Origin of the sequence: Bacillus cereus group sp. N31 (genome assembly GCF_016483245.1) — a bacterium.
Classification (GTDB): domain Bacteria; phylum Bacillota; class Bacilli; order Bacillales; family Bacillaceae_G; genus Bacillus_A; species Bacillus_A toyonensis.
Genome location: NZ_JAEHCH010000005.1, coordinates 1 through 57,671, shown reverse-complemented (window position 1 = coordinate 57,671; position 57,671 = coordinate 1). Strand labels below are relative to the sequence as shown.

Sequence of the window (57,671 nt, the reverse complement as noted above, 5' to 3'; positions counted from 1 at the left end):
TTCTGCAGGAAGAGTTTCCGGGCATATATCCGTACGACGGTAGTGAAACGATTCATAACTGGACGGAAAAGATGAAGGCAGAATTGCAACATCAGATCCAAACAGGTAAATGGAATAAACGCGTACGTATCGGTAATCGCATTCTAGATGTGGAGTTTACGTGGTGCGACGAAGATATAGTAGAGTGAAAAAGAAGCGGATGACGCTTCTTTTTTTAGCGCTGGAATAAAACGAGCTTACCTGCAGAAGATGTGCAGCGATGTGTTTTTTCGTGCAATCCTTTTTCTTGTAAAATAGATTCACCTTTTGCTTTCGCTTCTTTTTCAGTTGCCGCCTCAAATGATTCGTCCAATGCTTTTGAACCATCTTTTTCAAAGACTGTTAGAACGTATACTCCCATGAAAATTCCCTCCAAAAATTAAAATCAGAATCTTATAACTATTTTGGCATAAATCACTAGAATATGCAAAGAAATATATGACATTGCATGTTACAATAAAGTGACACTTTAATAAGCAGGGGAGTTTTTCATCCCCTGCTTATTATTAGTGGAACCAATCGGGTATTTAAGGGCAGTTAACTTTCAGATTGCCTTCTTTGCCTATTGCCCGTTAGTACAGGATAAAATGAAACTTTTGAAATATAGAAAGGATCGTTATTTGTGAAACAAGTGAAGTTTATACATGCGGCTGATTTGCATTTGGATAGTCCGTTTAAAGGGATGGAAATGAATGTACCGCAGTCTGTTTGGGAGAGAATGAAGCAAAGTACGTTTGAATCGTTCGAACGTATTATTGATAAAGCGATTCAAGAGCGCGTTGATTTCGTATTACTAGCCGGGGATTTGTATGATGCGGAGACGCGAAGTTTGCGGGCGCAAGTGTTTGTGCGTGAGCAAATGAAGAGACTTTCGCAGTACGATATCCCTGTTTTTATTATTCATGGTAACCATGACCATTTAGGGGGGAGCTGGGCTGCAATTGAGTTTCCAGAAAATGTTCATGTGTTTACGGAGCCTTATGTAGAAGAGAAATCATTTTATAAAAATGGTGAACTGTTAGCTTCTATTTACGGATTTAGTTATTTGCAGCAAGCAGTAACGGATAATATGACAGCGCAGTTTACGAAAATGAGTGATGCGCCTTTTCATATTGGCATGCTTCACGGAAGTGTGGAAGGAGATGCAGAGCATAATCGCTACGCACCGTTTCAAATTCGTGAGCTGAAAGAAAAGCAGTTTGACTATTGGGCTCTTGGCCATATACATAAACGTGAAATTTTATCAGAAGAGCCGTACATTATTTATTCAGGTAACATACAAGGGCGTCATCGTAAAGAGACAGGGGAAAAGGGTGCGTACCTTATTGAACTTACGAAACAAGGAACGCATTGCTCATTTTTCCATACGGCAGATGTTGTATGGGATGAAATAGAAGTGAATATTGATGGACTTGAAACTGTTGATGAAATTATGACGAGCATATCTACTGCGATGAATGAGTGCCGAAGAGAAGAGGGAGGGACGCTACTAACTGTCGTATTTACAGGACAAGGGCCGCTTTCTCCTTATTTGCGTGACGAAAAGCGCGTGGAAGAGATTTTTCATATTTTAGCATCTGGAGAAGAGCGAAAAGATTTCGTATATGCGATGAAGTGGAAAAATGAGACGGTTTCTTTTGCAGAAATAGAGCGTTTGAAAGAAGAAAATCATTTTGTCGGTAGTGTACTGAAAGAGTTAGAAGCTTTCACAAATATGGACGGCGTGTTGCGCACCATTTGGACATCTCCTGTAGCGCGTAATAGTATTGAAGCTTTTACAGAAGAAGAGAAGAAAGAGATTCAAAAGGAAGCGGAAAATATTATTTTAGAACAATTATTCCAGCAAGAGAGGGATAAGAAATGAGAATGGAAAAACTCCATATTTATGGATACGGAAAATTAGAAAATGTGGAAATGGATCTGTCGATGCTGACAGTGTTGTACGGTGAAAATGAAGCGGGGAAATCGACAATTCGCTCATTTATGAAAAGTATTCTGTTCGGTTTTCCGATGAGAGGACAGCGCCGTTATGAGCCGAAAGAAGGCGGGAAGTATGGTGGTGCAGTTACTGTACAAACAGAGAAGTACGGCCGTTTGAAAATTGAACGATTACCAAAGACGGCAGCTGGTGAGGTGACCGTTTATTTTGAAGATGGAAAAACGGGCGGCGAGGAAATTTTACACGATATATTAAACGGGATGAATGAAAGTTTATTTGAATCTGTTTTTTCTTTTGATATGCATGGGTTGCAAAATATTCATCAGCTTGGTGAAGCGGATATCGGAAATTATTTATTTTCGGCAAGCGCAGTTGGAAGCGATGCGTTATTACAGCTCGATAAAAAGCTAGAGAAAGAAATGGATCAGCGCTTTAAGCCGAGTGGTCGTAAGCCAGAGATTAATATGTCACTGCAAGAGATGAAGAAGCTTGAAGAGAAGATGAAAGAGTGGCAAGGGAAAATTGGCACGTATGAAAAACAGGTCGAGCAGTTAAAAGAGGATGAAGAGAAGCTTGCCTCTGTTCGTGCGGAGAAGGAGAACGCGGAAAAGCGAAAGCAAGATTATGAAATATTAGCAGCGCTTGAGCCTCTCGTTATTGAAAAGCATGCGCATGAGAAAGTGTTAGAATATGAAAAAAGGCAATTTCCTGTAAACGGAACGGCGCGCTATGAAGCGATAAAGGCGAAGATGGAGCCGCTTCAATTACAAGTTGATTCGCTCCATAAAAAAATAGAGACGGTGCAATCGGAAATTGATTCGATTCAAATAGATGAAGAATTTTTACAAAAAGAAAGTTACGTAGAAGAACTTCGCATGCAGCATATGTCGTATGAAAATGCACGCCAAGAAATGCGAGATATGACGGGGAATATTGCGAATATAAAAGAAGAAATGGCAGAATTAGAGCAACAAATTGGTGCTACTTTTGAAAAAGAAACAGTTCTTTCGTTTGATATGAGTTTGGCAACGAAAGAGCTAATTACACAAACAGTGCAAAAAGCGCGCGAATTAGAAACGCAAAAAGCACAGCTCGATGATCGCTTCAAAGTAGCGCAAGAGCAGTTAGAAGAACAAGAAGAAAATATAAGACAGATTAAGAAACAACTGTTAGCTGATGAAGAGCGTGCTACATTAGCTGAGAAAGAAAAATCGTTCCAAGACGCGGCGTTTATCGGTATGGGTGCGGATAGAATGAAGCGTAAGTATGAGGAAAAAGTAGGAGCGGCTACGCAAAAGAAAAAGCAGTGGCAAAGAGTTTGTCTTCTGTTACTTCTTATTAACACAGGTGTTTTATTCACGAGCTTATTTATAGATAACCGCCAGCTTTTATTTATTAGTGTCATTGTTTTTGTAGGGATTGTTCTCGCCCTTGTTTTATATAAAGATCCGTCAAGTGGATTACAAGAAGAACTTCTTACTCTTCAGCAAAGTGCTGGCGGAAGACAAAGTGAAGAAGCGATGTCCGTTCGCTATCAATTAGAAAAAGATGAAGAGATCCGTAAGCTATTTGAGCGCGAGTCATATAAGTTACAGCAAATGGAACGAGCTTATGATAAAGTCGTTTCATCGTATGAGGAATGGGAGAGAGAAACGTTCCGCGCAGGAGAACAAGTCGATGCGTATAAAACGCGCTATATGTTCCCTGAATTTTATACGTATGCACACATATTGCCGGCATTTGAGCGGATTGAAAAAATGCAGCAACTGTATCGTGAAGTAGAGAAACAAAGCACGCGGAAATCTTCATTATATGAAATGATTTCGCACTTTGAACATAAACTAGAAACTGTTATCGGTAGCGCGGAGTATAATAAGCTGCACGAGGCACAAAGTCGTATGCAAAATGAGAAAGAAAAGCGCCAGACTTGTAAGCAACTAAAAGAGAAGTTGACGGAATGGCAAGAAGAATATGAGTTCATGCAAGGGCAATTGAAACAGCTACTAGTAGAACGAGATAGTTTGTGGCATATTGCAGAGGCTACAGATGAAGAGATGTTTTTAGAAGCAGGTAAACTGGCAGAGAAATGTGAAGATGCAGAGAAACAAGTGGGGCGTTTATTACCGCAAATTGAGCTTTTAGAGCAGCGTTTAACGAGTTTGTCATTAGCTGAACATTATGAAGCTGAAGGTTATGAGGAAAAATTAAAGCGAGAAATGACAGTCGTGCGAAACTGTCTTGCAAAAGAGAAAGAACTGACAGAGCGCATTGCGAAACATCGTATGGAAATTGAGAATTTAGAAGAAGGCAGTACGTACGGTGATTTAATGCATGAATGGGAAATGAAAAAAGCGCAAGTGCGCGAACAAGTGAAAAAGTGGGCTGCTTATGCGGCAGCAAAGACGGTGTTAACGAAAACGAAGCAATACTATCATGAGGTACATTTGCCTCGTATTTTACAAAAATCAGAAGAGTATTTCGTCTATTTAACGGGCGGGCGCTATAGTAAAATCTTTTCACCGTCAGAGGCGGAGCCGTTCATTGTTGAACGTAACGACGGTATACGTTTTTACAGTCATGAACTAAGCCAAGCGACAGCGGAGCAATTGTATTTATCGTTACGATTTGCATTAGCGAAAACATTTGAGCATGATTATCCATTTATTATTGATGATAGTTTCGTGCATTTTGATGCGGTAAGGACGAATCGAACGATTGAACTAATAAAGGAAATTGCGAAAGATAGACAAGTCATCTTCTTTACATGTCATGCGCATTTGTTAACGTATTTCACAGAAGAACAGATTATAAAATTAACGCATAAGCGTAAAGAAAATGAGTTGTAGTGTGCTATACTAAAAGTAACTGATTTGGTGGAGGAATTCGAATGAAAAAGAAAATTGCAGAATATGAAGTTGGTGAACAAGTCGATGTTTTCTTGTTAATTAAAACAGCGACAAAAGGTCTCGCAAGTAATGGAAAGCCGTTTTTAACAGTAATTTTACAAGATCCAAGTGGAGATATTGAAGCGAAGCTATGGGATGTATCACCGGAAGTTGAGAAACAATATGTAGCAGAAACAATCGTTAAAGTAGCTGGAGATATTTTAAACTACAAAGGACGTATTCAATTACGTGTGAAACAAATTCGAGTTGCGAATGAAAATGAAGTAACAGATATCTCGGACTTCGTAGAAAAAGCACCAGTGAAAAAAGAAGATATGGTTGAGAAAATTACGCAATACATATTTGAAATGAGAAACCCGAACATTCAGCGTCTAACAAGACATTTATTAAATAAGCATCAAAATGAGTTTTTAGAATATCCAGCAGCGACGAAAAATCATCACGAGTTCGTATCTGGACTAGCTTATCACGTTGTATCGATGCTAGATTTAGCGAAAGCTATCTCGGCTCTATACCCATCGTTAGATAAAGACTTACTATATGCAGGCGTTATTTTACATGATCTTGGTAAAGTAATTGAGCTATCTGGTCCAATTTCTACAACGTATACGTTAGAAGGAAATTTACTAGGCCACATTTCTATCATGGTGAACGAAATTGGGAAAGCAGCAGACGAGCTACAAATCGATGCAGAAGAAGTATTAATCTTGCAGCACATCGTCCTTTCTCACCACGGAAAAGCAGAATGGGGTAGCCCAAAACCACCATTAGTAAAAGAAGCAGAAATTCTGCACTACATCGACAACTTAGATGCAAAAATGAACATGATGGACCGTGCATTAGGACGTACAAAACCAGGCGAATACACAGAGCGTGTCTTCGCACTTGATAATCGTTCGTTCTATAAACCGACGTTCCATAATTAAGATTGTAAATAGAATGGCCTCATTAAGCGTTAAAAGCTTAGTGAGGCTGTTTTTGTATTAAAAATTAAATGAAATAGTTAAGAAGTACGCATGGGGTTAACGAAGAACGATTAAAACATATCTCACCACTAGAATGGGAGCATATCAACTTTAATATGGCAGATACTTAGAATCGCTTCAGCCTGTACAATAGGCCTAAAAATAAGAGTTGAAATTTGTTTAGCATATATTTTTGTTAAAAGGTGGGAGGGATCCCTATATAAAAAAGACACCCTAAGGTGCCTTTCCTCGACTAGATCGGAGTACCGCCAGCATTTCAGAAAAAATACAATAAGCTGTCCATATGGGCAGCTTATTTACGTAATTCTCGTTCTCGGAATTTGATCTTGTAGCGTTCTTTCTCGTAATTCACTATGTTTTCCAAAGAAAATAGTGAAAGGCAAGGCGCTGAATACATTTACAAAATGACAAAACTGTAAGAATACACGAATGTTTGTAAGAAAGTTCGATGTTTTCCTTTTTCTTTTTTTATTATAGTGAAAAAGAAGAACGAAATATTCTCTTATGTAGGAAAGGAAGATAATAATGATTGATCTATTAAATAAATGGATGTTAGAAAGTACAGGCAATTTCAATATCGTTGTAGGACTTACAGCACTTCTATTTTTGGGTTCAGTAATTGCACTTATTATTATTTACAAAAAAATTGGTAAACCATATGAAAGAACAAATGCTATTTATTTAAAAATTACTTCTCGTATGTTTACTATTCAGATTCTAATGAATGCTATATTTATTTCTTTAGTTGGTAAAGATATTGAGAATTTCCGTCAAATCTTTATATTATTTGAAGCTTTTGTATTCTTTATTGGAGCTATTTATTCGTTTAAATTATATAAACAGGAATGCAAATAATCCACTTATAAGAAACAATAAAAAATGTAAACTTTTCATTTTTAGTTAACTGTATATTCTATACATATGGGGTTAACATAACGTCTCATTATGAGGAGTCAATCTATCTAGAAACCTAGAAAAGCCCCTTCAGATTTTCTCAAGGGGCTTTTCGTTCATATAATCAGTGTTATCGGTAGTTAGGTCTCTTTAGTTGAATGGGAATATTTTGATCCAGTAGAAGAACGCAAAACCTCCAGCTACAAATAAAGCAGCTAAAATGAATGTTATTAGAGGTATTTTATTTTTCATACTTCCCTCCCCTTTTTCCTAATTGTACCATTTAGAGAAAGTGATATGTTGTATAATTTTGGTTGTATATGATATTCATGTAAGGTTAACATAACGTCTTATTATCGGTAGCAAGGACAAGGAGGAACCCCTATTCTCACAAGGGAACTTCCTTTTTTTTGTTTTATGGATCTATGCATTTTTTAATACATTCCTATCCTGGAGCGGCTTTAGAGTCCTCGTTTGTTGCTGAATTAGCTGAAAAACTGTACTTGCATACTCTTAGCGTGTTTTTTCAAAAATGCTGGCGATATCCTACATCCATCAACTTATGGATTTTATAATGTCCTCAAACCAAGAACCTCGCGTGTTTTTAGTCCAAGAACGTTAGTTATTAGATCTTAAAAGAACAGCCCTTCAAAATAAGGGATAGCACTAACAAAATCTATATTTTCTAGTTTATGGGAAATGTTTATTGTGATAAAATATCAGAAAAATCAAATAAGATAAAGGAGCTAAGGAATATGAACATATTAGAAAAAATTAAAGAAAACGTTTCAAAGGTTATTGTAGGAAAGGAAGGAGTAATTGATTTAGCGATGATTGCATTAGTTGCAAATGGACATGTTTTATTAGAAGACGTACCAGGAACAGGGAAAACAACATTAGCCAAAACTCTTGCGAAAAGTATTGATGGGGCTTTTTAGCGTGTTCAATTTACATCGGATACGTTGCCGGGTGATGTAGTAGGATTAGAATACTTTGATATGAAAGAAAGTGATTTTAAAACGAGTAGGCTATGCACCAGAAGATCTTCTCTGAGTTAGTATCTCTCATTTGTGGTAGGAAGAAAAATAATATAACTCCTCATCGCCATCAGATTAAGAATTTCATTATTCTCCAAAACGACAAAAGTACACTGAATTCTCATAAACAACCAACTGTGGTGAGATAAAATTTTTGTTTTGGGGCATGGGGAGCCTGGAGTCTTTAGCTTGATAGTGATGTGACGCTATCCCACATAGAAATTAATGATTTTACACCCTAAATGTTATTTAACTAAAAAAATATCTCAAATTAGAGATATTTTACTTGCTTTTTAATCACTTGAGTTGTAAAGTGATAGTAACGAAAGCAAATGAGTCGCCTGAAAAACATATACTCAGTTACTTTCGGTTTACAAGACAAAGTAATTTATGAATGAATTCAATGCAGCTTATTTAGTAAACACTACGACTAAGTTATAAAAACATAATGAGAATAAATTGAAAAGCTAAGAAGCATATTATTTTTTTGTTGTCACTTGACTAGTAAAATGAAACGGAGGAATGACCGATGTATGAAATTAAAGGGCATCATCACATTTCAATGGTTACGAAAAACGCAAATGAAAATAATCACTTTTATAAAAACGTGCTTGGTTTACGTCGTGTGAAAATGACGGTAAATCAAGACGATCCGTCAATGTATCACTTATTTTATGGAGATAAAACAGGAAGCCCAGGTACGGAGCTATCATTTTTTGAAATTCCTTTAGTAGGAAAAACATATCGTGGTACGAATGCAATTACTCGAATTGGATTACTCGTCCCTTCCGAGGAAAGCTTACATTACTGGAAAGAACGATTTGAGAAATTTGATGTGAAACATAGTGAAATGACAACATATGCAAATCGTCCTGCTTTGCAATTTGAGGATGCTGAAGGTCTTCGCTTAGTACTACTCGTTTCAAACGGAGAAAAAGTGGAGCATTGGGAGACGTGGGAGAAATCAGAAGTTCCTGCAAAGCATCAAATTCAAGGAATGGGTGCTGTGGAAATGACAGTGCGTAGACTTGATAAAATGGCGAGTACACTTACAGAGATGTTTGGTTATACAGAGGTTAGCCGAAATGACGAAGAAGCAATTTTTCAGTCTATTAAAGGAGAGGCCTTTGGGGAAATCGTTGTGAAATATTTGGACGGTCCTTCTGAAAAGCCGGGCCGCGGTAGCATTCACCATTTAGCAATCCGCGTGAAAAACGATGCAGAGCTAGCTTATTGGGAAGAACAGGTGATACAAAAAGGTTTCCATTCTTCAGGCATTATCGACCGTTTCTACTTTAAAAGCTTATACTTCCGCGAATCAAACGGAATTCTATTTGAAATTGCGACAGATGGACCAGGATTTACAGTTGATGGAGATGTAGAGCATTTAGGAGAAAAACTTGATTTACCACCGTTCTTAGAAGAAAAGCGAGCAGAAATTGAAGCGAAATTAGCACCTATTGAAGAGAAATAATAGAAGAGAAAATATACAATTAAAAACCATTGGAGGAATATAAAATGAATCAATTAAAAGGAATTCACCACGTTACAGCAATTACAAGTAGTGCAGAAAAGAACTATGAATTTTTCACTCACGTCTTAGGAATGCGTTTAGTTAAAAAAACGGTAAACCAAGATGATATTCAAACGTACCATTTATTCTTTGCAGATGATAAAGGTAGTGCCGGAACAGATATGACATTCTTTGACTTCCCAGGTGTTCCAAAAGGAGTACACGGTACAAATGAAATTTCAAAAACTTCATTCCGCGTTCCAACTGATGCAGCATTATCATATTGGGTGAAACGCTTTGATCGTCTTGAAGTGGAACATACAGGAATTAAAGAGCAATTTGGTAAGAAAACTCTTTCTTTCGTTGATTTTGATGATCAACACTATCAATTAATCTCGGATGAAGTTGATAAAGGGGTAGAATCAGGTACACCATGGCAAAACGGGCCAGTGCCATTAGAATATGCAATTACTGGTTTAGGACCTGTATTTATTCGTATCGCAAACTTTAGTTTCTTTAAAGAAGTGTTAGAAAAAGTTCTATTATTTAAAGAGATTGCTCAAGAAGGAGAATTCTATTTATTTGAAGTGAATGAAGGTGGAAACGGTGCATCAGTCATTGTAGAACATAATACAGTTCTTCCTGAAGCACAACAAGGTTTTGGTACAGTTCACCATGCTGCATTCCGTGTAGAAGATCGCGCTGTATTAGAAGAATGGATTGAAAGAATAGGTAGCGTTGGTCTCCCTTCATCTGGTTATGTAAATCGTCACTTCTTCGAGTCATTATACGCAAGAGTTGCACCGCAAATTTTATTTGAATTCGCAACAGACGGTCCTGGTTTTATGGGAGATGAGCCATACGAAACACTTGGAGAAAAATTATCTTTACCTCCATTCCTAGAAACAAAACGTGAAGAAATTGAAAAATTAGTTCGTCCAATTGATACAGTGAGAAGTACGAAGGAATTTATTAAAGAGTAAAAATGTACGTTGCTGTTTAGATATAATAAGTAGAAGAGCAAGTAGTTTTAGCGAATAGCTGAAATTGCTTGCTTTTTATTTGGTCTATAAAATTTTCTGACAAATGTTTCTCAAATTTTTGAAATAGAAATATTTGGTATAATGATTTTAAATTATAAATTTTCTGATAATTATTTTTCAATACATAGAAAAGAGGTGATAATATACAATTTGGATAATTGTATAAATATCCCAAATTTATAATTTGGCAAGGGAGAGGCGAAGGTATGGGAACGAATATAGTAACGAAGGAGCAAATGAAACATTCTTTAGATGATTGGTATCGTGTAATGTTGCAGCAACAAATAGAGCAAGTTACGGAAATGAAAGAGGAGATTGATAGTAAGATTAGTGGTTTGGAAGTGGATCAAGATGTATTACTTTATCATGCGTTATTGAACTTTAGATACGATGCATTAGTTGATTGGATTGGGGTTAGAGAAGATAGTTTTGATAAAGTGGAATCTTTCGAAATTCCGACAGAAGGCTTTCTAGCGTATTACTATCACTTCTTTAAAGGATTTCATTGTACATTAATTTCAAATTATAACGAAGCGAAAGAACAGTATGAACAAGCTGAGAAGTTATTGAAATATATTGCAGATCCGATAGAGCATGCGGAGTTTAATTATCGAATGGGGAATTTTTATTACCAAAAATATGACCAAGTTCATGCAATAGATTACTTGAATAGAGCCAAAGCGGCATTTTTGAAATATCCAGGCTATGAAATAAAAGTAGGGTTATGTGAAAATGCTTTTGGGCTATGTTGCGTAGACATAGATCACTATGAATTAGCGGAAGAGAACTTTAATGCTGCTATGGAAGTATTGCAAAAAGCAAATCAAAAAAAATATATGCTAATGGTTCGACATAATTTAGCTTGGCTTTATGCCAGTCAAAACCTTTCAGAATTAGCGATTCGCCATATATCTGAGGTGACAAAAAATTACCCAGAACATTTTAAAGCCTTGTTTGTAGAAGCACGTGAACATTACAAATTAGGAGAATATAATTTAGCGAATCCAATTGTTGAAAAAGGTTTAAATATTTGTATTGATTTAGGCGAAAAAGAATTTCAACATCGGTTTAAAATTTTGAAAGAACTCAATGGAAATTCTTCTATATCAATTATTGAAGATGTAATTTTAAAAGGCCTTTCTTATTTTGAGAGAGAAAGATTATGGGATTGTATTCAAGAATACACTGAAATTTTAGCAATGAAATTTTATGAAGTTGATGATCATGTTAAGGCAAGTAAATATTTTTATATGAATAATAAGGCTCAAAAAAATATATTGGAAAAGGGAGCGTTAAAATAATGAAGAAATTTCGTTTAGCTATTGTTGGGACTGCATTAGTAGGGGTATTATCAATTGGATTCAATAGTTCTTTTACAAATCAAGCTGTAAATATAGGGGACACGGGAGGAGCACCAGCAAGACCAGACTACGTTAATATAGGAGACACGGGAGGAGCACCAGCCAACTTCAATAAAGGTGACGGTGGCGGTATTAGCAAGCTAGACTCACACGCTGATCATTTTTAATTTAAATAATAAAGTGAAGGGACCTCACAACGAGGTCCCTTTTCTATTTACGGTTAAAAAGAATTGACTTACTTTTCATATGTAACTATAATAGTTACAAAATAACCATCAGTAATAGAGATGAGTTATATTTTTTTAATATAATTGTAACTGATTTAGTTACAATTAAAAAATCAATCATAAAACAACCAAAAAATGTAAAAACTTTAAATAGCAACATGAGAAAGGAGACGGAAATTTTGAAACGGTTTAAGTTTTATATGATTAGCGGTATTGTGCTCGTTTTGTTAGTAGTATGTAACTTCGTCGATAAGCCGATTGCGAAGGTTAGAGAAGTGAAAGATACTGTTATGATGAAGCTGAATACGAAAGAGAGTATGGCACAGATTGATGGGCAGACGATTTACTTTAAGCAAATTGGTGAGGGGAAGCCGCCTTTACTTATGCTTCATGGATTTGGTGGTTCTTCAGATGGGTTTAGTGATATTTATCCGGAACTTGCGAGAGATCATACGATTATTGCAGTTGATATTTTAGGATTTGGGCGTTCTTCTAAGCCGGTTGATTTTCAGTATTCGTTTCCTGCGCAAGTGAATTTATATTATAAGTTAATGAAGAAGCTCGGATACGATCAGTTTGCGGTACTTGGTCATTCGATGGGGGGAGAGATGTCCCTTAATTTAGCGTATTTATATCCGGACGCAGTGACACATCTCGTTTTGGCGGATTCTACAGGAATCGAGTCTTTCCAGCAAAAAGAAAGTTATGAAGTGCCGCCCCTATCAACGGATCTTCAAACAGTAACAGAGATTACGGATTATAATAAAAATGAAGTGAAAAATAGTCGTGATGATAAAGAGCATTACGATCAGCTTACGAAAATGAGAGAGCGCCGCATTGCGATGGAGGCCGATAAAATTAAAGTACCGACTTTAATTATATGGGGACGACATGATAAGAGCGTTTCTTGGAAAAACGGTGAGCTGTATCATCAGTTATTTACAAATAGTACATTTCATATTATTGAAAAAGGATACCATGCTCCGTTCCGCCAAGAGCCAATCGAATTTATGGAATATGTACAAGCATTTTTCTCAAAGCATCCACAATAAAAAGTTTTTAAGCATAAATCCACTTCTTTCCTCATACAGTGAAACTAATAAGGCTTGTCTAAAGAAAGGAATGAAGTGATTTGGAAATTTTACCATGGTGGGTTTATCTTGTAATTGTTGGGATTGTACTAAGTGGCTACATGGTTTTATATACTTCGAAAAAAGAGCAAGAGATGGATAATGAGTTTATTGAAAAAGAAGGCGAAGTATATATGAAACGTTTAGAAGAAGAGCGTGAGAAACGTAATCAGGATAGTGATAAAGATTCGGTATTGCTTTAATAGAAACTTTTGAAGAAGAGAAAAGAGTTTAGTTTCTCTTCTTTTTATTGTTCGGGAAATTATTATAGAAGAAAAATATAAAAAATTTGCATGACATAAAGTGCGCAATGGCTTTATGTTAAGGTGTAACGCATAAGTTGCGTAGGTTATGCAACGATAACTAGCTTTACTCTTCATCATTTGTTTGACCATACTAGGCGTAGAGAGGTGATAAACACAGTATGATTTTTAGCGAGCGTTTAAAAGAAGAAAGGGAAAAAAGAAATTGGTCGCAAAATGATTTGGCTGAAAAACTTCATGTAAGTAGGCAGTCTGTTTCGAAATGGGAAACAGGAAAGAACTATCCGAGCATTGAAATTATTATTCATTTAAGCGATCTGTTCGGTATTACGATTGATGAGTTATTGAGGAGTGATGAAGAGTTGACACAGAAAGTTATTGAAGATAGTAAGCAATTGGCATATCCAAAATGGAAGGTGTTTTTTGATAGTTTATTTATGATGGGCGTATTTTTGTTTGTTACAAAAATCATTGTGTGGATGTTAAATAAGTTTGCAGGAGCGAGCGTTACAATTGTAGCAGACGCACCGTATGTGATGAACTTTCTACCTCTTATATTAATGATTATAGGTGGCGCGGTTTCTGATAAGTTGAAGAAAATATATAAATAGAGGAAAGGTTTGAAAGAAATTCCCTACACTAGCTGTTCTTTTCATATAAATTGTGTACTATAAAGGATAGGATGATATAAAGAAGGGGACATTTAGAATGGAATTTCATGAACAAAAGATTTTGCCAGCAGTGAGGCAAATTAAAGACTTGGAAAAGCTATTACATAGTTCGTATGAATATATTGTTATTTTAGATATTCATGTTGGTCAATTGAAGAGTGTTGTTTCACTCGCGAAGCAACACGGTAAAAAGGTGTTTTTACATGTTGATTTAATCCATGGGTTACAAAGTGATGGGCATGCGACGGAGTTTTTATGCCAAGAATATAAACCGTACGGGTTATTGTCAACAAAGGCGAGCGTAATTATGAAGGCGAAGCAAAAGGGTGTCGTCTCCATTCAACGCATCTTTTTGATTGATTCTAGTGCGATGGAAAAGAGCTGTAATTTGTTAGAAAAGACGAAACCGGATTATATAGAGGTGCTTCCTGGTGCGCTAACGGATGTGATCGCTGAAGTAAAAGAGCGTACAGGTGTACCGATTTTAGCGGGTGGTTTTATTCGTACTGTGGAGGATGTTGAAAGAGCTTTACATGCTGGTGCGACAGCGATTACGACATCGAAAAAAGAATTATGGAAACATTACCAAAAAAAGTGACGAAAATGTGAAAAGATTCTGTTGACACCGCTTTCATTAACGGTTAACATTATAGACAAGTTAATAAACGTGACGGAGAAAAGAAGAGATCCACATTTCATTGTTTCTATATACTTTTATATAGAAGCGTGTAAGCTGTGGATCTTTTTCTTTTGAAAAAACGAATGGCCATTCATTTTACCTCTATCACATTTGAAAGCATTTAAATTGATTGTGGAGGGATTTTATGTCAGCATTTTTAGGGGAATTAATAGGGACAGCGTTGTTAATCGTACTTGGTGGCGGCGTTTGTGCTGGTGTAAGTTTAAAGAAGTCGTTTGCGAAAGATTCTGGTTGGATTGTAATTACAATGGGCTGGGGCTTAGCAGTAGCGGTTGCAGCGTATGCGGTTGGATCAATTAGTGGGGCACATTTGAATCCAGCTTTAACGATAGGACTAGCATTTAAGGGAGCGTTCCCATGGAGTGACGTACCAGGTTATATCGCAGCACAAATGATTGGGGCAATTATCGGGGCAATTATCGTATATTTACATTACTTACCACATTGGAAAGAAACAGAAGATCCAGGAACAAAGTTAGGCGTATTTGCAACAGGTCCAGCAATTCCGAACACATTTGCAAACCTTTTAAGTGAAATGATTGGAACATTCGTTTTAGTATTTGGTATATTAGCAATTGGAGCAAATAAATTTGCAGATGGATTAAATCCATTTATCGTAGGTTTCTTAATTGTAAGTATTGGTTTATCATTAGGTGGAACAACAGGATACGCAATCAACCCGGCTCGTGATTTAGGTCCGCGTATTGCACACTTCTTCCTTCCGATTGCAGGAAAAGGCGGTTCAAACTGGAAGTATGCATGGATTCCGGTAGTTGGTCCGATTTTAGGTGGATCACTTGCAGGTTTATTCCATCAAGTTGTATTTGAAGGAAAACAAAATTCAGCACTTATTTATGTAATTATTGCAACTGTGGTTGTACTAGCAATCTCATATATGACAAGTAAAAAAAGTGGAAGCACTACAAATAATAGAAAAGTAGCATAGGGGGAAACCGATATGAAAAAATATATTCTTTCATTAGACCAAGGAACAACTAGCTCACGCGCAATTCTTTTCAATAAAGAAGGGAAAATTGTTCATTCAGCTCAAAAAGAATTTACGCAACATTTTCCAAAGCCAGGCTGGGTAGAACATAATGCACAAGAAATTTGGGGATCTATTTTAGCAGTTATCGCAACTTGCTTAAGTGAAGCGGATGTAAAACCAGAGCAAATCGCAGGTATCGGTATTACGAACCAACGTGAAACAGCGGTTGTATGGGATAAAACGACTGGTAAACCAATTTATAACGCAATCGTATGGCAATCTCGTCAAACAATGGAGATTTGTGATGAGTTAAAAGAAAAAGGTTATAGCGAAATGGTTCGTGAAAAAACAGGTCTTTTAATTGACGCATACTTCTCTGGTACGAAAGTAAAATGGATTTTAGATAACGTTGAAGGTGCAAGAGAAAAAGCAGAAAACGGTGAGTTATTATTCGGAACAATTGATACGTGGCTTGTATGGAAACTATCTGGTGGTAAAGCGCACGTAACAGACTACTCAAATGCATCACGTACATTAATGTTTAACATTCACGACTTACAGTGGGATGATGAGCTTCTAGACATGTTAACAGTACCAAAGAGCATGCTTCCTGAAGTACGTCCATCATCTGAAATATATGGTGAAACAATTGATTATCACTTCTTCGGTCAAAATATACCGATTGCAGGTGTAGCTGGTGACCAGCAAGCAGCATTATTTGGACAAGCTTGTTTCGGTGAAGGTATGGCGAAAAATACTTACGGAACTGGTTGCTTCATGTTAATGAACACAGGTGAAAAAGCAGTAGCTTCTGAGCACGGTCTATTAACAACAATTGCATGGGGTTTAGATGGTAAAGTAAACTACGCATTAGAAGGAAGTATTTTCGTAGCAGGTTCTGCAATTCAGTGGTTACGTGACGGAATGCGCATGTTTAAAGATGCAAGTGAGAGTGAAGTGTACGCATCACGCGTTGAATCAACTGATGGTGTATACGTTGTACCAGCATTCGTAGGACTCGGAACACCTTACTGGGATAGTGAAGTACGCGGCGCTATGTTTGGCGTAACACGCGGTACGACGAAAGAGCACTTCATTCGTGCGACGCTAGAATCTTTAGCATACCAAACGAAAGATGTACTTTGTGCAATGGAAGCAGATTCAGGTATTGAATTAAAAACATTACGCGTTGATGGCGGAGCAGTTAAGAATAACTTCTTAATGAAGTTCCAAAGTGATATTTTAGAAGTTCCTGTAGAGCGTCCAGTGATCAATGAAACGACAGCTTTAGGTGCAGCATACTTAGCAGGTCTTGCGGTTGGATATTGGAAAAACCAAGATGAAATTAAAGCGCAGTGGCATATGGACAAACGCTTTGAACCAACGATGGAAGCGGAAACAAGCGAAGAGCTATATGCTGGATGGAAAAAAGCAATTGAAGCAACAAAAGCTTTCAAATAATCATAAACAGTGTTATAATGATGACAAGTTAATAATTCGGTAGGAGATTTGGAGAGACCACAACACGCTATAGAGGCGAAATCTATAGCGGAGTTCGTGGTCTCTTTTTTCGTTATCAAAGGGAGGAATTACCATGAAATTTTCAAGTAAACAACGTAAAGACGTATTAAACGGAGTAAATAAACAAGAGTTAGATGTGATCGTAATTGGTGGAGGTATTACTGGTTCTGGTATTGCATTAGATGGGGCAACACGCGGGTTATCAACAATTGTGTTTGAAATGCAGGACTTTGCAGCAGGTACATCAAGTCGTTCTACGAAACTTGTACACGGTGGTCTACGTTATTTAAAACAACTTGAAGTGAAAATGGTAGCAGAGGTGGGGAAAGAGCGTGCGATCGTATATGAGAACGGTCCCCATGTAACAACACCAGAGTGGATGTTACTTCCGTTCCATACAGGCGGTACGTTCGGATCATTCAGTACATCAATTGGTCTTCGTGTATACGACTTCTTAGCAGGTGTAAAACGAAGCGAGCGCAGAAAAATGTTTAACCGTGAAGAAACATTAAACAAAGAGCCTCTTGTGAAAAAAGAAGGATTAAAAGGCGGCGGTTACTACGTAGAATATCGTACAGACGATGCGCGTCTTACAATTGAAGTAATGAAAGAAGCAATTGAGCATGGTGCGAAAGCTGTTAACTACGCAAAAGTAGACAGTTTCTTATATAAAGATGGAAAAGTATGCGGTGTACGTGTAATCGATTTACTAGACGGAGAAGTGTACGAAGTTTACGGTAAGAAAATTGTAAACGCAGCTGGTCCTTGGGTAGATACACTTCGTGAAAAAGATAACTCGAAAAAAGGAAAAGTACTTCAGTTATCAAAAGGTGTTCACTTAGTAATCGATCAAAAACGTTTCCCATTAGGTCAAGCAATTTACTTCGATACACCAGATAAACGTATGGTGTTCGCGATTCCTCGCGGCGGAAAAACATACGTAGGTACAACAGATACGTTCTATGATAAAGATGCAGCTGTACCACACATGACAACAGAAGATCGCACATACATTATTAATGCGATTAACTACATGTTCCCAAGCGTGAAAATTACAGAAAAAGATGTTGAATCAAGCTGGGCTGGTGTACGTCCATTAATTTATGAAGAAGGTAAAAATGCATCTGAAATTTCTCGTAAAGATGAAATTTGGACTTCTGAATCTGGTTTAATTACAATCGCAGGTGGTAAATTAACAGGATACCGCAAAATGGCTGAAATGGTAGTAGACTACGTAACGAACTTACTACAAAAAGAAGGTCATAGTGCATATCCGAAGAGTGACACGAAACATATGCCAATCTCTGGTGGACATGTAGATGGTTCACACGGATTCCCAGCATTCGTTGCGAAAAAAGCAGACGAAGGTACGAAATCTGGTTTAACGAAAGCGCAAGCAGAAGAGTTCGCGAAATTCTACGGCTCTAACGTTGACGTACTATTTGACTTAGCGAAAAAACATAAAGACGAAGCGAAAGAATATAACATGCCGCTTGACGTTCTAATCCCACTTGTATACGCAATGGATTACGAAATGACAGCAAAACCAGTAGACTTCTTCGTACGCCGCAGAGGTGCTGTATTCTTCAACATCCACTGGGTATACGAGTGGAAAGAAGCAGTAATCAACTACATGGCTGCGAAACTAGGCTGGAGCAAAGAAGAGCAAATGAAATACACAGCAGAATTAGAAAAAGCATTAACAGACGCTGTCATTCCTGTAGATCAACAAGAACAAGCAGCTGCGTTAGCGTAAAATAGAAAACCACCTGAAGGGGAGCCTTTAGGTGGTTTTTTTATCTTGACTAAAAATAAATAGAATGTGTTACAATGATGATAGAGTATGTAGTATGAATTTTGCATAAAATAAAAAAGACAGAAGCCTGAGAAACTTCTGCCTTGTGTAACCTAACTTGCTATTGTGGTGGTAGTAGGTGCGGTTATAAGACAATTACATTAACGTTTTAGCCGAGAACCGCCCTTACCTTTTCCACGAAGCAGGGTGGTTCTCGCTTTTTTGTATACAGAAATTAGCCACGGACCGACGTATCTTCTACCGATGACAACGCCAGCTCCGGTTAGGATACCATACACTAATTTAATTACAAACATCGCGATCATATTATCACCTCCCCCCTTTTTTCAAAATGGAAGAGATGATTACCACACCTACTAGTTATAGCGTTAGTAAGTTACTTTTTAATTGTATTATTTTTCAAAATAAGGGACAAGACATATATGTAAAAATAAATGACTCATTCGTGTGTAAAGTGAGGGGGCGATGAGCAAATAAAGTTTGATTTTACTCATAGTAAAGAAAAATTAAGAGTTCAAAAAACGGTATGGACATTGCTAACCGTTCTTTTTTTTATGAATGTATAAAACTTTTCCATAGAGTGCGTCGTCTAATATATGGGAAGGAGGAAATAGTGTGGATGAATTAACAGTAGAGATGTTTGAAATAGAAGATAAAGAGGACCTTATCGATGAAATAATGAACAAGTATGGACAAGAAGTCTTACAGCTTGTGTATTCATATGTAAATAATAAAGAGGTTGCGGAGGATTTAACGCAAGATATATTTGTGAAATGCTATAAATCTCTTCATACATATAAAGGGAATTCGAACTTAAAAACATGGTTATGGAGAATTGCAATCAATCATTGTAAGGACTATATAAAAAGTTGGTATAACAAAAAAGTTATCGTTACAGAGGATGACTTTACGTATATGGCGAGTCAAAAAGAAAGTGTGGAACAAACAGTTATTCAAAATGCAGAGGATAGTAGGCTTGCTTCTGCGGTAATGAATTTACCGATAAAATATCGAGAAATTATTTATCTATTTTATTATGAGGAATTATCAATTAAAGAGATTGCTACGGTAATAGAAGTGAAGGAAAACACGATAAAAACAAGATTGAAAAGAGCTAAGGAACTATTGAAGAAAGGATTGGAGGAATAATCAAATGGAAGATCGATTAAAAGGCTTGCGAAAATCAATGGAGAATACAACTTTTAAACATTTGAGTTTTTCTGATCAGCATCGAAAGCGGGTGCGCGAAAAAATCAATCAATCGTCCGAAAAGGAAGAAGATATCCTTTTAGCAGTGTTGCAACTTCTTATGAATGAAAAAACAGGTTATGAATTGATGCAGTTACTACGTGGGAGAGGAATTCAAAAATTCGAAGGTGATGAAGGATCTCTATACACTTTATTACATCGTCTAGAACAGAATCGCTTTATCCAATCTAGCTGGGATTACGAAGGAGCTAAATATTATCAATTAAATGATAAAGGAAACAAGATGCTGCGAAAGGCTGAGAAGAATGCTACGAAGGCACGATTTATATTAAAAGGATTAGTACAGGAGTGAGAAAAAATTGAATAAAAAAGGGGAGCATTTTTTAAGGGAAGTTACGAACCATATTAAATCAAAAGAAGCGAAGGGCTTAGTAGCAGCGGAACTAGATTTTCACTTAAAACAGGCGAAGAATATGTGGGTAGAGAAAGGATTAAGTGAGGAAGTTGCTGAAGATAAGGCTGTTGAGCAAATGGGAAGTCCGGTCAAACTTGGACAAGAGCTTAACAAACTGCATAAGCCAAAGGTTGATTGGTTTTTAATTGGTTTATTAGTGGCTGCGATGGGATTAGGTTTTTTGCCGGTTATAGCTTTTGGATATATGAATGATTTACTAATGAATAAGGTGGTATCTGTTGTTCTTGGTATTGCAACAGCGTTAGGGATGATGCTGATTGATTACCGGAAACTAGAGAGACTAGGGTGGTTGTTTTATACAATCGGCGTACTTATCTTGTTAATGTTATACTGTTTTCCGCATGTTTCGGTGGCTGGAGAACCGTTAATAAAAATCGGTCCCATTGCAATTGGTCGTTTAATGGCGGTACCTTTCTTCTTTCTAGCTTGGGCTTCTTTTTTCAATAATAGTAGGATAAAAGTAAGCCATCTTGTGGCTCTGTATTTATTTTCTTTGTATTTATTCTTAATTGGCTCAGCTCTTTCAACAATGTTTATTTATATTGTGATGGTATTTGTTATGCTTTGGTGGAGTAGGTTAGGAAAGAAAAAGATAGTGATTATTACAGCTGTGCCCATTTGTTTATTTATTTTCGGGGTATTCTATTATTGGTCTTCAGTGAAAAGTTATCACTGGCCTACCTTTTTAGCATATATAAATCCAGAGCGTGATGCACAGGGCGCAGGATTTATGTATATACGTTTAAAAGAGGTAATGTCGTCAGCAGGTTGGTTTGGTACATACGGAGATGTAAAGCTCGTCCCTAATCCAGATACTGATTTTGTATTTGCAAGTTTGACTTATTATTATGGATATGTGCTAGCACTGATTCTTTTCTTGATTCTTTCTCTTTTTGTAATAAGGTTAGTGGTCATATCTTATAAAATAAATGACCGGTATGGTAAATTGCTTCTCATTGGAGGCATGACTCTTTTCGTAGTGCAATTCCTTTATAACGTTGGTATGATTTTAGGTTTATTACCGATTACTGCTATATCCTTACCTTTTATTAGTTATGGATTAACACCAACTGTATTTCATGCGCTTTTAATGGGAATCGTACTAAGTGTATATCGACGTAAGGGTATGTCATTTAGAATGAAGAGGACACCTTGATGATGATCAAGGTGTTTTTGTTATATGTAAAAAGAATTCACTATTTTGATTAAGTACAAACGTAAATAGATAGCAAAAGAGGGTTATGATAAATAACCCTCTTTTCGTGTTTAAATAAGTGCACTTGCTTTTATAGAAGTACATAATTCAGAACGAGAGATTGATTCAGCTAGTTGTTGTAAATAGGCGTACTCTTCCGTATCTTTTTCAGAAGTGTTAGGATCCAATAAATGAGAAGAAAGAAGTACATCAATTGTCAGTATATCCGAATCATGAGAAATGATTTTATACCCTGCAAATACAGGACGTTTTAAATCTTTTACTTTTTGAATCATCTGATGGAAATTCGTAACGCTTATATTGATTTTTGCTAATGGAAAGCATTTTTCGGTAGGATTCTCGATGGTCTTTCTAATTTTATAATCGTATACGTAGTAGTAATTTTCTTGCTGCTCAAGTGCTTGTAATTCCTTCGTTAATAAGTGGTATTTATCTGTAAGTCCAGTTGTGAGTGCATCGTTTTCTTCTCCAACTACTAATGTGAAAGGTCTTGGTGATGAAATTGAAATGGTGCGGACGTTTAAATCAATAAAAGTGGGGTTCAATTGTAAAATGGTATGTAATTTTTCGGTAGGAAACTCACCGTCATAAATAGCAATGAAATAATGATTCATTTTTCCACTCCTTATTTTTTTCTAAAATGATATATTCTATTTTAAAGTTGTAAATCCTGCATAAAAAAGAAACACCTTGATTCGTATCAAGGTGTTGTAATAAGTTCAAAGCTCTCTGAAGCAGCCCCGAGTATAAAAGGACTAACCTCGCCAACGCTATAAAGTTGTAATTCATGCATAGCTCGCGTACAAGCAGTGTAAAACAATCTACGAACGCTCTCATCACTGTACACATCTTTAGAAGCATTATAAATAATAACAGCGTCAAATTCGATACCCTTCGCTAAGTAAGCTGGGATCACGACAATGCCTTGCTCATACTCGGCGGAGTTACTTTTCACGAGTTTAATATTCTCGATATAATTAAGTGCTTCGTAGGCAGCGGCACTTTCAGCTGCGGATTTACATATAAGTGCGATTGTATTATGCTGTTGTTTTTGAAGTTCAGCAACTTTGGAAGAAATACAGTCGTGCAGTTCGCTGTCGTTCGATACTTTCGTCACTGTAGGTTTCTCACCTTCACGTTCAAATGCGTTAATATTCTTTCCTTCCGGTACGAGAGCACGTGTAAATTCAATAATCGGTTTTGTGGAACGATAGCTACGAGTTAAGTTGATGCCGTTCGTTTCATCTGGTCCGTATAAGCTAGTAAGTGTATTGAAGTTCACTGTTTCACTCGCATGGGCAAATATCGCTTGGTTAAAGTCTCCGAGCACTGTCATTTTTGCGGCAGGGAAGAGACGTTTTAAAAACTCGAACTGAAATGGAGAATAGTCTTGCGCTTCGTCTACGAGTACGTGTTTAATGGATCTATTCGTTTGGAAGCCTTCAATTAGTTCTTTTAAAAGTAAAAATGGAGTCGCATCCTCGTAATATAATTTTCCTTCATCAAGCATGTTCACAGTTAATGAGCAAATGTCGTCCCATTCTTTCGGCTTTTCTCCAGTAACCCATGATGCATCTGTGAAGAGTTGTTTATATATGCCTGTAAAATTGATGAAACGTAATGTTTGAACGCCTTTACGTAACGGTTTCAATTTTTTACGGACAATCATACGCCCAAGTACTTTCGTTTCTTTCTCATAATCATTAAAGGAGTTGTCTTCAAACTCGCCTTTTTTCTGTAAGTATTTATAAGCTTTTTGATATTCATCTTTACTAAGTAATTCAATTTCTTCTTCTACCCACGGCTTTTTTAGTTCTGTTTTTTCGATTGCGTCTATTTGTTTGTTTAGCCAATCCGTTAACTTCTCGATTCTATTATGGAAGCGGAGGGAGGAATCCGTATTATAAAATTGCTCTGTAATTTCTTTAGCAGAGGCAATCAATTTCCCTCTAAATTTCATTCCTCTAAATAGCATGCCTGAAGATTCAAGAGATTGTCTGTACGCTCTAATCATTTCGAAAAATTGAGTAGATGCTTTAAATCGAATGCTCGCATTTCTCGTTTTATAAGCAGGGCTATTCGTTTCAGTTAGCATATATTCTAATTGCTCATAAGGATCCTCAACATCAAATGACTTACTTAGTCTATGGTTTAAATATTCTTGGAATGTGACTTGCTGCATATTTTCTTCGCCGAGTTCTGGCAGTACGTTAGATACGTAACTGTTGAACATAGAGTTAGGGGAGAAGAGAATAATTTGGTCCGCTTTTAGCCATTCGCGATATTTATATAGTAAATAGGCAATGCGTTGCAGGGCAGCTGACGTTTTACCACTACCAGCAGCTCCTTGCACGATAAGGAGTCGGCCTTCATCGTGACGAATAATTTCATTTTGCTCGCGCTGAATCGTAGCAACGATGCTTTGCATATGTTTGTTTGTACCTTTTCCAAGCGCCTGTTGCAGAATTTCATCGCCAATTGTAAGGCTCGTATCGAACATAGAATCAATCTCGCCATTTTGAATAATGTACTGTAATTTTTTCTCCACATTACCGCGAACTACGCCTCCTGGTGTTTTGTATTCAGCTGGTCCTGGTGGATAGTCGTAATAAACGCTCGAAATAGGTGCACGCCAGTCGTATATGAGGAAGTTTTCTCCGCTTGCATCGGTAAGCGTAGCGACGCCGATATAAATTTGCTCTGCGGCAGGTTCACCTTCTTCTTTGAAATCAATTCGTCCGAAATAAGGTGCTTTATGCATACGTCTTAATGCGGCAAGTCGATTAAAGGTGTGCTTATGGGTAATTTGTGTGACAGCAAGGGACTGAGCTTGTTGCCTTAAGTTGATAACTGTTTCAAGATAATCATCAAAAGTATCCGTGTTCACTTTAACGTCATCCCAAAAGTGTTTACGGATGTTGATTACTTCTGCCCGGCGTCTGCCAGTTTCGTTTTCCAGTTTATCAATTTGCTGCGTAATCGTTTCGATCACGGTATCCAATCGTTTTTGCTCTAGATCAAGTTTTTTGTTCATACGGTAGCACTCCTTTAAAAGTGAAAAATAGAGGTTGACTGAAGATGTGTTTTGGTGTAAAATTAAGATACGGATAAATACGTTCCTTGTTTTTTATGAAATGTGTTTCTGTACTAATTTAACATAGTTTTTTCATTTAATCAATGATAATAAGATAAACCTTGGTTCCATGCTACGTGGATCAAGGTTTTTTTGTTTTTGTAGAGGGAGTCACGCTTGTTGTCGTTTTTTGTCGGTAAGTCGATATATTTCGAAAATCGCTGATATAATTGAAGTTGCGGTCGATATATTTGAAAAATCGCTGATATAATTCATTCAGAGGACCAACTATATAATTTCATTTACCGAATATGGATATAGCTCCCGAGAGAAGAGGGTATACAAAAAGCTCAGGCCTAAGCCCGAGCTTTTTATTTCATTATTTCTTTTCTTCTTTTTTCTCGTCAGCTTTTTTCTCTTCGAAAAGATCTTTCAAATCTTTATCTTCAACTTTTACGTCAGCTTTTTTGATTTCTTTCATCCTAAGATCGTTCATGAATGCACCATCTTGTGCTTTCTTCGCAATTAGTTCTTTTTTGATGTCTGCTTTAGATTGTTCGAATGATTTTTCTGGCTCTTTAATGTCTGTAACTTTAATGATGTGATAACCGAATTGTGTTTTTACAGGTTCGCTTACTTCATCTTTTTTCAGTTTATAAGCAGCATCTTCGAATTCTTTAACCATTTTACCATGTTCGAAGAATCCTAAGTCTCCACCTTTTTCTTTTGAACCAGTATCTTCAGAGTATTGTTTCGCTAACTCTTCGAAAGATTTACCTTGTCCAAGTTCTTCTTTAACCTTTTTCGCAGTAGCTTCATCTTTTACAAGAATGTGGCTTGCTTTAATTTCAGGTTTGTAGTTTTCTTTTAGTTCTTTATCAGTGATTGTTTTTTCAATTGCTTTTTCTTGAGCTAATTGAGCACGTAACATATTTTTAAATGTTTCTTCTTTCATACCTTGTTGTTTTAACAGTGTATCGAATTGATCACCAACTTGTTTTTTCGTTTCATCGAGCTTTTTATCTACTTCTTTGTCGTCTACTTTGTAGTTTTTAATAAGTACTTTTTCCATAACCATGTTGTTTAGTACTTGTTTACCAGCTTGTGTCTTCATTTGATTGTAAAATTCTTCTTTTGTAATGTCACCAGCTTTAGATGTAACGATTTTGTCTGATGATGATGTTCCACATGCTGATAATGCGATTACACTTGTTGCTGCTAAGGCAAGCATAGCTTTCTTCATTCGATAAACACTCCTACTATTATGTATTTTTAATTTATCCTACACCAATGAACTTAAGTTCATAAGAGCCCGATTAAGTCTCACTGATACTTTTGCTTTTTATATTGGTAAAGCGCGCTTAACAGGGCTTACCGAGGCTGAGGATAAAGTTTTGATGAATGTTATTTGTTCTATAGTATAAGCAATATGTACAAAGTTTAATATATCATATTTCGACTCGTTTTCATATTGATAAAGAAAAATTAACCATATCGTGTCAGATTTTGAAAGTGTGCCATATTGGGCGGATGCCGCATATACAGAATAGAGGAGGGGATGGGGATGAATTCTCAACTTATTTTATTACTTGTACTGTTTATTTTATTGGTTATAGTAGGTATAATTTGCTTATAGAGGAAAAAAGTGAGGAAGGGGCTTTCCTTCCTCACTTTCCATGAAATATAATTTCTATATAACTAGAAATTAATAAAATTGTTATACATACATTAATAACCCGAAAGACACCGGGCTGGCGGCTCGCAGCTATTTGTTTTCGTTCACACAGTGTATGTGTCATGAAATTCGTGTAAAATATAACAAGAAGTGCGAATGCGACAAAAACAACTGTTATAAGTGTCATGAGGCGAGACCTCCTTTTGGCTAAAATACATATACTTTATATATTGTATCATACGATATTTTGTTCGTGTTATAAAATTCAGAAATAGAAGACTTTGTGTTAGAAAGTGAGGGAGAAAATGGACGTTGTTAGAAGATTAGAACAAGCTGAATACTACGTAGACCTACTATTTAAAATGATTGATGAAGAAAAGTGTCCATTTTATTCTTTAATCATAAAGAAAAAAGCTCGTAAAAAAGATATTGAACGTATACTGAAACTTTGTGAAACATTGAACGAACAATATGTAGCGGAGAAAGCAGAAGGCCTTTTATTGTTCGATGCGCTGTTAGATCAATTTGAAAAAGCGCTTCCACATCAGCTCGAAGTAAACGAAACTGCGGAAGCGCTAGCAAAACAAGGTTTATTTAACCCACTTATGAATGAATTCTTACGCATGAGTGCGAAAAAATAAATAGATTATTTCTTAACTAACTTCTGATCGGATTCCGTAAAATTCTCCTCAATATCTTCTAATGATTTCTCAAAAATATCGATGAAGTCTTGTCCGTAAATATTGCGCAAGATAGCAATCAGCTCGATATTTTCTGGGAACTTCCCATAAAAATTACGAAGTGCAAGAGCCCCATTAAACACTGAATTACTTTCAGGGTCATACTCCTCCATTAAGCGAAGTAGTAATTCTTCCCCTTTATCTGTAATTTCAATGTACGTATTTCGTTTATCATCTTCTTTTTTCGAGAATACAAGATAGCCGCGTTCCTCAAGCTTTTTCGAGAAGTTAAACGCCGTTGATACGTGCATAACTCCAAACTTAGCAATCTCAGAAATAGAAGCCCCTTTTAAATGATAAGCGATTGTTAAAATATGATGCTCATTAATATTTAAATCGTAAGGCTTAATCCACATTTGCCAATCTTTCTCTACACATTTCCATAACGCTTTCGATAATTGAGCAATGCGTTGGCTGAAAATCATCGCTTCTTTTACCGAGTAATCTTTTTCTCCACTTTTCATTTACTCACCCACTTTAACATTCTTTTTCATTACTATCTATTATGCCAGTAAAATAAAAATTAATAAAGTCTTTTTGTGAGAATTGTGAAAATTTTTTAAAAAAATGACATTCTATACAAATCATGCATAACTATGGAAGCGGTTTATGAGTCGTGAGTACATGTGTTGTCCTTACATGTTAATGGCTAACATATATTGTAAATGCATAAAAACACGGCATATCTATGTGATATGCCGTGTTAAGGTCAATTTATATAAAAAATATTTGTTATATGCAAAAACTAAGCAGGAATTTGTTTACGCTTTTTCTGGAACAGCTTCTTGTAGTTTCTCAATTGACTTTTGAATGTCCAAAATTTCTTTTTCAATATGGCGCTTGTTTTGAGAAATATCTTGTTTCCAGTTAGAAAGCGTGTCTTGCATGTCGTCTTTTAATTCTTGAAACACTTCTTTACCTTCTGAAGCAGTTTCAACGATTTGACGCTTTAATAACTTTGTATCAGCTGTAATATCAGCTAAAGTCTTTTTAATATCATTTCCTTTTTCTTTTAACTTGCCGCGCATGGCTTTGCCAGAAGAAGGAGTAGAGAAAAGAACTGCTAATCCAGCAACTGCTCCGCCGCAAAGGACACCTGTAATAAAGGATTTAGCTTTTGACATAAAAAGAGACCTCCTTATTTTTCGTTCGTATTCATGATGTGAAATAGTATGCATATCTTTAAAACAAGAGAAAGAAAAGAGAACTTTTCCTTCTTGTAAGTGCGCTATGCACAGAAAAGTATACCCCGGTATATGGAGTGAAGAAACAAGCCTTGCAATATGTAATTACTTCGGGGAATTGGCTTGTTATGTATTACGTCTTCTTATAGTGTCACTATTTCACACTATTTGCAATTGTGCTTGCGATGTTTTGTAAATTTTCCATTGTATATTCATTTTGGTGTGATTTCCAAACGGCACCGAAACCATCGTTTTCACCGTAGCGTGGAATTAAATGAAGGTGGAAGTGGAACACAGTTTGTCCAGCTTTTTCACCGTTATTGTTAAGTAGGTTAAAGCCAACTGGATTAAACTCTGCTTTAATCGCATTTGCGATTTTTGGAACGACAGAAAAAATGTGTGATGCGATTTCTGGCGTTAACGCAAAAATGTCTTGTTTGTGAACTTTCGGAATAACAAGAGTATGTCCTTTTGTTACTTGACTAATATCTAAAAATGCAAGCACATGTTCATCTTCGTATACTTTTGAGCAAGGGATTTGCCCGTCAATGATTTTACAAAAAATACAATTGTCTGCTGTATGATTCATTGATCTCATCCTTTCAAATATCCTTAGCCGTATTTTACCATAATTACATAAGAGAACAAACACGAAAAACAGGAAGCTGAGTCAGCTTCCTGTTTTCTGAAGAGGGATTGAAAAAGCATTATCGTAATTTACGTTTCGCAGACACCCCATTTATTTAAGAAATGCATGGTAAATCGGCTAAAGTTTCTGCCGTAGACACCCCATTTTCAAGTGAAATGAATTGCAATCTTTTTAAAATGAAATTGTTTATTTTTTAAAACAGTATATGCTCTTTCGGAGACACCCCGTTTCGAAAATGAAACAAATGATCTGGTTATGTGTAAATTTCATTGTCCAACATGGACACCCCATTTCATGATGACTTCACTATGTTGTTATACTCATCAATTGGTGGTTGCTTTTTCAATGTGTTCCTTCTTCACTAATTATGATGTCCGCTTTCGTAAAAATATATGCTAACAAATTTAAATTTTTTTTGAACACATCGATACTATGTAGTACAGCGCAATTTTTGGTAAGATGAATATAGAATGAATACTAATGAAGAAAGTGGTGTCGTATGAGCGAGTTATTGCGTGTAGAAAATGTTACAGGAGGATATACGAAACGACCTGTATTAAAAGACGTTTCGTTCTCTGTGAATAAAGGCGAACTTGTCGGCTTAATCGGTTTAAATGGGGCTGGTAAAAGTACGACGATTAAACATATTATCGGTTTAATGGAACCGAAAAAAGGAACTGTCACAATTAATGGGAAAACAATTCGTGATGATATGACAGCGTACCGTTCTAGCTTTTCATTCATTCCAGAAACACCGGTATTATATGATGAGCTAACGCTAGAAGAGCATTTGAAATTAACAGCGATGGCGTACGGTGTCGATGAAAAACAGTACGAAGAACGTGTAGGACAACTATTACAAGAATTTCGTATGAAAAATCGTTTAAAATGGTTTCCATCTCATTTCTCAAAAGGGATGAAACAAAAGGTAATGATTATGAGTGCATTTTTAGTGGAGCCATCTCTTTACATAGTAGACGAACCTTTCGTTGGACTGGATCCGTTAGCAATTCAATCTCTACTTCAAATGATGGATCAAATGAAAAAGAGCGGCGCAGGTATTTTAATGAGTACACATATTTTAGCGACGGCAGAGCGTTATTGTGATTCGTTCATTATTTTACATCAAGGCGAAGTAAGAGCAATGGGAACATTATCTGAACTGCAATCACAGTTTAATATGCCAGGTGCAACGTTAGATGATATTTATATTGCCTTAACAAAGGAAGAAGATTATGAATAGTACAGCATTATGGAAAGAACGATTTCGTCACTTTCTAAAAGAAGTTCGTACATATAGTAAATACGTATTTAACGATCATTTGAAATTTATTTTCGTGTTTATCATCGGTGCGGGAGCGTATTATTACCAACAATGGTTACAAACGTTAACACCTTCGTTTCCAACTGCGCTCGTGATGGCAGTGTTAATTGGACTAGTTTTAACAGCTGGATCAATGCAAACGTTATTAAAAGAAGCAGACCTTGTTTACTTACTGCCAGTTGAAGAGAAGCTAAAGCCTTACTTCACAAAGGCCTTTCTCTTTACGTTTATGATTCAGTTATACATAATCGCAATCGTAGCAGCTGCGCTTGCCCCGTTATACTTCCAGCAAATGAAGCAAACAGGAGCGGCTTACATATGGATTGTAATCGCGTTTGTCATTGTGAAAGCTTGGAATTTATTTATAGCGTGGGAAAAGTCCTTTTTAACAGATCAAAATGTACAAAAGGCGGATTGGTTCATACGTTTTATCTTAAACGGTTTATTTGTATATTTCCTTGTAGAACGTACTTCAGTTCTTTTTATTGGCGGAATTGTTCTATTCATGGTGTTATACCTTGCTATCATGCATCAAATGGTGAAAGGGAAGCCGCTGAACTGGGAGTATTTAATTTCTGAAGAAGGTAAAAAGATGATGTTACTGTACCGCATTGCGAATATGTTCGTTGATGTACCAGCATTAAAAGAGAGAGTATCCCGCAAGAAATGGCTTGATTTCATTCTTTCGATAATCGGCGAAAAGCGTACATATTTATACTTATATACGAGAACATTTTTAAGATCAGGTAACTATTTTGGATTATATGTGCGTTTGCTCGCTCTTGGAGGAGTTATTCTTTACTTCATTCCATTTTTATATGGACGATTCATCGTGAGTTTTATCTTCCTATACTTAATCGGCTATCAGCTATTAACTTTATGGAAACATCACCGCATGAAAATTTGGCTTGATTTGTATCCAGTAAAGGTAGATGAAAAGAAGAAAGATTTTCTTACTTTATTAAACGCGATTCTAATCATCGGGAGCGTAATCTTTACAGTTATATTTGCACTAGCAACGAAAGATTTCATGATGACAGGAATTTTACTTATCGTAAGCATATTATTTAGTATCGGTTTCGTTTACCAATACGGGGCGAAGCGCATTGAGCGTTTAAATTGAAAGGAATGAACCTATGATTACATATGAAGAGAAGGTTATAAAAGAATTGGAGCAGTGGAAAGCTACATTCATGAAAGATTCTTCTATGATGACACGGTTCTCCAAAAAAGTGCAGACGAAAGTACAACAGCTCATTCCGGCGAAAGTACAAAAGGTGTTAACAGAGACGATTCGTATGATGGTGCAAACGATCAGCGCCGGATCAAACTTTATAAAGCCGAAATTAAAAGAGACGACATGGTCACTGCAAAGACGTGACGATGAAGTACGCAAAAAAATGGATGAGTACAAAAAAATAGCAGCGGCGGAAGGAGCAGGGACTGGAGCTGGTGGTATTCTCCTTGGCCTTGCTGACTTTCCGCTTTTACTCGGCATTAAAATTAAATTTTTATTCGATGCAGCAACGTTGTACGGATTTGATACGAGTAACAAAGAAGAGCGCCTTTTTATCCTTCACGTTTTCCAACTCGCCTTTTCAAGTGATGATCATAGAAAAGAAATATGGAAAGCCATCGAAACGTGGGATACAGAAGAAGAAAATCATATGGACTGGGAAAAGTTCCAAACAGAGTACCGAGACTATATCGATTTAGCAAAAATGCTTCAGCTCGTACCGATAATCGGTGCCCCGGTCGGCGCATATGCGAACTATCAATTACTGCAAAGACTTGGAGAAGTGACGATGAATTGTTATCGTATGCGATTGTTGAATAGGGATTAAAAAGAAGGCGTCCTACATGTGTAATGTAGGACGCCTTTTCTTAGAAGCCAAGTCCACTATAGCTAGCTCCAACTATAATTAATACGATAAAGAGTACAATGATGAATGAAAATCCGCTTTTACCAGCTTGTCCAGCTTCACCGCCGCCAGTTCCGCCGCTACCGCCTTTACCACCAAGTCCCATATGAACATCCTCCTTATTGTTATATGTTGCTTTTACTTTATGTTTTTCTACATTTACCAATAACCCCCTTCTAAAGCGCTAACTAACTTGAAAATCATTTCGTTTCATTTTATAATTTACTTACCGACCGGTAAGTAAAAACAAGTGAGGTACAGTATGACAAAGAATTTACAAACATCGCAGAACATTGTAGAGGCGTCATTTAAACTTATGGCAGAGCACGGTATTGAGAAAATGAGCCTTTCCATGATTGCGAAAGAGGTAGGTATTTCAAAACCGGCCATTTACTATCATTTTTCTTCTAAAGAAGCGTTAGTAGATTTTTTATTTGAAGAAATTTTTTCTGGGTATCATTTCTCTTCTTACTTCGATAAAGATCAATATACGAAAGAAAATTTTGCAAAAAAGTTAATTGCAGATGGTTTACATATGTTGTCTGAGTATGAAGGACAGGAAGGTATATTACGCGTCATAAATGAATTTATCGTAACTGCGGCGCGAAATGAGAAGTATCAGAAACGTTTATTTGAAATACAAGAAGAGTTTTTAAATGGATTTCATGATTTATTAAAGCAAGGTGTAGAACTTGACGTTGTGTCACAACATGCAACAGAAGAGAATGCTCATACGTTAGCGCTCGTTATCGATAATATGAGCAACTACATGCTCATGGGATTCCAGTTAAAGTATAAAGAAATTTGGATTCGAAATGTGAAAAACGTCATAAAGGAGGAATAAAAATGAAAATGCAAAAAAACTGGTGGCTCGGTTTTCTTGGATTTATTGGAGTGTATAAAATTCCAGGTATGATAGAGGCTTTTCAGGCGGATGGAAGTTGGCTGAAGTTAATCGGTTTCATTTGGTTACTTTGGTTCGGATATTTTATTCCAGAGAAGAAAGATAATTAAATTTCAATTTTCTGTAAAGTTATATAAAATATAGATTGAGAGTATTCATATATTAGATTACTAGATTTGGAGTGGTTACATGGATCCATTGAAAAATGAAATTCACCCTGACATGGTCAAGGTGTGGAAAACGCGTTCCTTAATTGAGTTAGGAATTAGTATTATCGTCATTTTGGCATATCTTTTCTTTATGATTAAGTTTAATTGGTGGGCTTGGATTTTTTATGTGCTCATCGGATTAACAATTGTATATACGCCGTTTGATTACTTTACATTCCCGAAATTGCGTCAACGTTACTATAGCTACCAACTAAATGAAGAAGAACTTGAAATTCAGCACGGTCTTTTCGTCGTAAAACGTGTATTAGTACCGATGATTCGTGTGCAGCACGTTACGATTGAACAAGGGCCAATTATGAGGAAATACGGATTAGCAGAATTACACATTTCAACAGCGGCGACTTCTCATAGTATCCCAGGCTTAACGATGTATGAGGCAGAAATGTTGAAAACGAAAATCGCAGAATTAGCGAAAGTGAGTGATGAGGATGTATAAGAGGCAGCATCCAATCACGATGTTATTAGAATTAAAAATAACAGATTTTATACCATTTATTATTTTTCTTTTTAGTTTAAAAGGAAAGTTTCCATTTTGGTATTTAGTTCCTATCGGTTTTGCGGTAATCACGATTGTTTCAGCTATCGTAGGCTGGTACTACAAAGTATATTGGGTCGAAAATAACGTATTACATATTAAAGAAGGGCTCTTTGTGAAGAAGGAGAGCTACTTAAATAAAGAACGTGTTCAAACGATTAATACAAGTTCAGGCATGCTGTACCAAGTGTTAGGACTAAAGAAAATTAAAATTGAAACAGCTGGCGGAGGAAATGAGCCGGAAGTTAGTTTAGCTGGTATTACGGTAGAAGAGGCAACAAAGCTTATTACAATGTTAAATGAGCCAACCTCGGTAGTAAAAGTAGAAGAAACATCAGAAGAAGTAGTACAAAAAGAAATTATTACAGAGGAAAAACAAACGACAGAGTACAAGTTAACGTGGAAAGAGATTTTAATAGCGTCTGTTACATCTGGTCAATTTGGATTATTATTCTCTTTAATATTTTTCGCTTATAACCAAGTGGACGAGTATATTCCGAAATGGATCAAAAATAGCGTAGAGTCTTATGTTATGGATCATGATATATATGGCTGGATTTACATGGTAGCTATTTTACTTGTCGTTTCTTGGATTATATCTACAATTGGATATGCGTTAAAACATGGGGATTTCACAGTCAATCGAAAAAATGATGAAGTCCGTATTTCGCAAGGATTACTTGAGAAAAAAGAACTCGTATTAAAGTTACACCGCATTCAAGGTATTACGATAAAAGAAGGTATATTACGCCAACCATTCGGTTATTGTGCTGTGCAAGTAGAAGTCATTCAAAGTGAAGGAAAAGAAGAAAAAGTTACGCTACATCCTATCATTCGAAAAGATCGCGTGCAACAGTTACTCACCCATTTACAATTACCATACGAACTGAATACAAACATTATTTCATTACCAAAAGCAGCATTGCGGCGCTATCTCATTGATAGTTTCATCTTCTTCGCCATGCTAGCAATCCCGCTGACGGGAATCAGCATATACTTTGAAAAGTATTACATCATGTGGGCATTATTACCGCTCGTGATCCTCATCTTTACACTTGGATACGCAACATTTAAAACAAATGGTTACGGTGTAAACGGAGAACAAATTACAATTGTGTATCGTAGTATTGGAAAATATACAGGACTTGTAAGAAGAAGACACGTCCAATCAATGGAGAAGACACAATCATATTTCCAGCGCCGCGTAGACTTATGTACGTATAAGTTTTCTAGTGCATCATCGAATTATAAATTAGAGCATACGAGAGTAGAAGATGCAGAGAGAATGCAGGATTGGTATAAGAAGAGAATAAGTGAGGATTAGCTTAAAAAGGCTTGCCTAGTATGATAGGCAGGCTTTTTTATAGAGAAATGAGTAGTTTACAATTGAACTAAGTTTTCTTTAGTCCAATCCATATATGAGGACTACAGCGCACATAAATGAATATGTATCAGGGAAAAGGAAGTATACTTCTATTTCAGGGAAATTCGTAAAATATTTGATATAAATGGTATATTAATGTAGAAATAATATTAGGAGGCTATGTATGATAAGTCAGTTGAAAAGAGAAGCACTTGATGCATTAAAAGGAAAATGGGGATTAGCAGTAGGAGCAACCTTATTAATTGGAATTCTTATTGGAGCTGTGGAATTTCTAACCACAGGTATTTTCTCAATGTTTTGGGGTTGGGAAGAAGCAAGTGATTCGCTTACAGTAACTATTATTGCAATGCTTATTATCGGTCCGTTAACAACGGGTGCTTATTACCTAGTTTTAAATGTAATTCGTGGAACTAATGCTAGTATTGGTCATGTATTTAGATGGTTTAGCGATGGAAGTAAGTTTATGAAGGCATTTTTAACATATTTACTAATGTATGTATACGTAATTCTATGGACATTACTTCTTATTATTCCGGGTATTATTAAATCATTTTCTTATTCTATGACGTATTTTATTTTGAATGATCATCCAGAATACACAGCGAATCAAGCAATTACCGAAAGTCGCCATATGATGAACGGACATAAAATGGATTACTTTTTACTATGCTTAAGTTTCCTTGGCTGGTTCATCTTAAGTATTCTTACTATAGGAATCGGTTTCTTATGGTTAGCACCTTACTTCTATTCGACATCGGCAGCGTTTTATGAAGAGATTTCAAAAGAATATTACAAAAAAGAAGGTACTACTTTCTAATAAAGTTCAACTAATCGGGCGTTTACGGGCAGTTGATTCCTCACCTAACTTCTTTGCTTTCGCTAAATTTTGAGGTGGGGGTCTTACTGCCCGCAAATAGCGGGATAAAACATCTAAACCGAATATAGGGAGCAGATGGTTTAGGTGTTTTGATATGTGTTCTGTTTTCGGAATTCACTTCAGGATAAGGTATAGGTTTTTATATAGAAATTCTTCCCTCTATGTTTTATCATAGAGGGTTATTTTTTTATGTGAAAATGATAGAAAATAGTGAATAATATATATGAAAGGAAAAAAGTGAGGTGAATGAGAGTGAGCAAATTTTTAATTCCGTATTCATTTTCTATATTAAGTTTCTTTATTTCAGCAACGGCACTTGATTTATATGATAGGATGGGAAAAAATAATGAGATGATTTCGCCGAACATACTTGGAAAGATAATTCAATCTATTTCGCAAATGGGAGTCCTTACATTGTATTTCGGAGTACCTATTATTTTAGGTGGATGTCTTCTTGGTGAGATATTGTTTAGAGGTATCATTTTACGATTTAAATTTAGCTATATTATATCTGTATTATTATATTTACTCTTAGCTTTTAGTATTGTTTTCATAACGGTAGGGATTCCAAATACATATGAAGATTCCAATGTTTTTTTCATGGGGATAACTATGATTTGTGCTGTTACATTCTTTGTGGGTCGGGATATATGGGAGAAAAAACAAGTTAGTAATGGAGTGGGAACATGAAATACACTTGTCCGTGTTGTGGGTATAAAACAATAGAAGAAGAACCACCAGGTACATATGAAATTTGCAGTATATGTTATTGGGAAGATGATGAGGTTCAGTTTAACGATCCTGACTTTGAAGGCGGGGCAAATGAACCTTCGTTAAGACAAGCACAGAAAAATTTCATTACGTTCGGTGCTTGCGAGGAATGTTTTGTGAAATCAGTTAGAAAACCGACTAGTGAAGATGTGAAGGATGCTAGTTGGAATCAAATTTGTTAAGTAGTTTATAAATAAAAAATGTTATTCCTCCATTCAACGGGAGGAATAACATTTTTTATTTAGTACTGAAAGAATTACAGTTGTCTAATAAGATAAACTAATAAAGGTGATAAAGTAATAGGAAAAGCTAAACTAATAAATCCTATTCATGAATATATTAGAAATGAATATAAAAGTATAGATGTATAGTCAGTGTTGTGTATTTGATGTTATCATATTGAATGATATGGAAATTTTTAATAGAATAAGTAACTAAAAATTCAAAGGTAATGAAGCTTTTGTTGTATAAAGAAAATACTTAGTAGTACTCAACAATATTAAAAATAAGATACGTATTTATATAATTTTAGTCGAAATGGGGTTTTAAAAAGGAATGAGTACAAGCATAACACGGCAAAAAATTTTATCAGCTGCTTCTCAAATTGTGCAATATAAAGGGGTTGCTAAATTAACCTTAGAAGCAGTGGCAAAAGAGGCGGGAGTAAGTAAAGGTGGATTGTTGTATCACTTTTCAAATAAAGAAGCTTTAATAGAAGGTATGATACTCAAAGGAACGGAGGAGTATCAAGACGCTATTTACAATAAAGTAGAGGAAGACTCAGAGAGAAAAGGAAGATGGGTTCGCTCTTTTGTAGAGGAAAGATTAAGTAATGAGAGAAGATCAGAAGAGCTGTCTAGTAGTATGATGACAGCATTAATGTTAAAACCTGAATTACTTGAGCCATTACAACAAGCATTTCACCAACTTCAGAATAAGATAGAAAATGATGAAATAGATTCAGTTTGTGCCACAATTATTAGATTAGCAGCAGATGGATTATGGTATTCGGAATGTTTAGGGATTGGAAGACTAAGCCCCGAGTTAAGAGAAAAAGTGATTCAAGCTCTTATTAATAATTCATATAAGTAGAATATACTAACTATATAATATAAGATAATTCACCATTGGTTATTTAATCCAGTGGTGAATTATTTTTTTTGTTAGAATAATAGAACAATTTTGTAGGGTGTTGAATTATAACCGTCCAGACGGTATAGTAATATTTGGTTTAAGAGGAAAATGAAACAAAAAAAGAATAAAAGATATTTTTAGCACACTATTCGAAAGGATAGGCCGCAAAGCTTAGAGTCTACGGTAATACATATTGGTTACTAAGATCGTCTGGTTGCACATTTTTGATGCAACCGGACGGTCTTTTTTTGTTATATAAATATAAAAAATAGGAGGGAACTATGCAAATGAAAAGTACTAAAAGGCATATTTCAATGGTTTCATTAGTTTTTCTAGTATTATTTTCAGTGCTGAATGTGTGGGCTCCAGTTATTCAAGCTGCTGTGATGAAAAGTCCAGTGGACGAAATTAATATTTCCCGTACTGATGGCACGACATCTGAACCGTATCAAGCCTCAGATGGTATGAAAGTAGAAGTGAAGTGGTCAGCTAAAGAAAAAATAAAAAGTGGAGATCAATTCACAATTGATATGCCAAAAGAGTTTCGAAAAGACCTTATGAATATGAGTTTTCCTTTAAAAGATGCTGAAGGAAAAACAGTTGGTACATGTGAGATGAAAAAGGGCCTATTAACATGTACTATGGGTGATTACGTAGAAGGAAAGAATAACATTAAAGGTTCTTTATTCGTAGAATTCTACTTTGGTCTAGAAGCATATGATGGTGTTAAAGAAATTCCATTAGAATTTAATGTTGATGGTCAAATCGTAAATAAAGAAGTAAATGTAAGTAATACTACAGAGAGACCGAAGCCACAGCCCAATACAGATAATCTATTGAAATGGGGTTCTTATAATCAAGAAGATCCGTCCATTGCTGATTGGCTTGTATATGTAAATGCAACTGGAACAGAAATGCAAGATCTGAAATTAACTGATACATTAGGACCTGGGCATGAGTTAATTACAGACAGCGTAGTATTAGAAGAGGCTGTATTTGAAGATGGTTATGCACCAACAAATATTAAGCCAGCAGATTTATCTAACATTAAAATTAATGCGACAAAGGCTGGATTTACAATTGAATTTCCAGACAGTTCCAAAGGCTATATTTTAAGATATAAAACAAAGGTTACAAATCCTGCTGCAAAACCTCATAAAAATACTGTGAAATTAGAAGGTAAAAATATTAAAACTGAAGAAAAAGTAGGACAAGTATTTGTAAGTGGTGGGGGAGGATCCGGTTCAGGTGACGATAATCCACCTAGCATTGAAAAAAATATAGTTGATGAGAATGGTAAGCTTGTAGAGCATCAGCAGTTAACGCAAGTGGATCAACCTATTCAATATCAAGTTGGTACACATATACCGAAAGATCCGCCTAAGTACACATCTATGGTAATTAGTGATGATTTAGAAGATGTATTAGAAGTATTAGAGGCGAAAGTGTATGATCAAAATGGTCAAGATATTACTTCTAAAGGAACATTAAAGATAGATAAACAAAAAAGTGAAGTGACATTTACGTTCGGTGAGAACTTTGACTATAAATCATATGAAGACCAGATAATTAACTTGAATATTAAGGCGAAAATTAAAGCTAATGCAGACTTATCTTCTTACGTAGATAAGAAGATTCCTAATAAGGCAGAATTACATTTTGATGATAAGAAATTAACATCGAAAGAAGTAACTGTTACGCCGCCTGAAACTCCAAAAGACGGTACAGTATCAATTCATAAAATAGATGCTGAGGATTCGAATAAAGGGTTAAAAGGTGCCGAATTTGAAGTTCGAAATAGTGCAAATGAAGTTGTTGCAAAACTGAAAACGGACGAAAAAGGTTTTTCAGTACCTCAAACTTTAGCTCCTGGGACGTATAAAGTTTATGAAATAGTAGCACCAGAAGGATATCAAAAATTAAAAGAACCAGTAGAGGTTACACTTCAAGCTGGAGAAACAAAAACAATTGAAATTAAAAATACTATACAAAAGGGTCAAATTGAATTAAAGAAAATTGATTCGGAAAATGGTGAAAAGCCATTAGCAAATGCAGAGTTTGACATAGTAAAAGACGGTGTAGTAGTCGAACATATTGTTACAGATAAAGATGGTAAGGCAATTTCTAAACCGTTAGTACCAGGGAAATATATTTTAAAAGAAACGAAAGCACCAGAAGGATACCAATTAAAAGAAAAAGAGTTCGAAGTAAATGTAACAGGGGACGGCATATTCCCAATAACAGTAGAAAATGCAATGGTAGACAAAGGTAATGTAGAAATTACAAAAGTGGACAAAGAAAGCGGCGCAGTATTAGCGGGAGTCGAATTTGAAGTCCAAAATGAGAAAAGTGAAGTAGTAAGAAAAGTAACAACAGATAAAGATGGAAAAGCAAACGTTTCAGATCTATCAGTAGGAAAGTACAAATTAGTAGAGACGAAAAGCTTACCAGGTTACAAAAAGCTAACAGAACCAGTATCGTTCGAAATCAAAAAAGGTATGGCAAAAGTTTTATCATTGAAAGTAGAGAACGAACTGTTAGATAAAGGTTCAGTAGAAATTACAAAAGTAGATAAAGATAGTCAAAAAGTATTAGAAGGCGTAGTCTTCGAAGTGCAAGATGAAAACGGTAAAGTAGTAACAGAAGTAAAAACAGACAAAGATGGTAAAGCAAAAATCTCTGATTTATCAATAGGAAAATACAAATTAGTAGAGACGAAAAGCTTACCAGGTTACAAAAAGCTAACAGATCCAGTATCATTTGAAATTAAAAAAGGTATGACGACAGTCTTATCATTGAAAGTAGAGAATGAGCAGTTAGATAAAGGCTCAGTAGAAATTACAAAAGTAGATAAAGACAGTCAAAAAGCATTAAAAGGCGTAATCTTTGAAGTGCAAGATGAAGCTGGAACAGTAGTAAAGGAAGTAAAAACAGATAAAGATGGTAAAGCAAAAATCTCTGATTTATCAGTAGGAAAGTACAAATTAGTAGAGAAAGAAAGCTTACCAGGTTACAAACAATTAACAGAACCAGTATCGTTTGAAATCAAAAAAGGTATGACAGAAGTTCTATCATTAAAAATAGAAAATGAAATGGTAGATACGGGAAATGTCGAGATAACAAAGGTTGATAAAGATAATAAAGCACCATTAGCGGGAGTAATATTCATCGTCCAAGATGAAAAGGGTAATGAAGTTAAAAAAGTAACAACAGATAAAGCTGGAAAAGCAAATGTTTCAGATTTACCTGTAGGAAAGTATGACTTAGTAGAGGTAGAAAGTTTACCTGGTTATAAAAAGCTAGAAAAACCAATATCATTTGAAATTAAAAAAGGCATGACCGAAGTCCTATCATTAAAAGTAGAAAATGAAATGGTGGATACAGGGAATGTCGAGATAACAAAAATAGATAAAGATAGTAAAGCACCATTAGAAAATGTTGTATTTGAAGTACGTGATTCAAAAGGAAAAGTAGTTGCAAAAGTAAAAACGGATAAAGAAGGAAAAGCAAATGTTTCAGATTTATCCATTGGGAAGTATGAGTTGGTGGAAGTAGAGACACCAGCGGGATACAAACCACTTGAAAAACCAATTTTATTCGAAATTGAAAAGGGTAGAATAACAGCACTACAATTAACTGTCGAAAATGAATTAGTGGATACAGGAAATGTAGAAATTACAAAAGTAGACAAAGAAAATAAAGATGTTTTAGCTGATGCAGTATTTGAGATTCAAGATGAAGCAGGACAAGTAGTTGCTAAAATAACGACAGATAAAAAAGGACAAGCACAAGTTACTAATTTATCAGTTGGCACATACAAATTAGTAGAAGTAAAAGCACCAAAGGGATATAAACAATTAATAGATCCGATTACTTTCCAAATTGAAAAAGGTATGACGAAATCTCTTGTTTTAACAGTAGAAAATGAAATGTTAGACAAGGGTAACGTAGAAATTACAAAAGTAGATAAAGACAGTCAAAAAGTACTAGCAGGTGTAGTCTTCGAAGTACAAGATGAGCAAGGCAAAGTAGTAACAGGAGTAAAAACAGATAAAAATGGTAAAGCAAAAATCTCTGATTTATCAGTAGGAAAGTACAAATTAGTAGAGAAAGAAAGCTTACCAGGTTACAAACAATTAACAGAACCAGTATCGTTTGAAATCAAAAAAGGTATGACGAAAGTTTTATCATTGAAAGTAGAGAACGAACTGTTAGATAAAGGTTCAGTAGAGATTACAAAAGTGGACAAAGAAAGTGGCGCAGTATTAGCGGGCGTAACATTCGAAGTGCAAGACGAAAAAGATAAAGTAGTAACAAAAGTAACGACAGATAAAGAAGGAAAAGCAAACGTTTCAGATTTATCAGTAGGGAAATATAAGCTAGTAGAGGTAGAAAGCTTACCAGGATATAAAAAACTAGCAAAACCAGTATCGTTTGAAATTAAAAAAGGTATGACAGAAGTTTTATCACTAAAAGTAGAGAACGAATTAGTAGATAAAGGTTCAGTAGAAATTATAAAAGTGGACAAAGATAGCCAGAATGCATTAGCAGGCGTAGTCTTTGAAATCCAAGATGAAGCAGGGAAAGTAGTAACGAAAGTAAAAACAGATAAAGAAGGAAAAGCGAAAATTTCAGATCTATCTGTAGGAAGTTATAAACTAGTAGAAGTAGAGAATTTACCAGGCTACAAAAAACTAACAGAGCCAGTATCATTCGAAATTACAAAAGGTATGACGACAGTCTTATCATTAAAAGTAGAGAATGAGCAGTTAGACAAAGGCTCAGTAGAAATTACAAAAGTAGATAAAGACAGTCAAAAAGTATTAGAAGGTGTAGTCTTCGAAGTACAAGATGAGCAAGGAAAAGTAGTAACAGGAGTAAAAACAGATAAAAATGGTAAAGCAAAAATCTCAGACTTATCTGTAGGAAAATACAAATTAGTAGAGAAAGAAAGCTTACCAGGTTACAAACAATTAACAGAACCAGTATCGTTTGAAATCAAAAAAGGCATGACAGAAGTTCTATCATTAAAAATAGAAAATGAAATGGTAGATACGGGAAATGTAGAAATCACAAAAATAGATAAAGATAATAAGGCGCCGTTAGCAGGTGTAGTCTTTGAAGTTCAAGACGAAAAAGGCAAAGTAGTAACGAAAGTAACGACAGATAAAGCTGGAAAAGCAACAGTTGCAGATTTATCAGTAGGAAAGTACAAGCTAGTAGAAGTAGAGAGTTTACCAGGTTACAAAAAATTAGAAAAGCCTGTACCATTTGAAATTACAAAAGGTATGACAAAATCTTTAGCGTTCACTGTAGAAAATGAAATGGTAGATACGGGGAATGTAGAAATCACAAAAATAGATAAAGACAGTAAAGCACCATTAGAAAATGTTGTATTTGAAGTACGTGATTCAAAAGGAAAAGTAGTTGCGAAAGTAAAAACGGATAAAGAAGGAAAAGCAAACATTTCAGATTTATCTATTGGAAAGTATGAGTTAGTAGAAGTAGAAACACCAGTAGGATACAAGCCACTTGAAAAACCAATTTCATTCGAAATTGAAAAAGGTAGAGTTACAGCATTACAATTGACTGTCGAAAATGAATTAGTGGATGTAGGGAATGTAGAAATTACAAAAGTAGACAAAGAAACGAAAGATGCTTTAGCTGATGCAGTATTTGAGATTCAAGATGAAGCAGGACAAGTAGTCGCTAAAATAACGACAGATAAAAAAGGACAAGCACAAGTTACTAATTTATCAGTTGGCACATACAAGCTAGTAGAAGTAAAGGCACCAAAAGGATATAAGCAATTGGTAGATCCGATTACTTTCCAAATTGAAAAAGGTATGACGAAATCTCTTGCTTTAACAGTAGAAAATGAAATGTTAGACAAGGGTAACGTAGAAATTACAAAAGTAGATAAAGATAGCCAAAAAGTATTAGAAGGCGTAGTCTTCGAAGTACAAGATGAGCAAGGTAAAGTAGTAACCGAAGTAACGACAGATAAAGATGGAAAAGCAATAATTTCAGATTTATCAGTAGGAAAGTATAAATTAGTAGAAAAAGCAAGCTTACCAGGTTACAAACAATTAACAGAACCAGTATCGTTTGAAATCCAAAAAGGTATGACGAAAGTCTTATCATTGAAAGTAGAGAATGAGCAGTTAGACAAAGGTTCAGTGGACATTACAAAAATGGCTGCTGAAAGCAAGGAAGTATTAGCAGGAGCTGTGTTTGAAGTTCATGATGAAAAGGGCAAAGTAGTAGCGAAAGTAACGACAGATAAAGCTGGAAAAGCAAAAATCTCAGATCTATCTGTAGGTAACTACACACTTGTAGAAGTAGAAGCACCAAAAGGATATGAAAAATTAACTAATCCAATTCCATTTGAAATTACAAAAGGAATGATAAGTTCGGTTCAATTAGAAGTGTTAAACAAATTGAGTCATTTAGCACCACCAGGTCCAGAAAAGCCTGAAACAACAGATCCAGAAAAACCGGAAACAACGGATCCAGAAAAGCCTGAAACAACAGATCCAGAAAAACCGGAAACAACAGATCCAGAGAAGCCTGGAACACCAAATCCAGAAAAACCTGAAAAAGAATTACCGAAGACAGGACAGAAAATGCCTGTGGAACCATATATGGGAGCATTTCTTGTAATGATGAGTTTTGGATTACTCGTATTAGGTAGAAAACAGCAGAGATAATAAAAGTGAAAAGGTATCCTTCAAGTATTTGAGGATACCTTTTTTATTATATTTGGCATAAAAAAAGCATCTAGCAAAAGTACTAGATGCAAATAAAAATACAAGGGAAGATAAATGTCCTCACGTTTTCATAGTGTTTTGTTGAAAAAAGGGCTATCTATGTAATTAATTTTAACGCGTAAGGAAAGAAGTTTCTTTCCTTACATGTTTGAAGGGGGATAGTCCAACGGTAGGTGGGGAAAATAATGTAAAAAAAATATTGTATGTTTAAAAATGTTATGTTACATTTGTGTTACAGATAAGTTACAAAACGTAACTTTTGTTACGTTTTGTTTTCTTATGTTTTCGATAGATTACGAATTGTAGTTCGTATTTCCAATCAACTGAGAATATTTAAAGTTGAAGAAATAACAAACTATAAACTAAAAATGGTTTTTCTATGTGTATGAGAGTGTGTAGTAAAGATTTTGAGTGGGAGCTTTATCCGCATTATTAAAATTCCTTTCGGTCTTAAAAGAAGAAGACTACTAACTATTTAGGAGTTTTAAGTAATGATAGTAAATGAAATGTACTTCCTTTCCCGCACACAATGTAGTACATATTTTACTGTTAGTCTAAGTACTACACAGACTTTTATACATATGATGTTATTGTTTTAGGAGTATATAGGGGGAGAGAAAATGAGAAAGTTATTAACGGTAATTGGACTTACATTTTTAATGTTGACTGGATGTAGTAATGGGAACTTTGAAAAAGCAATGGATGAGGGAAAGACTGCACTAACGAATAAAGAATATAAAACAGCCTTATCGTCATTTGAACGAGCGCTAGATGAGAAAAAAGATGATTCAGATGTAAAAGTACTTGTAGAACAAACGAAGGCAATGATTGAAGCAGTGAAGTTAAAAGAGGAAACAAAGGTAGAAGAGTCAATCAAGTCATTTGAAAAAGTAGAGAGCGTGAAGAATGGAAGTAATACGCTGATAAAACAAGCGAAGGAAGAACGAACAGCATTACTAGCCATCTTAGAACAAAAAAAGAAATATAGCGAGCAACTGACGAAAAGTGAAGAGTTCATAAATAAGAAAAATTATGCAGAAGCGAAAGAGATATTAGATAAGCTAGTTTCCGAAACGAAAGGTAACAAGAACTTTGAAGAATATAATAAAAAAGCTGTAGGATTAGTTACTAAAATTGGTGAAGAGGAAAAAACTGCAAAGAGTGAAACAGCAGCAGCGAAGGCACAAAAAACAGATGCAGGAACGAGTCAAAAAGTGGAGCCTGAAAAGAATCAAAAGGTAGCAACAGAAAAGAACCAAAAAGTAGAGGCAGAAAAGAATCAAAAGGTAGCAACAGAAAAGAACCAAAAAACAGAGACAGAGAAGAATCAAAAGGTAGAGACAGGAAAGAATCAAGATGCATTTACTTTTGAGAAAGCTAAAGAATATATTAAAAATGAATATAAAGAAGAATATGATTACACGCTAGAGAATACGCAAGTAGAAAATGGAAAGAAATATTATCAAATAAGAGTGCGTACGACATATAAAATAGAAGGTGCAGCTGGATCAGGATTTACTGGTGTATTCAAAGTATTCGAAGATGGTACAATTGTTGAAGTGCACTAGATTGATGAAAAGAATATGATACAAAACAGTAATCTGTCAAAAATAGAGATAATAAAAAGGTATCCTTCAAGTACGAGGATACCTTTTTACATTTTAAATCGTTCTTTATGACTAATCTTTAATTATTAATCCGAGTAATGTTGCAAACTGAATAGCTTGATATGATGATACTTTACATCCTCTTAGATCGTTCACTGAAACGGTAAGTGTATCAAAATTAGAAGAACTAATATCTATTCCCTTCAGTGATGTTTGATCAAAATTTGCTTCGTCAAGGCTACATGAATTGAATTCAACTTTTTTTAGTTTACAGTCAAAAAAATCTGCATTATTTAATGAAGTTTCATTAAATATGATCTTTTCTAGTTTAGAATTTCCAAGTGAAGCTAAATTCAAAATTGAATTTTCAAATGTAACATTTCCTAAGCTAGATTCTGTAAAATTAACGCCAATTAATTTACTGTTTTTAAATTCGACTCTGTGAACAGAAGAGTTGCTTAAATTAACATTTGATAAATCGCAGTTCTCAAAACAAACATCTGTAATATCAATATTGCTAAAGTCTGTATTGGTAAACTTACAATTTTTTATCACTGCATTATATAAACGCACTCTATCTACAGATTCATTTTCAAAAGTGGAATCGATGATTTCACACATTTCTAATGTTGAATCTTCTTCATAAAAAATATCGTGAAAATTCTTTAAAGATAACTCTGGCGAAATTTTTGGTCTATCAATTTTCATATTATATCCTTCTTTCATTGAATTAGTTAGCTAGAAAAAATGTATCATCTATTTTAACCTCTTTTTTAAATAAATTCGATGATTGTAATGGCACCTAGTAACTTTTCTAAGACTGCCAAGTTGATTTTTAACCTCACTTATTTATAATCTTTTCTTTTAAGGTTTCCATATTTTACACGACCCATTTTTATTATCCTTCCACTAACTTTAACGATAAAATAATAACGTCTCCCTTTAGAGGAGAGTCAAGAATAAGGGGGCAATATAAATTGGAAAATTTATTTTCTATTGGTGAAGTTGCTAATATGAAAGGCATTACAATAAAAGCTTTAAGATATTATCATCAAACAGGCATTCTTATCCCAGTATATATTGATGCAAAAACGGGTTATAGATACTATTCGGTAGATCAATTTGTTTATATTGATATAATTAAAGTTTGTAGAGCTTTAGGAACGAGTACGAAAGAACTGCAAAAAATTTTCACGGAAAAGAATATGGATGAATTATTAAAATTTTTAGCATTAAAAAGAGAAGAAACTGAGCAGAAGATAAAAGAGATGCAAGCAGTCATTCATACGATTGATAAACTAGATAATAGTGTACAAGTCGCTAAAAAGGTACTAGTACATAATCAAATAACAATACAGTATTTTGAGAAACGTTATATCGTCACTGCTCCATGCAAAGAAATGGGTAATTTTAAAGAATTCCTTTATTATTCAGAGGTAGATAAAATTATTCAGGAGAGAAATTTAGAAACAACGATGGAGATTGGTATAGCATATACGGTTCATTCAAAATATAGATTTGAACCAAAGTATGCTTTTTCTGTGTTATGTAAATATGATTACACACAGAAAGAGCAAAATATAGATATCTTACCAGAAGGTAACTATTTAACGCTGGCCTATAAAAAGAATAATAAAGAAGAAAGTATGGAGAAATTCAAAGATTATATAGAGAAAAATAATGTAACAATTAAAAATTGCATTGAAGTGGAATTATTAGATGAGTTTTTTAGTACGGATTCTTACAGTTGCCAAATGCAATTGCTTATAGAGAATGAATGAAAACGAACTTTAGAGTATACTCAGAAATAATATAAACTAGAAAATGAAGCTGGATTATGTAAGTACAATTGTTGAAAAGGTATCCTCACATACTTTGAGGATGCTTTTTTAGTATAAAAAAAGGCATCTAGCAAAAGTACTAGATGCAAATAAAAAACACAAGGGAAGACAAAATTCTTCCCTTTTCCCGTATGTAATTATATCAAAAAATTTATAAAAAACTAGCTTTATTTTTTATATAATTGATGTGTGAAGCCGTGAAAGGAAAAGATTACACTATTTTCGTAGTTTTTTGTTAAAAAAAGGAGCTGTACATATGATTAATTTTAAACCAGAAAATTTAAATCAATTATTAAAAGTGACGCTCATAAGTGCGAATAAGTCTTATGACGCGATTAAAGATTATGAGTTTACAAAAGAAGCAGTAGTATTCCGTATAGACTTCGAATATATTGACGTTTCTCTTATGATTGTAGATATGCTAGGAAGATCGGCGGCGAGATTTAACATTTTGCCATTTGCTAAACCAGATACGAATGAGATAGATTACATCCAGTTTCAAGTGTATTCGATTAATGAAGGGAATTTTAAAGAAATGCTTGATACGATGTAAAAAACTATAATTTTACAAAAATGTATATACCAACTAATATATAAGTAATACATTCATATAATTGGAGTGATGAGATGCAGCCGTTAGAAAGGGAGATTCATTCTAATATGCTGAAAGTGTGGCGAATTCACGCTTTAATTGGGGCGGCAGTTATACTAGCAGTCGTAATTGCGTATTTCTTTTTTATGATTAACTTTAACTGGTGGGTTTGGCTGTTCGGATTGTTAGTAACAGGCGCTATTACATTTATCCCGCTTGATTATTTTGTATTTCCAAATTTACGTCAACGCTATTATAGTTACAGATTAAATGAAGAAGAGATTGAGATTCAAAAGGGAATGTTCGTTGTAAAACGTGTACTTATTCCGATGATCCGTGTGCAGCACGTAACGATTGAGCAAGGGCCGATTATGAGAAAGTATAATTTAGCAGAATTACACATTTCAACAGCAGCAACTTCTCATAGTATTCCAGGTTTAACGAAAGAAGAAGCAGAACAGCTGAAAAGACAAATTGGAGAACTTGCGAAAGTGAGTGATAAGGATGTATAAGAGGCAGCATCCGATCACGATATTATTGGGTATTCGAATTTCGGGTTTATTTCCTTTTATCCTTCTTGTAATATTTCGCTCTGATGAAAATGAGCCTTGGTATTTATTTTATTTTGTTTTGTTGTTTCTTTTATTCGTGATGGCTATTTTCTCCGCTGTGAAATGGTATTTCAAAGTGTACTGGATTGAGAATAATATTTTACATATAAAACATGGTGTGTTTGTAAAGAAAGAAAGCTACTTAAATAAAGAACGTGTGCAAAATGTTAGTACATCTTCTAACATCATTTATCAAATACTTGGACTTACAAAATTAAATATAGAAGTTGCAGGCGGCGGTAGTGAGCCAGAAGTGATGTTAGCTGGTATTAAAGAAGATGAAGCGAAGGAACTAATTGCTTTATTGCATAAAGAAAGAAGCGTTGTGGCTGAAGAGGTGCCTGCGGAAGAAGGTAGTAAGACAGTTTATCAGTTAAAAGCGAAAGAAATTTTATTCGCATCTATTACATCTGGTAGATTTGGATTAGTGTTTTCTATGTTAGTAATCCTTTACACAGAGTTTAATCAATTTCTACCAGAATGGCTTATCAATAAAGTGGAAGCGTATGTGATGGATAACGGTGTATATGAATTAATCGTTATGACCGCAATTTTAATGGCAATTTCTTGGGTTATTTCAACAGCAGGCTATGCGTTAAAATATGCAAACTTTAAAATTGAGCGAAACGGAAATGAAATTCGCATCGTACAAGGGTTATTTGATAAGAAAGAGTTTGTGTTAAAATTGCACCGTATTCAAGCAATTACTGTGAAAGAAGGCATTCTCCGTCAGCCTTTCGGTTATTGTTCTGTGGAAGTAGAAGTCATTCAAAGTATAGAATCCGCTGGGAATGAAGTGATGTTACATCCTTTTATGAAGAAAAAAGATGTGCAGCAGTTACTCGCATATTTACAGTTGCCGTATGAAATGGAAGAGGAAATCGTTCATTTACCGAAAACGGCATTGCGCCGTTACATCATCATGGGCTGGATTACAACTGCTGTGCTCGCTGTGCCGATCGTTAGTGCGAGTATATATTTCAAACAATATATCGCGTTATTCACTCTTATCCCGCTATGTATCGGAGTTACAATACTCGCATATGCTCGTTATACTAGCGGCGGTTATATGATGAGAGAAAATCAATTAACGATGGTGTACAGAGGTCTTGCGAAATATACAGGAATCATGCGTAGAAGGCATATTCAAGCGGTGGGGTACAATCAATCATATTTTCAAAAGAAAAACGAGTTATGTACAGCTGCCGTATCGGTAGCAGGGCATCGTTATAAAGTGAAGCACATGCGAAAAGAGGACACACTTCGTATATATAATTGGTACAAAGAAAAAGGAAACACCGGTGTGTAGTGGTGTTTCCTTTTTTTGTGTCGTGATTTGTCGATAAGTCGATATATTCGAAGAATCGCTGATATAATTCGAGTTGCGCCGATATAATTTCACATACCGCGGTTTCCGAACTTCAAACTCCAAAAAAATTAAACTAACACATCAAAAGTAGTCACAAAAGAAGGACGAGAGAAAATACTCTTTTGCTGTTCTGCATGTGGATGCGCCTGAGCCTGTGATTGTCCCTCTGCTTGTGCAGGACGTTTTTTATGAGCGTTTTCGAATGAACGTGATTCTGTCCAGTCTTTAAAGTTTTGCTCTGTTTCCCACATCGTTAAGATGACATATGTATCGTTACTTAATGGGCGTAGAACGCGGATCGCTTGAAATCCTGGTTCGTTTTCAATAAGGCCTGCACGGTTTTTAAAACGGTTTTCAAATACAGGGCGACCTTCGTCTGTGACAGAAATGTTGTTACAAACGATATAGCCAGGTTGTCCTTTAAATTCGCCAACAGCATCTAGTACGTCATATTGAAGAGATCCTTCTACAGATTCTTCTGTATTTTCTTTATAAAACATATCTTTTTCATTATTTTTTGCAGTGAAATGTGCTTGTTCTAGAGGTGTTTCGTATGAAATAATAGCCTTCATTTTAATGCCCCCTTACTTATTTGTTTCTATTATATCAACTCTCTTAAAAAACTTCGAAGATTATATACATAAAGATACTTCTTTTTCAAATAATAAATGTACCATCATTTGGAAAGAAGGCCGATGTATGAAGAAAGTAAAGTGGACTTTATTAGGTGGGTTAGCGACGCTTGTATTAGCGATTGTAATCTATAAACTTATTGTGTTAGCTGGTGGCTATATGATGGATGAAAAGCAGCTCGTTTTCCACTCTTCATCACGTATCGTTGACCAGAAAGGGAAAGAAATTACGAAATTATACGTAGAAAATAGAGACCTCGTACCAATCGAGCAAATTCCAAAATACGTGCAGCAGTCGTTTATTGCGGTGGAAGATTCTCGTTTTTATGAGCATCAAGGAATTGATTATCCGTCAATATTCCGTGCTCTTTATAAAGACACGTTAGCTGGAGAGAAGGTCGAAGGCGGTAGTACGATTACGCAGCAACTTGCTAAAAACGTCTTTTTAACTCGTGAAAAAACATTTACGCGTAAGTTGAAGGAAGTCGCAATCTCCCTTCAATTAGAGCAAAAATATACGAAGCAACAAATTCTTGAAATGTATATGAATCATATTTATTTTGGACATGGAGCTTACGGTATTCAAGCTGCAGCAAAGTTGTATTTTAATAAAAATGTAGAAGATTTAACAGTAGAAGAAGGGGCAATGCTTGCAGGTCTTCCGAAGTCACCAAACGGATATTCACCGTATTTCTCTCCAGAGAAGAGTAAGGAGCGCCGTGATCTCGTATTGTCACTTATGCATAGACAAGGTTATTTGACTGCTGAAGAAAGCGTTCGCTATCAAGGAAAGACAATTGCTCTATATAAAAACTTAGATGAGAATGAACTCGCATATATGCCGTATATTGATATGGTCATAGATGAAGCGGCTCGTTTATACGGATTGTCTCATCAAGAAGTACTTCGCGGAGGATATACGTTTGTCGTATCGATGGATGAAAAGATTCAAAAGGTGGCGTATAACCAGTTTCAAGATGCGCGCAATTTCCCTGGTAAAGAAAATGGGGCGCAAGGTGCATTTTTATTAATGGATAATCGTACGGGTGGGATTAAAGCTGCGATTGGCGGAAGAAAGTATGTCCCGAGAGGATTTAATCGTATTTTTGCAAAAAGGCAACCGGGCTCTGTTCTGAAACCACTTATCGTCTATGCACCAGCATTAGAAACGAAAAAGTATAATCCGTATTCGTTATTAACAAATGACAAAGCTTCTTTTGAAGGTTATGAACCTCGAAATTACAATCGTCAATATACGAAAGAAATGACGATGTATGATGCGATTTTAGATTCAGCAAACGTACCGGCAGTTTCTTTATTAAATGAGTTAGGGGTCGAAGAAGGAAAGCAATACTTAGAGAAAGGAAATGTTCATATTGCAGATACTGGGTTAAGTACAGCGCTTGGTGGGCTGAAAAACGGTGTTTCACCATTTGATCTTGTAAAAATGTATCGTGCATTTTTAGCAAACGGCAATATTATTGAGCCACATGTTATTGATAAAGTGTTAAATAGACACGGCGCAGTCATTGGAGAATCGCCAAAAGTAGAGACGAAAGTCTTCTCGAAACAAACAGCATGGTATATGACGAAAATGTTAGAAGGAGTTGTAAAGGAAGGGACAGCCAAAGTAGGTGTCTATAACGGTGCGTTGGCTGGAAAAACGGGTACCACTTCAATTCCTAATGATGATAATGGAGCAAGGGATATGTGGTTTGTTGGATATACGCCGAATTTAGTGGGAGCAGTTTGGGTCGGCTATGATCACACGGATAAAGAGCACAAATTGCAAGGCGAAAGTGCAGCTGCAACGAAGTTATTTAAGAAAATTTTAACGAAGGCAAATGTAGAACAGAAAGAAAAGTTTATGCAGCCAGAAGGTGTAGAAACGATTGGTGCCCCAATTCGGTTGCGCAAGATTGAAGATGTAAAAATGAAACTATCATTTAGTCCTTTCGGTTTATTTAAAGCAAAATTAAGCTGGACACCACTTCCAGATGAAAGAATTATGTATCGAATTTATAGAGTGGAAAACGGAATTCATAGGCATGTGAGTACTGTAACAGGTGTCGGAGAATATGAGGAAAAGTTTATTAACATATTCTCAAAACCGAGTTTTTACGTTGTGCCATTTAACACACAAACGAACCGTGAAGGAGAAAAGTCAAAAGTAGCTAAACCGTAGATTTTCTCTGTGTTATAATAAGAATGTTGTGAAAATAGTAAGCGGTTTTACGAATGTTTGTGTCAATTTCATGAACAACGTACATAATGTTATGCATTTTGTTTTTACAAGCTGTATAGTAAAAAAAGATAAATATCGGAATAGAACGTATTTAAAGCAAAAGCATTGGTAGGGAAGGGAGCAAGGGTCTTGGTAAGAACTATAAATGAGACATTTTTAAAAGCATGTAGGGGGGAACGTACAGAGTATGTACCAGCATGGTATATGCGTCAAGCAGGTCGTTCGCAACCGGAATATAGAAAGATAAAAGAAAAATATTCTTTATTTGAAATTACACACAATCCAGAGTTATGTGCTTACGTTACAAAGTTACCAGTTGATCAATATAACGTAGACGCAGCAATTCTTTATAAAGATATTATGTCACCACTACCTGCAATTGGTGTGGATGTAGAAATTAAATCTGGTATTGGACCAGTAATTGATAATCCAATCCGTTCTTTACAAGACGTAGAAAAACTAGGGGAAATCAATCCAGAAGATGATGTACCGTACATATTAGATACAATTCGTTTATTAACGACAGAAATGTTAGACGTACCGTTAATCGGTTTTTCAGGAGCTCCATTTACATTAGCGAGCTATATGATTGAAGGCGGTCCATCTCGTAACTACCATAATACGAAAGCGTTTATGTATGCAGAGCCGAAAGCTTGGTTCGCTTTAATGGATAAGCTTGCTGATATGGTTATTACATATTTAAAAGCGCAAATTAACGCAGGAGCAAAAGCAGTTCAAATTTTCGATTCATGGGTTGGAACAGTAAATGTAGTAGATTATCGCGTATTTATTAAACCAGCAATGGAACGTATTTTTGCAGAAGTTCGTACGATGGGTGTACCGATGATTATGCACGGCGTAGGAGCTGCACATTTAGTGAACGAATGGCATGATCTGCCTCTTGATGTAGTCGGTTTAGACTGGCGTTTACCGATTGAAGAAGCGCGTGCACGCGGCGTTCATAAGGCGGTACAAGGTAATATGGATCCTTCGTTCTTACTTGCACCATGGTCTGTTATTGAAGAACATGTAAAAGGTATTTTAGATCAAGGGATGAAGCAGCCGGGTTATATCTTTAACTTAGGTCACGGTGTATTCCCAGAAGTAAATCCAGATACATTAAAACGTTTAACTACATTTATTCATGAGTACTCTAAAGAACAGTTAGCGAAGTAAAGGAGATTGGCTGTATGAAAAAGAAAATTGGTTTGCTTGTAATGGCATACGGAACGCCATATAAAGAAGAAGATATTGAACGTTACTATACACATATTCGCAGAGGAAGAAAGCCAAGTCCTGAAATGCTAGAAGATTTAACAGAGCGTTACCGTGCAATTGGTGGTATTTCTCCTTTAGCTACTATTACATTAGAGCAAGCTAAAAAGTTAGAAATGCGTTTAAATGAAATACAAGATGAAGTAGAGTACCACATGTATCTTGGTTTAAAACATATTGAACCGTTTATTGAAGATGCGGTACAAGCTATGCATAACGATGGAATAGAGGATGCAATCGCACTTGTTCTTGCGCCTCACTATTCTACATTTAGCGTGAAATCATATGTTGGACGAGCGCAAGAAGAAGCTGAGAAACTTGGAAACTTAACAATTCATGGCATTGATAGCTGGTATAAAGAACCGAAGTTTATCCAGTATTGGGTCGATGCAGTGAAAGGTATATATAACGGTATGTCAGAAGCAGAACGTGAAAAAGCAGTATTAATCGTATCCGCTCACAGCTTACCAGAGAAAATTATCGCACTCGGCGATCCATATCCAGATCAATTAAATGAAACAGCTGATTATATTGCAAGGGGCGCTGAAGTAGCAAACTATGCAGTAGGATGGCAAAGTGCAGGAAACACGCCAGATCCTTGGATCGGTCCGGATGTACAAGATTTAACGAGAGAATTAAATGAAAAGTACGGTTATACTTCATTTGTTTATGCACCAGTTGGATTTGTTGCGGAACATTTAGAAGTTTTATATGATAATGACTTTGAGTGTAAAGTGGTGACTGATGAAATTGGCGCGAAATATTATCGTCCAGAAATGCCAAACGCATCGGATGCATTCATTGATTGCTTAACGGATGTTGTATTAAAGAAAAAAGAATCTGTATTGTAAGAAGAAAGGGGGAGCCTGCTTGAGGAAAAAAGTTGTGATCATCGGCGGTGGTATCACAGGATTAACAGCTATGTATCACTTACAAAAAGACATTCGTGAGAAGGACTTGCCGATAGATACATTACTTGTAGAAGCGTCGGGTAAACTTGGCGGGAAAATTCAAACCGTTCGAAAAGATGGATTTACAATTGAACGCGGACCGGATTCTTTTTTAGCACGAAAAGAAAGTGCGTCTAGATTGGTGAGAGAATTAGGTCTTGGCGATGAACTTGTAAATAATAAGGCCGGTCAATCATTTATTCTCGTAAACAATCGGTTACATAAAATGCCGAGTGGATCAATGATGGGAATTCCAACGCAAATTACGCCGTTTCTATTTTCCGGGTTGTTCTCCCCAATTGGTAAATTAAGAGCTGGTTTTGATCTGTTAATGCCTAGATCAAAACCAGTATCTGACCAATCACTCGGGCAGTTTTTCAGACATCGCCTCGGAAACGAAGTGGTTGAAAACTTAATAGAACCATTACTATCGGGTATTTATGCAGGGGATATTGATGAAATGAGCTTAATGTCGACCTTCCCGCAAATGTATCAAATTGAGCAGAAACATCGTAGTATTTCACTCGGTATGCGTACGCTCGCTCCGAAAGAAGAGAAAGCTGAACCGAAAAAGGGAATCTTCCAAACGGTGAAAACAGGTTTAGAATCTATAGTAGAATCTCTCGAAGTGAAGATGCATGAAGGTACGATAATAAAGGGAACTCGCATTGAAAAAGTTGCAAAACTGGGGGATGGTTACACGATTACTCTTAGTAACGGAAAAGAAATAGAAGCGGACGCCATCGTAGTGGCAAGCTCACATAAAGTATTGCCTTCTATGTTTGCGCAGTATAAACAATTTCGTTTCTTCCGCAACATTCCGTCCACATCAGTTGCGAATGTAGCACTTGCTTTTCCGAAATCAGCCATTCAGCGCGATATTGATGGAACGGGATTTGTCGTATCACGAAATAGTGACTTCTCCATTACAGCATGTACGTGGACACATAAAAAATGGCCGCATACAACGCCAGAAGGTAAGGTACTTCTTCGCTGTTACGTTGGACGCCCTGGTGATGAAGCGATTGTAGAACAAACCGAAGAGGAACTCGTTAAGCTCGTACTAGAAGACTTACGAAAGACGATGGATATTATAGAGGACCCGGAGTTTGCAATCGTAAGCCGCTGGAAAGAAGCGATGCCTCAATATACAGTAGGTCATAACGAGCGAATGAAAAAGCTTACAACATTTATGGAGAAAGAATTGCCAGGTGTGTACTTAGCTGGAAGTTCTTACGCTGGTTCTGGTCTGCCAGATTGTATTGGGCAAGGTGAGTTGGTAGCGCAACGTGTGTTATCACATATTGAAAAAATAGTAGAATGTGAACGAGATGCTTTGAATGTATAAAAAACTACCACTTCCTAATGGTCTGGCCCCATTTGGTGAGACAAAGAAAAAACACCTAGATAACATGTTTCCTATAAGCTATAGGTGACATATTA

Annotated in this window: 53 protein-coding genes, 1 pseudogene and 1 riboswitch (1 of these 55 running past the window's edge); of the genes and pseudogenes, 42 read left to right on the top strand and 12 right to left on the bottom strand. The window is 35.7% G+C overall.

The features are described from left to right. Nucleotides 1-188, top strand: the 3' portion of a protein-coding gene (locus JDS81_RS09515) for a hypothetical protein (protein ID WP_000582774.1). 175 nt of this gene lie to the left of the window's left edge; only the last 188 of its 363 coding nucleotides appear in the window; the start codon falls outside the window, past its left edge; its stop codon occupies nt 186-188. Nucleotides 189-214: 26 nt separating this feature from the next. On the opposite strand, the gene JDS81_RS09510 is transcribed toward JDS81_RS09515, so the two are convergent. Beyond that, nucleotides 215-400: a YhzD family protein gene (locus tag JDS81_RS09510; protein WP_000539550.1), complete on the bottom strand. Its 186-nt coding sequence runs from the start codon at nt 398-400 to the stop codon at nt 215-217. A gap of 261 nt (nt 401-661) precedes the next feature. On the opposite strand from JDS81_RS09510, the gene JDS81_RS09505 reads away from it, so the two are divergent. The 16 genes and pseudogenes from JDS81_RS09505 (at nt 662) to glpD (ending at nt 18,974) form a co-directional block, all read left to right on the top strand. Further along, a complete protein-coding gene (locus tag JDS81_RS09505; protein ID WP_097953152.1) occupies nt 662-1,903 on the top strand; it encodes a metallophosphoesterase family protein in 1,242 nt (413 codons plus the stop codon). Further along, nucleotides 1,900-4,824, top strand: coding sequence for an ATP-binding protein (locus tag JDS81_RS09500; protein ID WP_097953153.1), 2,925 nt, complete (start codon nt 1,900-1,902; stop codon nt 4,822-4,824). The genes JDS81_RS09505 and JDS81_RS09500 overlap by 4 nt, the downstream gene beginning before the upstream one ends. 41 nt (nt 4,825-4,865) lie before the next feature. Next, entirely contained in the window at nt 4,866-5,810 is a 945-nt protein-coding gene (yhaM, locus tag JDS81_RS09495) for a 3'-5' exoribonuclease YhaM (protein WP_000726648.1), read from the top strand. A gap of 585 nt (nt 5,811-6,395) precedes the next feature. Next, a complete protein-coding gene (locus JDS81_RS09490) occupies nt 6,396-6,725 on the top strand; it encodes a hypothetical protein (RefSeq protein ID WP_000566287.1) in 330 nt (109 codons plus the stop codon). Nucleotides 6,726-7,519: 794 nt separating this feature from the next. Next, nucleotides 7,520-7,786: pseudogene (locus tag JDS81_RS09485) on the top strand (AAA family ATPase); the annotation flags it as partial. Between the two features lie 544 nt (nt 7,787-8,330). After that, a complete protein-coding gene (locus tag JDS81_RS09475) occupies nt 8,331-9,275 on the top strand; it encodes a ring-cleaving dioxygenase (RefSeq protein ID WP_097953155.1) in 945 nt (314 codons plus the stop codon). 44 nt (nt 9,276-9,319) lie between these two features. After that, a complete protein-coding gene (locus JDS81_RS09470; protein ID WP_097953156.1) occupies nt 9,320-10,297 on the top strand; it encodes a ring-cleaving dioxygenase in 978 nt (325 codons plus the stop codon). Between the two features lie 266 nt (nt 10,298-10,563). Beyond that, nucleotides 10,564-11,658, top strand: a complete 1,095-nt coding sequence (locus JDS81_RS09465) for a response regulator aspartate phosphatase (RefSeq protein ID WP_016107966.1) — start codon at nt 10,564-10,566, stop codon at nt 11,656-11,658. Continuing rightward, nucleotides 11,658-11,885, top strand: coding sequence for a Phr family secreted Rap phosphatase inhibitor (locus JDS81_RS09460; RefSeq protein ID WP_199688508.1), 228 nt, complete (start codon nt 11,658-11,660; stop codon nt 11,883-11,885). The genes JDS81_RS09465 and JDS81_RS09460 overlap by 1 nt, the downstream gene beginning before the upstream one ends. 239 nt (nt 11,886-12,124) lie before the next feature. Next, on the top strand, nt 12,125-12,997 hold the full coding sequence (locus tag JDS81_RS09455) for an alpha/beta fold hydrolase (protein ID WP_033663243.1): 873 nt from the start codon (nt 12,125-12,127) through the stop codon (nt 12,995-12,997). An 80-nt stretch (nt 12,998-13,077) separates the two neighbouring features. Then, complete coding sequence (locus JDS81_RS09450) at nt 13,078-13,278, top strand: sporulation YhaL family protein (RefSeq protein ID WP_000404439.1); 201 nt, start codon at nt 13,078-13,080, stop codon at nt 13,276-13,278. A 221-nt stretch (nt 13,279-13,499) separates the two neighbouring features. Continuing rightward, nucleotides 13,500-13,949, top strand: a complete 450-nt coding sequence (locus JDS81_RS09445; protein ID WP_016107969.1) for a helix-turn-helix domain-containing protein — start codon at nt 13,500-13,502, stop codon at nt 13,947-13,949. A gap of 97 nt (nt 13,950-14,046) precedes the next feature. Beyond that, nucleotides 14,047-14,607, top strand: a complete 561-nt coding sequence (gene glpP, locus JDS81_RS09440; RefSeq protein ID WP_000394289.1) for a glycerol uptake operon antiterminator GlpP — start codon at nt 14,047-14,049, stop codon at nt 14,605-14,607. Nucleotides 14,608-14,833: 226 nt separating this feature from the next. Then, entirely contained in the window at nt 14,834-15,655 is an 822-nt protein-coding gene (gene glpF / locus JDS81_RS09435; protein ID WP_001272191.1) for a glycerol uptake facilitator protein GlpF, read from the top strand. Nucleotides 15,656-15,667: 12 nt separating this feature from the next. Continuing rightward, the gene (glpK, locus tag JDS81_RS09430) at nt 15,668-17,158 is read left to right on the top strand and encodes a glycerol kinase GlpK (RefSeq protein WP_097953158.1); all 1,491 of its coding nucleotides are present in this window, start codon (nt 15,668-15,670) and stop codon (nt 17,156-17,158) included. Between the two features lie 133 nt (nt 17,159-17,291). Then, complete coding sequence (gene glpD, locus JDS81_RS09425; protein WP_000672820.1) at nt 17,292-18,974, top strand: aerobic glycerol-3-phosphate dehydrogenase; 1,683 nt, start codon at nt 17,292-17,294, stop codon at nt 18,972-18,974. A gap of 200 nt (nt 18,975-19,174) precedes the next feature. On the opposite strand, the gene JDS81_RS09420 is transcribed toward glpD, so the two are convergent. Beyond that, nucleotides 19,175-19,339 carry a hypothetical protein gene (locus JDS81_RS09420; RefSeq protein ID WP_000561154.1) on the bottom strand — a complete coding sequence of 55 codons (165 nt, stop codon included), beginning with the start codon at nt 19,337-19,339 and terminating at the stop codon, nt 19,175-19,177. 310 nt (nt 19,340-19,649) lie between these two features. Between JDS81_RS09420 and JDS81_RS09415 the strand changes: the two genes are divergently transcribed. Genes JDS81_RS09415 through JDS81_RS09405 form a run of 3 tightly spaced genes read left to right on the top strand, consistent with a single transcriptional unit; the run spans nt 19,650 to nt 21,874 of the window. Beyond that, on the top strand, nt 19,650-20,183 hold the full coding sequence (locus JDS81_RS09415; RefSeq protein ID WP_097953159.1) for a sigma-70 family RNA polymerase sigma factor: 534 nt from the start codon (nt 19,650-19,652) through the stop codon (nt 20,181-20,183). Between the two features lie 4 nt (nt 20,184-20,187). Next, the gene (locus JDS81_RS09410; RefSeq protein ID WP_000390179.1) at nt 20,188-20,595 is read left to right on the top strand and encodes a PadR family transcriptional regulator; all 408 of its coding nucleotides are present in this window, start codon (nt 20,188-20,190) and stop codon (nt 20,593-20,595) included. 7 nt (nt 20,596-20,602) lie between these two features. Next, nucleotides 20,603-21,874 carry an FtsW/RodA/SpoVE family cell cycle protein gene (locus JDS81_RS09405; protein WP_097953160.1) on the top strand — a complete coding sequence of 424 codons (1,272 nt, stop codon included), beginning with the start codon at nt 20,603-20,605 and terminating at the stop codon, nt 21,872-21,874. 110 nt (nt 21,875-21,984) lie between these two features. Here the strand turns inward: JDS81_RS09405 and JDS81_RS09400 are convergent, their stop codons facing one another. The 4 genes from JDS81_RS09400 to JDS81_RS09385 all read right to left on the bottom strand — a co-directional run bounded on the left by JDS81_RS09400 (nt 21,985) and on the right by JDS81_RS09385 (nt 26,869). Next, nucleotides 21,985-22,548, bottom strand: a complete 564-nt coding sequence (locus JDS81_RS09400; protein ID WP_001017089.1) for a hypothetical protein — start codon at nt 22,546-22,548, stop codon at nt 21,985-21,987. Between the two features lie 86 nt (nt 22,549-22,634). Continuing rightward, nucleotides 22,635-24,968 (bottom strand): RNA polymerase recycling motor HelD, encoded by a 2,334-nt coding sequence (gene helD / locus JDS81_RS09395; protein WP_097953161.1) that lies wholly within the window; start codon nt 24,966-24,968, stop codon nt 22,635-22,637. A 418-nt stretch (nt 24,969-25,386) separates the two neighbouring features. Further along, on the bottom strand, nt 25,387-26,250 hold the full coding sequence (gene prsA, locus JDS81_RS09390; protein WP_199688507.1) for a peptidylprolyl isomerase PrsA: 864 nt from the start codon (nt 26,248-26,250) through the stop codon (nt 25,387-25,389). A gap of 424 nt (nt 26,251-26,674) precedes the next feature. Further along, the gene (locus tag JDS81_RS09385; protein WP_000172690.1) at nt 26,675-26,869 is read right to left on the bottom strand and encodes a hypothetical protein; all 195 of its coding nucleotides are present in this window, start codon (nt 26,867-26,869) and stop codon (nt 26,675-26,677) included. Between the two features lie 118 nt (nt 26,870-26,987). On the opposite strand from JDS81_RS09385, the gene JDS81_RS09380 reads away from it, so the two are divergent. Further along, complete coding sequence (locus JDS81_RS09380; RefSeq protein ID WP_000383648.1) at nt 26,988-27,323, top strand: DUF1878 family protein; 336 nt, start codon at nt 26,988-26,990, stop codon at nt 27,321-27,323. A 5-nt stretch (nt 27,324-27,328) separates the two neighbouring features. Here JDS81_RS09380 and JDS81_RS09375 read toward each other — a convergent pair whose 3' ends face one another. The 3 genes from JDS81_RS09375 to JDS81_RS09365 form a co-directional block, all read right to left on the bottom strand. Beyond that, a complete protein-coding gene (locus JDS81_RS09375; RefSeq protein WP_000834919.1) occupies nt 27,329-27,886 on the bottom strand; it encodes an HTH-type transcriptional regulator Hpr in 558 nt (185 codons plus the stop codon). Nucleotides 27,887-28,183: 297 nt separating this feature from the next. Then, nucleotides 28,184-28,546: a YtxH domain-containing protein gene (locus JDS81_RS09370; protein WP_000030306.1), complete on the bottom strand. Its 363-nt coding sequence runs from the start codon at nt 28,544-28,546 to the stop codon at nt 28,184-28,186. 214 nt (nt 28,547-28,760) lie between these two features. Continuing rightward, complete coding sequence (locus JDS81_RS09365) at nt 28,761-29,195, bottom strand: HIT family protein (RefSeq protein ID WP_001016840.1); 435 nt, start codon at nt 29,193-29,195, stop codon at nt 28,761-28,763. A 559-nt stretch (nt 29,196-29,754) separates the two neighbouring features. Between JDS81_RS09365 and ecsA the strand changes: the two genes are divergently transcribed. The 3 genes from ecsA to ecsC are packed head-to-tail and all read left to right on the top strand — an operon-like array spanning nt 29,755 to nt 32,423. Then, nucleotides 29,755-30,498, top strand: coding sequence for an ABC transporter ATP-binding protein EcsA (ecsA, locus tag JDS81_RS09360; RefSeq protein ID WP_001292604.1), 744 nt, complete (start codon nt 29,755-29,757; stop codon nt 30,496-30,498). Next, a complete protein-coding gene (gene ecsB, locus JDS81_RS09355) occupies nt 30,491-31,702 on the top strand; it encodes an ABC transporter permease EcsB (RefSeq protein ID WP_001089113.1) in 1,212 nt (403 codons plus the stop codon). Before ecsA ends, ecsB begins: the two co-directional genes overlap by 8 nt. 13 nt (nt 31,703-31,715) lie before the next feature. Next, on the top strand, nt 31,716-32,423 hold the full coding sequence (ecsC, locus tag JDS81_RS09350; protein WP_000634139.1) for an ecs operon protein EcsC: 708 nt from the start codon (nt 31,716-31,718) through the stop codon (nt 32,421-32,423). Between the two features lie 40 nt (nt 32,424-32,463). Here the strand turns inward: ecsC and JDS81_RS09345 are convergent, their stop codons facing one another. Continuing rightward, entirely contained in the window at nt 32,464-32,607 is a 144-nt protein-coding gene (locus tag JDS81_RS09345) for a YjcZ family sporulation protein (RefSeq protein ID WP_079996609.1), read from the bottom strand. A 156-nt stretch (nt 32,608-32,763) separates the two neighbouring features. On the opposite strand from JDS81_RS09345, the gene JDS81_RS09340 reads away from it, so the two are divergent. The 10 genes from JDS81_RS09340 to JDS81_RS09295 all read left to right on the top strand — a co-directional run bounded on the left by JDS81_RS09340 (nt 32,764) and on the right by JDS81_RS09295 (nt 46,674). Beyond that, nucleotides 32,764-33,345 carry a TetR/AcrR family transcriptional regulator gene (locus JDS81_RS09340; RefSeq protein ID WP_000164841.1) on the top strand — a complete coding sequence of 194 codons (582 nt, stop codon included), beginning with the start codon at nt 32,764-32,766 and terminating at the stop codon, nt 33,343-33,345. Between the two features lie 2 nt (nt 33,346-33,347). Continuing rightward, the gene (locus tag JDS81_RS09335) at nt 33,348-33,515 is read left to right on the top strand and encodes a hypothetical protein (protein WP_000783814.1); all 168 of its coding nucleotides are present in this window, start codon (nt 33,348-33,350) and stop codon (nt 33,513-33,515) included. Nucleotides 33,516-33,594: 79 nt separating this feature from the next. Continuing rightward, a complete protein-coding gene (locus JDS81_RS09330; protein ID WP_000371349.1) occupies nt 33,595-34,071 on the top strand; it encodes a PH domain-containing protein in 477 nt (158 codons plus the stop codon). Next, entirely contained in the window at nt 34,064-35,494 is a 1,431-nt protein-coding gene (locus tag JDS81_RS09325; RefSeq protein ID WP_097953163.1) for a PH domain-containing protein, read from the top strand. Before JDS81_RS09330 ends, JDS81_RS09325 begins: the two co-directional genes overlap by 8 nt. A gap of 223 nt (nt 35,495-35,717) precedes the next feature. After that, a complete protein-coding gene (locus tag JDS81_RS09320; RefSeq protein WP_000625391.1) occupies nt 35,718-36,371 on the top strand; it encodes a DUF975 family protein in 654 nt (217 codons plus the stop codon). A 306-nt stretch (nt 36,372-36,677) separates the two neighbouring features. Beyond that, nucleotides 36,678-37,121 carry a hypothetical protein gene (locus tag JDS81_RS09315; protein ID WP_081339513.1) on the top strand — a complete coding sequence of 148 codons (444 nt, stop codon included), beginning with the start codon at nt 36,678-36,680 and terminating at the stop codon, nt 37,119-37,121. Then, nucleotides 37,118-37,384 (top strand): CPCC family cysteine-rich protein, encoded by a 267-nt coding sequence (locus tag JDS81_RS09310; protein WP_097953164.1) that lies wholly within the window; start codon nt 37,118-37,120, stop codon nt 37,382-37,384. The genes JDS81_RS09315 and JDS81_RS09310 overlap by 4 nt, the downstream gene beginning before the upstream one ends. A 373-nt stretch (nt 37,385-37,757) precedes the next feature. After that, the gene (locus JDS81_RS09305; RefSeq protein WP_097953165.1) at nt 37,758-38,294 is read left to right on the top strand and encodes a TetR/AcrR family transcriptional regulator; all 537 of its coding nucleotides are present in this window, start codon (nt 37,758-37,760) and stop codon (nt 38,292-38,294) included. A 171-nt stretch (nt 38,295-38,465) separates the two neighbouring features. After that, a riboswitch (cyclic di-GMP riboswitch) is annotated at nt 38,466-38,558 on the top strand. Nucleotides 38,559-38,617: 59 nt separating this feature from the next. Next, nucleotides 38,618-45,046 (top strand): SpaA isopeptide-forming pilin-related protein, encoded by a 6,429-nt coding sequence (locus JDS81_RS09300; protein WP_097953166.1) that lies wholly within the window; start codon nt 38,618-38,620, stop codon nt 45,044-45,046. 680 nt (nt 45,047-45,726) lie between these two features. Next, nucleotides 45,727-46,674: a hypothetical protein gene (locus tag JDS81_RS09295; RefSeq protein WP_097953167.1), complete on the top strand. Its 948-nt coding sequence runs from the start codon at nt 45,727-45,729 to the stop codon at nt 46,672-46,674. Between the two features lie 111 nt (nt 46,675-46,785). Here the strand turns inward: JDS81_RS09295 and JDS81_RS09290 are convergent, their stop codons facing one another. Then, a complete protein-coding gene (locus JDS81_RS09290) occupies nt 46,786-47,421 on the bottom strand; it encodes a pentapeptide repeat-containing protein (RefSeq protein WP_097953168.1) in 636 nt (211 codons plus the stop codon). 269 nt (nt 47,422-47,690) lie between these two features. On the opposite strand from JDS81_RS09290, the gene JDS81_RS09285 reads away from it, so the two are divergent. From JDS81_RS09285 to JDS81_RS09270, 4 genes are all read left to right on the top strand, one after another. Beyond that, complete coding sequence (locus tag JDS81_RS09285) at nt 47,691-48,494, top strand: MerR family transcriptional regulator (RefSeq protein WP_097953169.1); 804 nt, start codon at nt 47,691-47,693, stop codon at nt 48,492-48,494. A gap of 316 nt (nt 48,495-48,810) precedes the next feature. Further along, nucleotides 48,811-49,107 (top strand): hypothetical protein, encoded by a 297-nt coding sequence (locus JDS81_RS09280; protein WP_000606830.1) that lies wholly within the window; start codon nt 48,811-48,813, stop codon nt 49,105-49,107. Nucleotides 49,108-49,181: 74 nt separating this feature from the next. Continuing rightward, nucleotides 49,182-49,658 (top strand): PH domain-containing protein, encoded by a 477-nt coding sequence (locus tag JDS81_RS09275; RefSeq protein ID WP_097953171.1) that lies wholly within the window; start codon nt 49,182-49,184, stop codon nt 49,656-49,658. Then, complete coding sequence (locus JDS81_RS09270) at nt 49,651-51,066, top strand: PH domain-containing protein (RefSeq protein WP_097953172.1); 1,416 nt, start codon at nt 49,651-49,653, stop codon at nt 51,064-51,066. Before JDS81_RS09275 ends, JDS81_RS09270 begins: the two co-directional genes overlap by 8 nt. A gap of 128 nt (nt 51,067-51,194) precedes the next feature. Here the strand turns inward: JDS81_RS09270 and hmoB are convergent, their stop codons facing one another. Further along, nucleotides 51,195-51,698, bottom strand: coding sequence for a heme-degrading monooxygenase HmoB (hmoB, locus tag JDS81_RS09265; RefSeq protein WP_000644080.1), 504 nt, complete (start codon nt 51,696-51,698; stop codon nt 51,195-51,197). A 127-nt stretch (nt 51,699-51,825) separates the two neighbouring features. Here hmoB and JDS81_RS09260 point away from each other — a divergent pair, with 127 nt between their 5' ends. The 4 genes from JDS81_RS09260 to hemY all read left to right on the top strand — a co-directional run bounded on the left by JDS81_RS09260 (nt 51,826) and on the right by hemY (nt 57,576). Beyond that, nucleotides 51,826-53,943 (top strand): transglycosylase domain-containing protein, encoded by a 2,118-nt coding sequence (locus JDS81_RS09260; protein ID WP_097953173.1) that lies wholly within the window; start codon nt 51,826-51,828, stop codon nt 53,941-53,943. 189 nt (nt 53,944-54,132) lie between these two features. Beyond that, on the top strand, nt 54,133-55,179 hold the full coding sequence (hemE, locus tag JDS81_RS09255) for a uroporphyrinogen decarboxylase (protein ID WP_070172836.1): 1,047 nt from the start codon (nt 54,133-54,135) through the stop codon (nt 55,177-55,179). Between the two features lie 14 nt (nt 55,180-55,193). Further along, nucleotides 55,194-56,129: a ferrochelatase gene (gene hemH / locus JDS81_RS09250; protein ID WP_000726796.1), complete on the top strand. Its 936-nt coding sequence runs from the start codon at nt 55,194-55,196 to the stop codon at nt 56,127-56,129. 19 nt (nt 56,130-56,148) lie between these two features. Beyond that, entirely contained in the window at nt 56,149-57,576 is a 1,428-nt protein-coding gene (hemY, locus tag JDS81_RS09245) for a protoporphyrinogen oxidase (protein ID WP_097953174.1), read from the top strand. Nucleotides 57,577-57,671: the final 95 nt, after the last annotated feature.

Excerpts from the sequence above, each read along its gene's own strand:
- JDS81_RS09445 (WP_016107969.1), top strand. The coding sequence starts at position 13,500 with ATGATTTTTAGCGAGCGTTTAAAAGAAGAAAGGGAAAAAAGAAATTGG.
- JDS81_RS09260 (WP_097953173.1), top strand. The coding sequence starts at position 51,826 with ATGAAGAAAGTAAAGTGGACTTTATTAGGTGGGTTAGCGACGCTTGTA.
- JDS81_RS09300 (WP_097953166.1), top strand. The coding sequence starts at position 38,618 with ATGCAAATGAAAAGTACTAAAAGGCATATTTCAATGGTTTCATTAGTT.
- glpF (WP_001272191.1), top strand. The coding sequence starts at position 14,834 with ATGTCAGCATTTTTAGGGGAATTAATAGGGACAGCGTTGTTAATCGTA.
- prsA (WP_199688507.1), bottom strand. The coding sequence starts at position 26,250 with ATGAAGAAAGCTATGCTTGCCTTAGCAGCAACAAGTGTAATCGCATTA.
- JDS81_RS09270 (WP_097953172.1), top strand. The coding sequence starts at position 49,651 with ATGTATAAGAGGCAGCATCCGATCACGATATTATTGGGTATTCGAATT.
- JDS81_RS09290 (WP_097953168.1), bottom strand. The coding sequence starts at position 47,421 with ATGAAAATTGATAGACCAAAAATTTCGCCAGAGTTATCTTTAAAGAAT.
- hmoB (WP_000644080.1), bottom strand. The coding sequence starts at position 51,698 with ATGAAGGCTATTATTTCATACGAAACACCTCTAGAACAAGCACATTTC.
- ecsC (WP_000634139.1), top strand. The coding sequence starts at position 31,716 with ATGATTACATATGAAGAGAAGGTTATAAAAGAATTGGAGCAGTGGAAA.
- JDS81_RS09345 (WP_079996609.1), bottom strand. The coding sequence starts at position 32,607 with ATGGGACTTGGTGGTAAAGGCGGTAGCGGCGGAACTGGCGGCGGTGAA.
- JDS81_RS09500 (WP_097953153.1), top strand. The coding sequence starts at position 1,900 with ATGAGAATGGAAAAACTCCATATTTATGGATACGGAAAATTAGAAAAT.
- JDS81_RS09275 (WP_097953171.1), top strand. The coding sequence starts at position 49,182 with ATGCAGCCGTTAGAAAGGGAGATTCATTCTAATATGCTGAAAGTGTGG.
- JDS81_RS09340 (WP_000164841.1), top strand. The coding sequence starts at position 32,764 with ATGACAAAGAATTTACAAACATCGCAGAACATTGTAGAGGCGTCATTT.
- ecsA (WP_001292604.1), top strand. The coding sequence starts at position 29,755 with ATGAGCGAGTTATTGCGTGTAGAAAATGTTACAGGAGGATATACGAAA.
- JDS81_RS09490 (WP_000566287.1), top strand. The coding sequence starts at position 6,396 with ATGATTGATCTATTAAATAAATGGATGTTAGAAAGTACAGGCAATTTC.
- JDS81_RS09305 (WP_097953165.1), top strand. The coding sequence starts at position 37,758 with ATGAGTACAAGCATAACACGGCAAAAAATTTTATCAGCTGCTTCTCAA.
- JDS81_RS09370 (WP_000030306.1), bottom strand. The coding sequence starts at position 28,546 with ATGTCAAAAGCTAAATCCTTTATTACAGGTGTCCTTTGCGGCGGAGCA.
- JDS81_RS09310 (WP_097953164.1), top strand. The coding sequence starts at position 37,118 with ATGAAATACACTTGTCCGTGTTGTGGGTATAAAACAATAGAAGAAGAA.
- JDS81_RS09385 (WP_000172690.1), bottom strand. The coding sequence starts at position 26,869 with ATGACACTTATAACAGTTGTTTTTGTCGCATTCGCACTTCTTGTTATA.
- ecsB (WP_001089113.1), top strand. The coding sequence starts at position 30,491 with ATGAATAGTACAGCATTATGGAAAGAACGATTTCGTCACTTTCTAAAA.
- JDS81_RS09320 (WP_000625391.1), top strand. The coding sequence starts at position 35,718 with ATGATAAGTCAGTTGAAAAGAGAAGCACTTGATGCATTAAAAGGAAAA.
- JDS81_RS09330 (WP_000371349.1), top strand. The coding sequence starts at position 33,595 with ATGGATCCATTGAAAAATGAAATTCACCCTGACATGGTCAAGGTGTGG.
- JDS81_RS09510 (WP_000539550.1), bottom strand. The coding sequence starts at position 400 with ATGGGAGTATACGTTCTAACAGTCTTTGAAAAAGATGGTTCAAAAGCA.
- JDS81_RS09380 (WP_000383648.1), top strand. The coding sequence starts at position 26,988 with ATGGACGTTGTTAGAAGATTAGAACAAGCTGAATACTACGTAGACCTA.
- JDS81_RS09465 (WP_016107966.1), top strand. The coding sequence starts at position 10,564 with ATGGGAACGAATATAGTAACGAAGGAGCAAATGAAACATTCTTTAGAT.
- yhaM (WP_000726648.1), top strand. The coding sequence starts at position 4,866 with ATGAAAAAGAAAATTGCAGAATATGAAGTTGGTGAACAAGTCGATGTT.
- JDS81_RS09295 (WP_097953167.1), top strand. The coding sequence starts at position 45,727 with ATGAGAAAGTTATTAACGGTAATTGGACTTACATTTTTAATGTTGACT.
- helD (WP_097953161.1), bottom strand. The coding sequence starts at position 24,968 with ATGAACAAAAAACTTGATCTAGAGCAAAAACGATTGGATACCGTGATC.
- JDS81_RS09335 (WP_000783814.1), top strand. The coding sequence starts at position 33,348 with ATGAAAATGCAAAAAAACTGGTGGCTCGGTTTTCTTGGATTTATTGGA.
- JDS81_RS09475 (WP_097953155.1), top strand. The coding sequence starts at position 8,331 with ATGTATGAAATTAAAGGGCATCATCACATTTCAATGGTTACGAAAAAC.
- glpP (WP_000394289.1), top strand. The coding sequence starts at position 14,047 with ATGGAATTTCATGAACAAAAGATTTTGCCAGCAGTGAGGCAAATTAAA.
- JDS81_RS09325 (WP_097953163.1), top strand. The coding sequence starts at position 34,064 with ATGTATAAGAGGCAGCATCCAATCACGATGTTATTAGAATTAAAAATA.
- JDS81_RS09400 (WP_001017089.1), bottom strand. The coding sequence starts at position 22,548 with ATGAATCATTATTTCATTGCTATTTATGACGGTGAGTTTCCTACCGAA.
- JDS81_RS09315 (WP_081339513.1), top strand. The coding sequence starts at position 36,678 with ATGAGAGTGAGCAAATTTTTAATTCCGTATTCATTTTCTATATTAAGT.
- JDS81_RS09375 (WP_000834919.1), bottom strand. The coding sequence starts at position 27,886 with ATGAAAAGTGGAGAAAAAGATTACTCGGTAAAAGAAGCGATGATTTTC.
- JDS81_RS09410 (WP_000390179.1), top strand. The coding sequence starts at position 20,188 with ATGGAAGATCGATTAAAAGGCTTGCGAAAATCAATGGAGAATACAACT.
- JDS81_RS09365 (WP_001016840.1), bottom strand. The coding sequence starts at position 29,195 with ATGAATCATACAGCAGACAATTGTATTTTTTGTAAAATCATTGACGGG.
- JDS81_RS09460 (WP_199688508.1), top strand. The coding sequence starts at position 11,658 with ATGAAGAAATTTCGTTTAGCTATTGTTGGGACTGCATTAGTAGGGGTA.
- JDS81_RS09470 (WP_097953156.1), top strand. The coding sequence starts at position 9,320 with ATGAATCAATTAAAAGGAATTCACCACGTTACAGCAATTACAAGTAGT.
- hemH (WP_000726796.1), top strand. The coding sequence starts at position 55,194 with ATGAAAAAGAAAATTGGTTTGCTTGTAATGGCATACGGAACGCCATAT.
- JDS81_RS09420 (WP_000561154.1), bottom strand. The coding sequence starts at position 19,339 with ATGATCGCGATGTTTGTAATTAAATTAGTGTATGGTATCCTAACCGGA.
- glpK (WP_097953158.1), top strand. The coding sequence starts at position 15,668 with ATGAAAAAATATATTCTTTCATTAGACCAAGGAACAACTAGCTCACGC.
- JDS81_RS09280 (WP_000606830.1), top strand. The coding sequence starts at position 48,811 with ATGATTAATTTTAAACCAGAAAATTTAAATCAATTATTAAAAGTGACG.
- glpD (WP_000672820.1), top strand. The coding sequence starts at position 17,292 with ATGAAATTTTCAAGTAAACAACGTAAAGACGTATTAAACGGAGTAAAT.